49 protein-coding genes, 5 pseudogenes and 1 riboswitch (2 of these 55 cut by a window edge) are annotated in these 57,514 nt (G+C 69.5%); of the genes and pseudogenes, 29 read left to right on the top strand and 25 right to left on the bottom strand.

Annotated features, from left to right (window positions below):
• From ABIH81_RS29810 to ABIH81_RS29800, 3 genes are all read right to left on the bottom strand, one after another.
• Positions 1–505: the start of a cytochrome d ubiquinol oxidase subunit II gene (locus tag ABIH81_RS29810; RefSeq protein ID WP_030275000.1), read on the bottom strand. Its footprint begins 515 nt before the window's first position; 505 of the gene's 1,020 nt are visible here — the first part of the coding sequence; the start codon lies at positions 503–505; its stop codon lies off the left edge, out of view.
• Positions 502–1,872 (bottom strand): cytochrome ubiquinol oxidase subunit I, encoded by a 1,371-nt coding sequence (locus tag ABIH81_RS29805; protein ID WP_091331579.1) that lies wholly within the window; start codon positions 1,870–1,872, stop codon positions 502–504. The genes ABIH81_RS29810 and ABIH81_RS29805 overlap by 4 nt, the downstream gene beginning before the upstream one ends.
• A gap of 93 nt (positions 1,873–1,965) precedes the next feature.
• Complete coding sequence (locus ABIH81_RS29800) at positions 1,966–2,976, bottom strand: mechanosensitive ion channel domain-containing protein (RefSeq protein ID WP_349878175.1); 1,011 nt, start codon at positions 2,974–2,976, stop codon at positions 1,966–1,968.
• 206 nt (positions 2,977–3,182) lie between these two features.
• On the opposite strand from ABIH81_RS29800, the gene ABIH81_RS29795 reads away from it, so the two are divergent.
• Entirely contained in the window at positions 3,183–3,485 is a 303-nt protein-coding gene (locus ABIH81_RS29795; RefSeq protein WP_082931039.1) for a nucleotidyltransferase family protein, read from the top strand.
• 125 nt (positions 3,486–3,610) lie between these two features.
• Here the strand turns inward: ABIH81_RS29795 and ABIH81_RS29790 are convergent.
• Positions 3,611–3,880, bottom strand: a pseudogene (locus tag ABIH81_RS29790) (transposase family protein); the annotation flags it as partial.
• A gap of 434 nt (positions 3,881–4,314) precedes the next feature.
• Between ABIH81_RS29790 and ABIH81_RS29785 the strand changes: the two are divergent.
• Both ABIH81_RS29785 and ABIH81_RS29780 read left to right on the top strand, forming a co-directional pair.
• Positions 4,315–5,535: an FAD-dependent oxidoreductase gene (locus tag ABIH81_RS29785; RefSeq protein WP_218128569.1), complete on the top strand. Its 1,221-nt coding sequence runs from the start codon at positions 4,315–4,317 to the stop codon at positions 5,533–5,535.
• Between the two features lie 493 nt (positions 5,536–6,028).
• On the top strand, positions 6,029–6,199 hold the full coding sequence (locus ABIH81_RS29780) for a TraR/DksA C4-type zinc finger protein (RefSeq protein ID WP_230650302.1): 171 nt from the start codon (positions 6,029–6,031) through the stop codon (positions 6,197–6,199).
• Between the two features lie 73 nt (positions 6,200–6,272).
• On the opposite strand, the gene ABIH81_RS29775 is transcribed toward ABIH81_RS29780, so the two are convergent.
• The 5 genes from ABIH81_RS29775 to ABIH81_RS29755 form a co-directional block, all read right to left on the bottom strand.
• Positions 6,273–6,539 (bottom strand): hypothetical protein, encoded by a 267-nt coding sequence (locus ABIH81_RS29775; RefSeq protein WP_030274987.1) that lies wholly within the window; start codon positions 6,537–6,539, stop codon positions 6,273–6,275.
• A gap of 69 nt (positions 6,540–6,608) precedes the next feature.
• Positions 6,609–7,259: a rod shape-determining protein gene (locus ABIH81_RS29770; protein WP_064447279.1), complete on the bottom strand. Its 651-nt coding sequence runs from the start codon at positions 7,257–7,259 to the stop codon at positions 6,609–6,611.
• Positions 7,260–7,527: 268 nt separating this feature from the next.
• Positions 7,528–7,734, bottom strand: coding sequence for a hypothetical protein (locus ABIH81_RS29765; RefSeq protein ID WP_230650299.1), 207 nt, complete (start codon positions 7,732–7,734; stop codon positions 7,528–7,530).
• Positions 7,735–7,907: 173 nt separating this feature from the next.
• Positions 7,908–8,732 (bottom strand): transposase family protein, encoded by an 825-nt coding sequence (locus tag ABIH81_RS29760; RefSeq protein ID WP_349881014.1) that lies wholly within the window; start codon positions 8,730–8,732, stop codon positions 7,908–7,910.
• 434 nt (positions 8,733–9,166) lie between these two features.
• Entirely contained in the window at positions 9,167–10,327 is a 1,161-nt protein-coding gene (locus ABIH81_RS29755) for an ISAs1 family transposase (protein ID WP_349881112.1), read from the bottom strand.
• 136 nt (positions 10,328–10,463) lie between these two features.
• Between ABIH81_RS29755 and ABIH81_RS29750 the strand changes: the two genes are divergently transcribed.
• Together ABIH81_RS29750 and ABIH81_RS29745 are read left to right on the top strand one after the other, a co-directional pair.
• Positions 10,464–11,084, top strand: coding sequence for a polymorphic toxin-type HINT domain-containing protein (locus ABIH81_RS29750; protein WP_349878174.1), 621 nt, complete (start codon positions 10,464–10,466; stop codon positions 11,082–11,084).
• Between the two features lie 465 nt (positions 11,085–11,549).
• Positions 11,550–11,693 (top strand): annotated as a pseudogene (locus ABIH81_RS29745) (IS5/IS1182 family transposase); the annotation flags it as partial.
• 82 nt (positions 11,694–11,775) lie between these two features.
• Here ABIH81_RS29745 and ABIH81_RS29740 read toward each other — a convergent pair.
• A pseudogene (locus ABIH81_RS29740) lies at positions 11,776–11,942 on the bottom strand (IS701 family transposase); the annotation flags it as partial.
• Between the two features lie 31 nt (positions 11,943–11,973).
• On the opposite strand from ABIH81_RS29740, the gene ABIH81_RS29735 reads away from it, so the two are divergent.
• On the top strand, positions 11,974–12,540 hold the full coding sequence (locus ABIH81_RS29735) for a hypothetical protein (protein ID WP_349881282.1): 567 nt from the start codon (positions 11,974–11,976) through the stop codon (positions 12,538–12,540).
• Between the two features lie 329 nt (positions 12,541–12,869).
• Here the strand turns inward: ABIH81_RS29735 and ABIH81_RS29730 are convergent, their stop codons facing one another.
• Together ABIH81_RS29730 and ABIH81_RS29725 are read right to left on the bottom strand one after the other, a co-directional pair.
• Entirely contained in the window at positions 12,870–13,325 is a 456-nt protein-coding gene (locus ABIH81_RS29730) for a hypothetical protein (protein ID WP_349878173.1), read from the bottom strand.
• Positions 13,326–13,553: 228 nt separating this feature from the next.
• Positions 13,554–13,769 carry a GntR family transcriptional regulator gene (locus ABIH81_RS29725; RefSeq protein WP_230688735.1) on the bottom strand — a complete coding sequence of 72 codons (216 nt, stop codon included), beginning with the start codon at positions 13,767–13,769 and terminating at the stop codon, positions 13,554–13,556.
• Between the two features lie 258 nt (positions 13,770–14,027).
• Between ABIH81_RS29725 and ABIH81_RS29720 the strand changes: the two genes are divergently transcribed.
• Genes ABIH81_RS29720 through ABIH81_RS29710 form a run of 3 tightly spaced genes read left to right on the top strand, consistent with a single transcriptional unit; the run spans position 14,028 to position 14,601 of the window.
• Entirely contained in the window at positions 14,028–14,216 is a 189-nt protein-coding gene (locus tag ABIH81_RS29720) for a hypothetical protein (protein ID WP_349878172.1), read from the top strand.
• Positions 14,213–14,431, top strand: coding sequence for a flavin reductase (locus tag ABIH81_RS29715; RefSeq protein ID WP_113973357.1), 219 nt, complete (start codon positions 14,213–14,215; stop codon positions 14,429–14,431). The genes ABIH81_RS29720 and ABIH81_RS29715 overlap by 4 nt, the downstream gene beginning before the upstream one ends.
• Entirely contained in the window at positions 14,428–14,601 is a 174-nt protein-coding gene (locus tag ABIH81_RS29710; RefSeq protein WP_199496078.1) for a hypothetical protein, read from the top strand. Before ABIH81_RS29715 ends, ABIH81_RS29710 begins: the two co-directional genes overlap by 4 nt.
• Positions 14,602–15,160: 559 nt before the next feature.
• On the opposite strand, the pseudogene ABIH81_RS29705 reads toward ABIH81_RS29710, so the two are convergent.
• Positions 15,161–15,319 (bottom strand): annotated as a pseudogene (locus ABIH81_RS29705) (IS701 family transposase); the annotation flags it as partial.
• A gap of 253 nt (positions 15,320–15,572) precedes the next feature.
• Positions 15,573–16,232 carry a GNAT family protein gene (locus ABIH81_RS29700; RefSeq protein ID WP_349878171.1) on the bottom strand — a complete coding sequence of 220 codons (660 nt, stop codon included), beginning with the start codon at positions 16,230–16,232 and terminating at the stop codon, positions 15,573–15,575.
• A gap of 12 nt (positions 16,233–16,244) precedes the next feature.
• A riboswitch (SAM riboswitch) is annotated at positions 16,245–16,360 on the bottom strand.
• A gap of 604 nt (positions 16,361–16,964) precedes the next feature.
• Between ABIH81_RS29700 and ABIH81_RS29695 the strand changes: the two genes are divergently transcribed.
• The gene (locus tag ABIH81_RS29695; RefSeq protein WP_349878170.1) at positions 16,965–17,810 is read left to right on the top strand and encodes a class I SAM-dependent methyltransferase; all 846 of its coding nucleotides are present in this window, start codon (positions 16,965–16,967) and stop codon (positions 17,808–17,810) included.
• A gap of 71 nt (positions 17,811–17,881) precedes the next feature.
• On the opposite strand, the pseudogene ABIH81_RS29690 reads toward ABIH81_RS29695, so the two are convergent.
• A pseudogene (locus tag ABIH81_RS29690) lies at positions 17,882–18,205 on the bottom strand (transposase); the annotation flags it as partial.
• Positions 18,206–18,406: 201 nt separating this feature from the next.
• Between ABIH81_RS29690 and ABIH81_RS29685 the strand changes: the two are divergent.
• Positions 18,407–19,420 carry a LacI family DNA-binding transcriptional regulator gene (locus tag ABIH81_RS29685; RefSeq protein WP_349878169.1) on the top strand — a complete coding sequence of 338 codons (1,014 nt, stop codon included), beginning with the start codon at positions 18,407–18,409 and terminating at the stop codon, positions 19,418–19,420.
• 9 nt (positions 19,421–19,429) lie between these two features.
• Here the strand turns inward: ABIH81_RS29685 and ABIH81_RS29680 are convergent, their stop codons facing one another.
• The 4 genes from ABIH81_RS29680 to ABIH81_RS29665 are packed head-to-tail and all read right to left on the bottom strand — an operon-like array spanning position 19,430 to position 24,169.
• Entirely contained in the window at positions 19,430–21,142 is a 1,713-nt protein-coding gene (locus tag ABIH81_RS29680) for a trehalase family glycosidase (protein ID WP_349878168.1), read from the bottom strand.
• Between the two features lie 32 nt (positions 21,143–21,174).
• Complete coding sequence (locus ABIH81_RS29675; RefSeq protein ID WP_349878167.1) at positions 21,175–21,999, bottom strand: carbohydrate ABC transporter permease; 825 nt, start codon at positions 21,997–21,999, stop codon at positions 21,175–21,177.
• On the bottom strand, positions 21,996–22,913 hold the full coding sequence (locus ABIH81_RS29670; protein ID WP_349878166.1) for a sugar ABC transporter permease: 918 nt from the start codon (positions 22,911–22,913) through the stop codon (positions 21,996–21,998). The genes ABIH81_RS29675 and ABIH81_RS29670 overlap by 4 nt, the downstream gene beginning before the upstream one ends.
• A gap of 17 nt (positions 22,914–22,930) precedes the next feature.
• Positions 22,931–24,169: an extracellular solute-binding protein gene (locus ABIH81_RS29665; protein WP_349878165.1), complete on the bottom strand. Its 1,239-nt coding sequence runs from the start codon at positions 24,167–24,169 to the stop codon at positions 22,931–22,933.
• Between the two features lie 284 nt (positions 24,170–24,453).
• On the opposite strand from ABIH81_RS29665, the gene ABIH81_RS29660 reads away from it, so the two are divergent.
• The 4 genes from ABIH81_RS29660 to ABIH81_RS29645 all read left to right on the top strand — a co-directional run bounded on the left by ABIH81_RS29660 (position 24,454) and on the right by ABIH81_RS29645 (position 29,864).
• Entirely contained in the window at positions 24,454–25,941 is a 1,488-nt protein-coding gene (locus ABIH81_RS29660; RefSeq protein ID WP_349878164.1) for a beta-xylosidase, read from the top strand.
• Positions 25,850–26,290, top strand: coding sequence for an RICIN domain-containing protein (locus ABIH81_RS29655; protein WP_349878163.1), 441 nt, complete (start codon positions 25,850–25,852; stop codon positions 26,288–26,290). Before ABIH81_RS29660 ends, ABIH81_RS29655 begins: the two co-directional genes overlap by 92 nt.
• Before the next feature lie 298 nt (positions 26,291–26,588).
• Positions 26,589–28,007 carry an arabinofuranosidase catalytic domain-containing protein gene (locus ABIH81_RS29650; RefSeq protein WP_349878162.1) on the top strand — a complete coding sequence of 473 codons (1,419 nt, stop codon included), beginning with the start codon at positions 26,589–26,591 and terminating at the stop codon, positions 28,005–28,007.
• Positions 28,008–28,475: 468 nt separating this feature from the next.
• Positions 28,476–29,864 carry an RICIN domain-containing protein gene (locus ABIH81_RS29645; protein WP_349878161.1) on the top strand — a complete coding sequence of 463 codons (1,389 nt, stop codon included), beginning with the start codon at positions 28,476–28,478 and terminating at the stop codon, positions 29,862–29,864.
• A 77-nt stretch (positions 29,865–29,941) separates the two neighbouring features.
• Here ABIH81_RS29645 and ABIH81_RS29640 read toward each other — a convergent pair whose 3' ends face one another.
• Positions 29,942–30,712, bottom strand: a complete 771-nt coding sequence (locus tag ABIH81_RS29640) for a FadR/GntR family transcriptional regulator (RefSeq protein ID WP_349878160.1) — start codon at positions 30,710–30,712, stop codon at positions 29,942–29,944.
• 193 nt (positions 30,713–30,905) lie between these two features.
• Here ABIH81_RS29640 and ABIH81_RS29635 point away from each other — a divergent pair, with 193 nt between their 5' ends.
• From ABIH81_RS29635 to ABIH81_RS29600, 8 genes are all read left to right on the top strand, one after another.
• The gene (locus ABIH81_RS29635; protein WP_349878159.1) at positions 30,906–32,120 is read left to right on the top strand and encodes an extracellular solute-binding protein; all 1,215 of its coding nucleotides are present in this window, start codon (positions 30,906–30,908) and stop codon (positions 32,118–32,120) included.
• Positions 32,121–32,124: 4 nt separating this feature from the next.
• Positions 32,125–33,105 (top strand): sugar ABC transporter permease, encoded by a 981-nt coding sequence (locus ABIH81_RS29630; RefSeq protein ID WP_349878158.1) that lies wholly within the window; start codon positions 32,125–32,127, stop codon positions 33,103–33,105.
• Complete coding sequence (locus tag ABIH81_RS29625) at positions 33,105–33,932, top strand: carbohydrate ABC transporter permease (RefSeq protein ID WP_349878157.1); 828 nt, start codon at positions 33,105–33,107, stop codon at positions 33,930–33,932. The genes ABIH81_RS29630 and ABIH81_RS29625 overlap by 1 nt, the downstream gene beginning before the upstream one ends.
• A 34-nt stretch (positions 33,933–33,966) precedes the next feature.
• The gene (locus ABIH81_RS29620) at positions 33,967–35,154 is read left to right on the top strand and encodes a mandelate racemase/muconate lactonizing enzyme family protein (protein ID WP_349878156.1); all 1,188 of its coding nucleotides are present in this window, start codon (positions 33,967–33,969) and stop codon (positions 35,152–35,154) included.
• A gap of 109 nt (positions 35,155–35,263) precedes the next feature.
• Positions 35,264–36,289: an alcohol dehydrogenase catalytic domain-containing protein gene (locus ABIH81_RS29615; protein ID WP_349878155.1), complete on the top strand. Its 1,026-nt coding sequence runs from the start codon at positions 35,264–35,266 to the stop codon at positions 36,287–36,289.
• Positions 36,286–37,047 (top strand): SDR family NAD(P)-dependent oxidoreductase, encoded by a 762-nt coding sequence (locus ABIH81_RS29610; protein WP_349878154.1) that lies wholly within the window; start codon positions 36,286–36,288, stop codon positions 37,045–37,047. Before ABIH81_RS29615 ends, ABIH81_RS29610 begins: the two co-directional genes overlap by 4 nt.
• A complete protein-coding gene (locus ABIH81_RS29605; protein WP_349878153.1) occupies positions 37,044–37,922 on the top strand; it encodes an amidohydrolase family protein in 879 nt (292 codons plus the stop codon). Before ABIH81_RS29610 ends, ABIH81_RS29605 begins: the two co-directional genes overlap by 4 nt.
• Complete coding sequence (locus tag ABIH81_RS29600; RefSeq protein WP_349878152.1) at positions 37,919–38,926, top strand: aldo/keto reductase; 1,008 nt, start codon at positions 37,919–37,921, stop codon at positions 38,924–38,926. The genes ABIH81_RS29605 and ABIH81_RS29600 overlap by 4 nt, the downstream gene beginning before the upstream one ends.
• A gap of 87 nt (positions 38,927–39,013) precedes the next feature.
• Here the strand turns inward: ABIH81_RS29600 and ABIH81_RS29595 are convergent, their stop codons facing one another.
• Entirely contained in the window at positions 39,014–42,565 is a 3,552-nt protein-coding gene (locus tag ABIH81_RS29595) for a ThuA domain-containing protein (protein ID WP_349878151.1), read from the bottom strand.
• 526 nt (positions 42,566–43,091) lie between these two features.
• Between ABIH81_RS29595 and ABIH81_RS29590 the strand changes: the two genes are divergently transcribed.
• The 6 genes from ABIH81_RS29590 to ABIH81_RS29565 all read left to right on the top strand — a co-directional run bounded on the left by ABIH81_RS29590 (position 43,092) and on the right by ABIH81_RS29565 (position 51,069).
• Positions 43,092–44,603, top strand: coding sequence for a sugar ABC transporter ATP-binding protein (locus tag ABIH81_RS29590; RefSeq protein ID WP_349878150.1), 1,512 nt, complete (start codon positions 43,092–43,094; stop codon positions 44,601–44,603).
• Positions 44,600–45,571, top strand: a complete 972-nt coding sequence (locus tag ABIH81_RS29585) for an ABC transporter permease (protein ID WP_349878149.1) — start codon at positions 44,600–44,602, stop codon at positions 45,569–45,571. The genes ABIH81_RS29590 and ABIH81_RS29585 overlap by 4 nt, the downstream gene beginning before the upstream one ends.
• 2 nt (positions 45,572–45,573) lie before the next feature.
• Positions 45,574–46,557, top strand: a complete 984-nt coding sequence (locus ABIH81_RS29580; RefSeq protein WP_349878148.1) for an ABC transporter permease — start codon at positions 45,574–45,576, stop codon at positions 46,555–46,557.
• 12 nt (positions 46,558–46,569) lie between these two features.
• Positions 46,570–47,751, top strand: coding sequence for a substrate-binding domain-containing protein (locus ABIH81_RS29575; RefSeq protein ID WP_349878147.1), 1,182 nt, complete (start codon positions 46,570–46,572; stop codon positions 47,749–47,751).
• A gap of 7 nt (positions 47,752–47,758) precedes the next feature.
• Positions 47,759–48,610 (top strand): sugar phosphate isomerase/epimerase family protein, encoded by an 852-nt coding sequence (locus ABIH81_RS29570; RefSeq protein ID WP_349878146.1) that lies wholly within the window; start codon positions 47,759–47,761, stop codon positions 48,608–48,610.
• 65 nt (positions 48,611–48,675) lie between these two features.
• Positions 48,676–51,069, top strand: coding sequence for a ricin-type beta-trefoil lectin domain protein (locus tag ABIH81_RS29565; RefSeq protein WP_349878145.1), 2,394 nt, complete (start codon positions 48,676–48,678; stop codon positions 51,067–51,069).
• A gap of 156 nt (positions 51,070–51,225) precedes the next feature.
• Here ABIH81_RS29565 and ABIH81_RS29560 read toward each other — a convergent pair whose 3' ends face one another.
• The 4 genes from ABIH81_RS29560 to ABIH81_RS29545 form a co-directional block, all read right to left on the bottom strand.
• A complete protein-coding gene (locus ABIH81_RS29560) occupies positions 51,226–54,807 on the bottom strand; it encodes a S8 family serine peptidase (RefSeq protein ID WP_349878144.1) in 3,582 nt (1,193 codons plus the stop codon).
• Positions 54,808–54,998: 191 nt separating this feature from the next.
• Complete coding sequence (locus ABIH81_RS29555) at positions 54,999–56,126, bottom strand: CU044_5270 family protein (protein ID WP_349878143.1); 1,128 nt, start codon at positions 56,124–56,126, stop codon at positions 54,999–55,001.
• 95 nt (positions 56,127–56,221) lie between these two features.
• The gene (locus tag ABIH81_RS29550; RefSeq protein ID WP_349878142.1) at positions 56,222–56,926 is read right to left on the bottom strand and encodes an RNA polymerase sigma factor; all 705 of its coding nucleotides are present in this window, start codon (positions 56,924–56,926) and stop codon (positions 56,222–56,224) included.
• A 231-nt stretch (positions 56,927–57,157) separates the two neighbouring features.
• A protein-coding gene (locus tag ABIH81_RS29545; protein WP_349878141.1) for an NAD(P)H-binding protein crosses the window boundary here: on the bottom strand, positions 57,158–57,514 show its final stretch. The gene runs 483 nt beyond the window's last position; 357 of the gene's 840 nt are visible here — the last part of the coding sequence; its start codon lies beyond the right edge, outside the window; the stop codon is at positions 57,158–57,160.

Raw genomic sequence — 57,514 nt, 5'->3', positions numbered from 1 at the left:
GCAGTCCGCCGTAGATGGAGGTGGGATTGAGCCAGCTGCGCCAGATGTCACCCTCGGCGATGCCGGGTGGGACGCGACCGGAGGCGACTGCGCCGACGATCGAGCCGAGGAAGAACGGGGTGGCCACCGAGGAGAGCGCGAAGGTGGCGCCGTAGAGGCGTTGCTCGGTGAGGGTGTGACTGGCCTTGCGGAAGGCGAAGGCCGCGCCACGACCGATGATGCCCAGCGCGGCCAGGGTCAGCGGGATGTAAAGGGTGGAGGCGAACGCGGCGAACGCGGGCGGAAAGGTGGTCCAGAACAGGGTGATCACCAGGATCAGCCAGACGTGGTTGGCCTCCCACACCGGGCCGATCGAGTGCGCGATCAGTTCCCGGCGGGCTGCGCCGCGGCGCGCCCCGCCGGCGAGGAGGTCCCAGATCCCGGCGCCGAAGTCCGCGCCGGCGAGCAGGGTGTAGAGCGTCAGACCGGCCAGCAGCACCCCGAGCAGGACGTCGACGACGGTCATCGGCCGCTGTCCACCGGTTCGGGTACGCCCTCCTGCGGAGCGACCGGCTCGTCGCGGTGGCAGGCCATCCGCCACAGAACCGCGACGGTGGCGACGGTGAGCACCGCGTAGACGGCGGCGACCAGGGCCAGGCCGGTGGCCAGGCCCGGCGCCGGATTTACCGCCTCGGCGGTGCGCAGCACGCCGTACACGATCCAGGGTTGCCGCCCGACCTCGGTGACGACCCAGCCGGCCTCGACCGCGACGGCGGCGGCGACCCCGGACAGGGCGGCGGCCCGCAGGAACCACGGCGAGCGCGGCGGACCCCGACGCCGCCACCACGCAAGCGCCCACCAGGCGGAAAGCGCTACCAGCCCGAAGCCGATGGCCACCATCAGCTGGAACGCCCACTTGACCACCGTCACCGGTGGCTCCTGATCGTCGGGCACCTGGTCCAGGCCCATGACCACGGCGTCCGGATCCCACCTGGCCAGCAGCGACAGGGCGTTGGGCACCTCGACTGCGTACCGCAGTTCCCCGTCGACGTAGACGCCGCCGAGCGAGAGCGGCGCGCCGGCCTCGGTGCGGGCCAGCCCCTCCATCGCGGCGAGCTTGGTGGGCTGGTACTCCGCGACGAAGTGCGCCGCCCAGTCGCCGACCACGACCTGCACCGGGGAGAGCACCGCAGCGACGGTGAACGGGATGGCGAAGCCGAGCCGGTGGTAGCGGTCCCGGCGGCCGCGCAGCAGGGCCACCGCGTAGACGCTGGCGATGCCGAAGCCGGTCACCATGAACGCCGCGACGATCATGTGCAGGGTCTGCGGCGGCGTCGCCGGGTTGAACATCGCCTGCCACGGCCTGACGTCGGTGACCTCGCCGGAGACCAGGTCGAAGCCGCGGGGCTGGTTCATCCAGGCGTTTGCCGACACCACGAAGAACGCGGACGCCACGCCCGCGACACAGACCGGCAGTCCGGAGAGCAGGTGCACCCGGGGTGGCACCCGGTCCCAGGCGTACAGGTAGATCCCGACGAAGATGGCCTCGACGAAGAACGCGATGCCCTCCATCGCGAACGGCAGGCCGATCACGTCGCCGAAGCGGCCCATCAGGCCGGGCCAGAGCAGCCCCATCTCGAACGACAGGATGGTCCCCGACACCGCGCCGACCGCGAACAGCACGCCCATCGCCTTGGCCCAGCGGTGCGCCAGCCGGGTGAAGGTCGGGTCCCCGGTGCGCAGACCGCGCCACTCGGCGAAGACGGTGACCGCCGGCATGCCGACGCCGAACGAGGCGATCACGATGTGCCAGCCCAGGGACAGGGCCATCTGCACCCGCGCCGCCATGAGGTCTCCCGGGGCGGCGTCCTGGGCGAGCAGGTCAACCAGCATCGGGTTCCCCACCTTCGTTGCGTGTCAGCCCTATGGTGGTCTAACGGCCCGGCTGCTGGTCGGCAACGCGAATGCCGCATCCCGGGCGCGGAATCAGGGCTTGTACTCGCTGCGGGTGCGGGGCAGCCACTGCGGGTGCTTCTCCCGCAGGTAGCGAACCATCGCCTCGCGCAGGTCGCAGCGGAGGTCCCAGGCGCTCGGCCCGTCGGCGGCGGACGCCTGGATCTGGATGACGACGGTCTGCGGGTTGGCATCGACCATCTGAAGCACCCACTGATGCCGGTCCCACAGCGGCGACGCCTCGATCAGGCGCTGCGCCTCGACGCGCAGGTCGTCCAGGTTGGCGGTGTGGTCGACGTGGACCTGGACCTTGCCGACCACCCGGGTCTCGTGTCGCGTCCAGTTCTGGAACGGGCGCTCGGTGAAGTAGGTCGTGGGCAGGATGAGCCGGCGGTCGTCCCAGAGCCGGATCACCACGTTAGTCAGTTTCACCTCCTCGACGCGACCCCACTCGCCGTCGATGACGAGCACGTCACCGATGTAGAGGCCGTCCGCGAAGGCGACCTGGATGCCGGCGAAGGCGTTGCCCAGCGCGGTCCGGGCGGACAGGCCGATCACGGCGCCGATCACACCGGCCGAGGTGAGCACCGAGATGCCGAACAGGCGTATCGGCTCGAAGGTGGTCATGATCAGACCGATCGCGACGATCGTGACCGCCGTCGAGGTCAACCGTCGCACCGGCCGGATCTGGGTGCGGGCGCGGCGGATCCGACGGTCGGCCCTCCCCCCGGCCGGCAGCCGGCTGAACGCCACGATCTCGGCGACGTGCAGCGCCCTGACCACCAGCAAGGCGACGCTGCCGATCAGCAGCAACAGGATGGCGTGCCGGCCCGCGCGCAGCCACCGGCCCGGCCCTCCCGGCAGCGCGGCGTAGAGGCCAGCGAGTAGCAGAACGGCGGTCATCGGGCGGCGGCAGGCCTGGCGCAGCGGCGCCAGCAGCCATTTGTAGCGACCATGGGCGATCCGGTTGACGAGTACGCCGCTGAGCACGTCCACCAGCACGGCCGCCGCCACCGCGGCCAGCATGATCACCGCTCGGCCCATCAGCTGCCGTTCACCGCGATACCGATGGTCATTACTTCCGCTCCCGTCCGGGTCGTCCCCACGGCAGCGTGTCACGAGACGGCCGATCGCCGGGCGTACATCGCGACCGGCCGAAGTCCCCCGGCGGCCGCGGCACGCGGCGCCGCCGCCCGGGGCTCGGGTGGCGAGGAGGTCGCCCGTGATCATCCGCGCTAGCCGAATCCGCCGTGGGAGGCAAAAACCAGGCCGCGGTGCACACCTGGTACCCGGCCAAGTTCGGCGGAGGTCCGGTGGCGCCGTTGCGGACCGTCGCCGATGCCATTGCCACCTGGCCCGAGTACGCCACCGCCGTGGCCGTACGCCTCGACGCGCATGACCAGATCACGGTATGCGCGCCCCACGGCCCCGACGATCTGCTCGATGGGGTGTGGCGGCGCAACCCGGCCAGGGCCAGCGCGGAGATCTCCCGGCGGCGACTCGCCCGCCACCGCCCCACCGAACGCTGGCCTGGTGTCCGCGTCGTGATGTGACCCGGCGCTCGAAGCCCGCTGCCCGAGTCGACCTGCTAATCGCAGGGTGCCCCGTTGCGACATGTGAGTGCGTCTAAGGATGTCTCGTAACTCGGTGATGGCGTTGCCGCGCAACGGTTCCTGGATCAGCCGGCCAGGATGATGTTGTGGAGGTGGGCGATGCCGGATGCGGTGTCGGCCAATGTGTGGGCGGCGCGGCGGTAGTCGCGCAGGATCTTGAAGCATTTCATGCGGGCCAGGGCGTGTTCGACCTGCGCTCGGACCGAGCGATCCTGCTTGTTCAGGTCCGCCTTCCACTCGGGCAGATCACTGCCGTCAGCGGGCTTGCGGTCCGGGATGATTACCTCAGGATTGCCGCGGTAGGCGCCGTCTGCCATGACCGGTCGGCCGGCCAGCTTTTAGAACTCCTAACCCCGATGATTCGCCGGTGACGGCCGCTTGTTCGACCAGGCCCGCAGCTATCGACCAATGTTGATGGAGTGCGTGGTCTGGGCGGGGGCGGCGGCGAGGTGCGTCTGTGGCAGCACCACGACGTGCTGACCTGCCAGGTCAGCGACAACGGGCCCGGGCTGGGCGAGATTGCCGTCGCGCTGCCGTCGCCTGATGGTTTCCGAGCGTCGGCAAGGTGTGACGCATCAGCTGACCGGCCACAGCCCTGGCCCGGTATGCGGTGACCAGGCGATCATGGCCGGAAAGCAGGCCCGGATGGCGCGCCCAGCTACCCAACGGCTGTCGAGACGGCACAGCGCAGCAGAGGAGTGGTATGTCTGACGAGCTCGGCGTGACAGGCACTCCCGCGTTCGTGCGCGGCTCACCGTGTGACGTCGCGGTGATCGGAGCGGGCATGGTCGGCTTGTCCACGGCCTGGTTCCTGCAGGAAGCCGGCGCACGGGTGACGGTCTACGAGCGTCATCACGCTGGCGCCGGCTCGTCGTGGGGCAACGCCGGCTGGCTGACCCCGGGGCTGACCGCCCCACTGCCGGAACCTGCGGTGCTGCGTTACGGTCTACGCGCGGTGCTCAGCGCCCGATCCCCGGTGTACCTGCCGCTGCGGGCCGACCGTGACCTGTGGCGTTTCCTGCTGTCGTTCGTGTTCTACAGCACCGCCCGGCGGTGGCGACGGGGCATGGCCGCCTACGTCCCCCTCAACGAGCGCTGCCTGGATGCCTTCGATGCCCTCGCGGCCGGCGGTGTGAGCGCCGTGACGACGCCGGCGGAACCCTTCCTGGCCTGCTTCGCCCGCGAGCGTGACAGCCGTGGGCTGCTGGACGAGCTGGAACAGATGGGCGACGCCGGTCAGGACGTCACCTTCCGCCCGGTGACCGGACAGGTGGTCCGATCGATGGAGCCCGTTCTGAGCGACCGGGTCGGTGCCGCCGTCCAGATTTTCGGGCAGCGGTACCTGAACCCTTCCGAGTTCATCCCGTCGCTGGCGGATGCGGTCCGGGCCCGCGGCGGCCGCATCCTCGACAACAGCGAGGTGACCGGTCTGCAGCCGGCAACCACGGACGTCCGCGTCACCGGCCCATTCGGGCAGCAGCGCCGCCATGACGCTGTGGTCATCGCCACCGGAGCGGCCTTCGGTGAGCTGGCGGCACGCTTCGGCGTACGTCGCCCGGTGCAGGCCGGGCGCGGCTACAGCTTCAGCGTGCCTGTCGAACGGATGCCCGCCGGCCCGCTGTACTTCCCGGCGCAGCGGGTCGCCTGTACTCCGTTGGGCAGCCGGTTGCGGGTAGCCGGGATGATGGAGTTCCGCCGGCCCGCCGACGAGTTGGACCCGCGACGCATCACCGCCGTCGTCGACGCGGTGCGGCCGTTGCTCAACGGGGTGAACCTTGATGACCGTCGCGACGAGTGGGTCGGTTCCCGGCCGTGCACTCCTGACGGCCTGCCGTTGATCGGCGCGACCGCCGCGCCGCGGGTGTTCGTCGCCGGTGGCCATGGCATGTGGGGCATCGTCCTGGGGCCGATCACCGGACAGTTGGTGGCCCAAGCGGTGCTCAAGGGTGAGGTGCCCGCGGAGCTGGCGCCGTTCGACCCGCTGCGCTAGCGGGTGCGTCAGCGCTGCCGAAGCCCCTGCCGAACGTCCGGAACGATCAATTCAAGGTGGTCCGATGCTGGTGGCGAGCTCTCGCTCGCACACCGTCACTGCGTTGGCGGCGTTCAAAGCTGTCCATCTCACGGCCCCGCGGCCGATCGCCGCAGTTTCCGACGGTTGCTCCTCGAGCAGGACGGCGACTGGGCAACGCAGCCCGCAGCCGTCGGGTCGAGACCCACGGCGAGCGAGGTAGTTCACGACACCCACCGATCGCCAGGGCGAAGCCGTTCGAGCTTCCGCCCTCTTGCTTCCCGAAGCACTTTCGGCCTCCCGACCAAAAAGCGGTACATGAGCGTCGACATCGAAGTATCCGATCAGGCTGGCTCGCCGGCCTCCGTGCGTCGCTGAGCGAGGACTTCGCCGCCCAGACGACCGGCTCAAGGAACTGACGGAGATCTCGGCCGACACCGGCGACCCCGGCGAAGCACACAACCGGGCGGCACTGGTGACGGCCACCCGGCACAACCTCGAACAGATCACCGGTGCGCTGCGACGCATCGCCGAGGGCAGCTACGGCCGCTGCGAAAAATGCGGCGGCCTCATCCCCGCCGAACGGCTCGAAGTGCTACCGCATACCCGGTTCTGCGTCCCCTTCCAGCAGAAACACAAGGGTTGACGGAATGCCGCGGCAGCGGCCGCGCCGGCCTCGTCGCCGGCGCGGCCGCTGATCATGGCAGCACTCAGCCCCGTCACCCGGCAGCCGGATGGCGGGGCTGCCGAGTGGTTGTGACATCCACGTCGATGACGTCCAGGATGCCCAGCAGTCCCGCCAACGCGATCGCCTCGCTACGCGAGAGGGTCAGGCTGCAGGTGGCATCGGGATCGTCGCTGACGCCGTGGATCAGCTCGCGTCGACCGCCGGCGTAGTGGGTGACAACGCCGACCCGATGACCGGTGACGGTGGTGAATGCGTGGCACTCTCCGATGCCCGGCAGCGGTGTGAATTCGACGTCCATGACAAACTCCGGAAGAAGACGACCGCAACCGCGGCCGGGAAGTGGATACGGATGCGGGACCGGCCCACGTCAGCTCGTGAGTAGCCGGCGCAGGCCGGTGAGCGTGGCCAGCGGCGGTTCGGCGGGCATCGTGATGGAGCGGCCGGTCAGCGCGGCCAACCTCGCGGCGGCTCCGGCGGCGGTCGCACCACCACCGGTGAGCAGCAGCCGCCGCTGACCACCCCGCGGACGGTCGAGACGGCGCACACAGTCGGCGATCGCCGGGATCCGGTCGACGGATCCGGCGTCATCGACACGCTCCGCCGCGACGATGCTGCGGTCACAGATGCGTGCCACTTCGGTACGTCCGGATCCGATGTCCACCACGACCACGTCACCGCCCGGGTCAGGACGGCAGGCCAGAGCAGCCGCGAGTGGCTCCTCCACTGCATTGACCCGTCCACCGACGGCACGGCGGACCGCGGCGACAAGCACGTTGCGCTGGCGCAGGGTCGCGGTCGCCGGCACACCGACCAGTACGGGATAGGCGGTGTCGGAAGGTAGGCGGAGATCGGCGGTCAGCAACCGGAGCAGGTGCACGCAGGCGAAGAAGTCGCGCACCACGCCGTTGCGCACCGGCCACGTGGCGGTCACACCGCGGGTCTGAGCGGTCAGCGCGGCTCGTCCGGCCACGTGCCGGTCGGTGCTGGGGCGGCAGAGCACCGTCGGTTCAGTGATCACCGTTCCAGCCTGCGGCGTCCACAGCCGGACGGTGGACGTTCCGAGGTCAAGGGCAAGGCACGACTGTACGCCCGGACGAGCGTAGGCGCCGGCGGTCAGCATGTCGTCCACCCGGGTACGTCGGGGACCAGGTGTCGAGGGCTAACGAAGGGAAGCGACGTCGCCGGCAGGTCAATGGGCATGCAGAAGCGAAAGTCATGAATGAAGGGTGGCATGGTGCTCCCAGCCAAGGGGCAGCGTCGTGTCCGACGCCGCGCAACGGGCGGCTTCAGGCGGTGAGCGTCCACGTCGGCGGGGCCCGGTCCGCCGACCACGCCGGTACACAGCCCGGGACCGCACGGCGGGTCAGCCGGAAGACGATGCACAACCCGATGTCCCGGGCGGTGGACACGACCAACACCAGCACAGCCCAGACGAGCAACGTCGGCACCGCAACTCGCCGGCCGACGCCCCCGAAGCCGCGCCCGTCATCCATGTCGGCCACCATAGCCGTCCAGAACAGGAAGGGCCACGACAGCACTCAAGCGGTCGACCGAGGTCTCGGTCATCCGGCCCGCACCGCAGCCAGTGACCGCGGGCCGGTTGCCGGGCATCGGCAACGAGCGCGACGAAGTTGCGCCGGATCCGACCGCTTTCACTGAAGTAATCTCAGCGACTTTGCGGTAGGTATTTGTATTCGAAATGAGTCAGGTGCAGCGCGGCTGCGACGATGTCGCCGATCCGGCGTGGGCTGGCGGTGGTGTGGCGTAGCGTTTTCCAGCGTCCGATCAGGATGGCGAAGCCGCGTTCGCCTTGCCAGCGCAGCCCGCGCAGCAGCCGGTTGTAGGCGCGGTTGTCGGGTGCGAGACGGCTGCCGTCAGCAGGCTGCTTGACCGGAGTCTTGATGCCATGACCTGCGCTTTCGTAGCCGGAGTCGGCCAGGGCGGGCAGGTCCAGTTCGGCGGCGGACCAGTTCAGCGCAGCGGTCACCCCAAGTTCGCGGGCACAGCTGGTGTCGTGCAGGTGCCCGGGCATCGCCGTCGATGTCCAGATCGGCAGTCCGTCCGGACGGATGATCGCTTGGATGTTCGCGCCGAAGTCTCGGTGCTTTCCGGAGTACCAGGCGTCGATGGTCTCGCCCTTGACCGACAGGGTGGTCTCGGTGAGCCGGTCGCAGTCGAACAGCTTGCCGTCGAGGATCACATGGGACCAGCCGTCGTCGGCGACTCGGCGCAGCGCGGTGTGCAGGTCCTGCGCCTGCGCGGCGAGCACGGCGATGCCCTCGTCGCGGTAGCGGTACGCGGTCGCCCGGGAGATGCCGAACCCGGCACCGAGCAGGGTGATGTCCTCGGCCTTGCGGAACCAGACCAGCACCAGCAGTGCCTGGTAGAAGCAGGTCAACGCGCGGGTGCCGCGCCGTGTCCCCTTGGCTCGGCGTTCCGCGGCGAGCAGCCGGCCGAGGTACTGCACGAGTTCCCTCGGGACGTCGACCATGGCACGATATGCGATCACGTGGGGTCCTCACCGTGTGGGTGATCTTGTGGTGAGAACTACCTACCGAGGACCTCACGTCCACTTCCAGCGCTGTCCGGTCTGAGCGCCTTCATCCGTGTCGCACCAATCAACACATTCGCGTTGCTGAGATCAGCTCACTGGATGACCTTCCGGGCATGCCCGGAGCGATCGGACTTCGACCGAGTGCGAAGGCGGCGGGGTCGGGGGGCGGCGGATCTGGTGGATCACCGGCTCTTGGTGGACGCCGAAGCGCCTCTGGCGGAGCGTGCAGTTTCTCCGGCGACACCGAAGTCCTGCTCGCTGACGGCACCAAAAAGAAGATGAAAGACCTGCGGGTCGGGGACCTAGTTGCTGTAGCCGGCCCGGAAACCGGGGAAAGCGCAGGGCTTCTGCAAGGTAGGGGTTTGGCCGTTTCAGGTGATTCCGAGTAGCTGTAGCGGTCGGTCCGGGTTTCGACTGTTGTGGCGTAGGGCTTTGGCGATGTTGGTGACGCCGGTCAGTCGGAGCAGGCTGATGACGGTGTTGCGGAGGGCGGCCATGGCTTGCGGGGCGTTGCCGGTGCGAACCTGGCTGGCGTCCTCGCCGAAGGTGACGTCACGGATGTGGTGCAGGGCCTCGATGAGCCAGTGTCCTCGTAGCCAGTCGGCCAGGTCGGCGGGTCGGGCTTGGGCTGCGTTGAGGCTGGTGATGGCGTAGACGGTGACGGTGGACCACCGTCCGGTGGCCTGGTTGTAGCGGCGTCGGCGGATTCGTAGGGCCTGGCTGGCGTGCGGGAAGTCGATCGCGAGGGGTCCGAGGCAGGTGACGGCTTGCAGCGCTCGGATGTCGCGGCGGCCGTGGCCGTGGCTGCTGGTTTCGTCCTGGACCGGGATCTTGGCCCAGGGTAAGGCCTTGAGTTGCCGGTACAGCCGCGGCTGGTTCTTCTTCGCGGTGAACAGGTACGCGGCGTGTTTGGTCTCGGTCAGCCAGCGGGCGTGCTCGCGCTGGGTGTGCAGGGCGTCCGCGGTGATCACGGCGCCGGTCAGGTCGAGGCCGTCCAGCAGTGGCTGGAATCGGGTGATTTCGTTGGTCTTGCCGTCGACGCCGGTCTGGGCGAGCACCGTGCCGGTGTGCTGGTCCAGCGCAGCGAGCAGGTGGACCTGACCGCCGGGGCGGCCGCTACCGCGTAACGTCTTGCCGTCCACAGCGATGGCCCGACGCGCCGCTGCCGGCGTGACGGCTGTCCGGCTGATCAGCCACCGGCTGATCGCCGTGTCCAGAGCGTCGGCGTCGACGCGCGCCAGGACCCGCCCGATCGTGGATGCGTCCGGCACCAGATAGGCGCTGGTGAACCGGTCCCGAGCGACCTGCAACCGGGCCAGCACCGGCACGGGCAGGTCGGCCGCCCACTCACCGATCGCCGACACCGACCGCTGCCCGGCCGCCACCGCGCTCACCGCGACCGCGAGCAGGCTGGGCAGTGGATGGATGCGGCCACGCGGGTCACGCGGGTCCGGTACCTGGGCCAGGGCCTGCAACAGCCCGGCGGCGTGATGGTATGGATCATCCGACACGCGGTGCAGGCGTGCGGACAGCCCGCCGATCAACGATGATGGCTCCACGAGCGCGGTCCTCGAGTTCGATCGTTTGGCCTAGACACCTGAATGATCAGCCGAAGGCCGCGCTCTACCTCATGTAACAGCCACAACCGGCGTGACTACCCCAAGCCCGGTGATCCGGTCATATCTCAACCTTGCAGAAGCCCTGGGGGAAAGCGGTGCCGAAAGCATCACGAACCTCTGGATCCACGATGACGAGCTGCGCCTCTTAGCCGTCGCCGGTGGATCGGTAGCGACGACCAGCGAGCACCCGTTCTGGAATGCTGGCGAACGCATATGGCAGTCCGCCGAGGAACTTGACGCGGGTGATGCTCTTCTCGCCAATGACGGTAAGCGGGTAGTTGTTCGAGGGCTTGGTGCAAGCCTCGGGACGAAGGCGGCGTACAACCTCACAGTAGCCAATTTTCATACGTACTATGTGCTGGCCGGCAACACGCCGGTACTTGTACACAACACCGACGGCTGCTGGAGGGGCAGTTTCGATAACCTGCCGACCGGCAAGCAGCCACATGTCAGAACTGTCGGTAGCGAGGAGGAACTGCGTGACGTGTTCGGTCAGATGACTAATGGTGCCGAGCAGCTTCCGGCTCGTGGGCCGAAAATTCCCGAGGTCTACCGACGGGCCGACGGAACCGTAATCCAATGGCGTGGAGCCTCTCGATCGGGCGGTGCTACGATTGATATCTTCCCGCCTAACTCGAAGGGTCTAAAGGTTCATGTCGAGGAGCCGTGAATCGGCCATTCAGGAGATACTGACCGAAGGTCTGGACGATTGGGTGCCCATTGACAGGGTGATCGGCGAGGCGCGAGACTCCGCCTCAGACGAGGGCGTCACTCTGCGCGATGCGGCCGTGGGTCTAGTTCGCGCCCTGGTCGACAGTGGTTTAATGATTCCCGGAAATATTACTGAGGACGGATTCGAGCCGTGGAAGGGAAATTGCGGTCAACTGACGAGTCAGGTGATTCGGCAGTGCGATGAACTGGGATGGGAGCCACTCGGTGCAGGCTGCTGGTTGGCGAACACTCCTGAAGGTGACCGGGCTGCTCAGGGCGCTGCAGAATCCAAGGGTTGATAAGCCGTCTTTCGTCGTGATCGTACTGGTCACGGTGGGTGCCGGGAACTCGGAGATCGACGAGGGCGAGGCTCCAGGTCAGACAGCGGTCGACCAATATCTGACGCCTGCCCGGGGGCCTCGCCGTGCTTTCTTACCCCGCCACGATCCCGCCGTCCAGTCGAACCCTGAGCTACCTCGCCGACCGTTTTCGCCGCCGCCAGCATCGATCGCCGTGGCGGCGTCTCCACCCGGGCCGGCAAGCCCTGCTCACCCTCGCTTACCTGCGCTACACCGCCCACTGGGACCCCTACGAAAATTAGCTTGCGGCGCGGGTCGTCGTGATCGTCAAGGGGTTGCTGGGTGAACATGTCGTGGCCCGGCGATGCGGGCGAGGTCGAGCAGGCGTGTACGGCGTGGTCCGTAGCAGACGTAGTAGGCGATCTCGCCGGTGCTGATGCTGCGCCGGGCGAGTAGCCAGTGCCCGCGTCCGGCTGCCAGCCGATGCACACCGGCAACCGCGCCCACCAATACTCGCGCGAGGCGGGGAGCCCTTCAAGGAGATCATCGGTGAGTGAGCACAGCCTGACAATTGTTCGGCTGGACAGCGCTTCGTCCGCGGAACGGGAGGAGGCCATCGCTGGTGTGCGGGACCTTCTGCTTGCCCGCGGGGTGATTCTGCACAGCGACCGTCGTGATGCTTTGTGGCAGCCAAGCGAATGGAAGCCCGGTCCCGGAGCGCGCAGCGCAATGGTCGAGCTGGTCGACTGGTTTGACGGCTTCCTCGATACGGCCAACAACGGCGTCGACATCTGCGGCGACCGCGATGCCTACCATCCGGTGGAGAACGATGAGCCGCCGCGATGCCCTCACTGTTCGGCCGGCGCTCCGATGGCCTACACCGAGTCCTACGGCGACTGGCTGCACGAGTGGTTGACCGCCGGCCGGGAGCCAGTGTTCGGGTGCGATCAGTGTGGCTGGAGCGGGTTGGTGGGGGACTGGGGCGGGCAGTTCGGCGTCCTGATCGGAGCTCCCGCTGTGACGTTCTACAACTGGCCGCCGCTCTCACCGGCTTTCACCGCAGACATCCGCGGTGCCCTCGGCGGTCGCACCGGCGTTGTAGCCAGCCACTGGTGACGTAACCCGACGCCCTCACGGGTGGACATCGTCGGTTGCGAATCATCACTGCGACGGCTCCCCCCAATGAGGCCCGTCCAGTCATCGCTGGACGCGCCCGCAGCCAGCTCCGTGAGCTGGCAGAATTATGCCCTCGGGAAGCGGTCTGGGAGCTGCGGGATGCGTGACGCCGAGGCAGCGAACACTGTCCGGTCTCAGGGGGTCACTTCAAGGCTACGACGGAGCATGGCCAGCGCGTCGAGCAGGACGGCGCAGGTGATGCGAGTGCACGTCTAAGTTCCGCTTCAACGTCTGACGGTTTCGCGCGACGAGAACCGGGGGCATACGTGTCAGACGGAGACCCAGCAGTACAGGCGTTCGTGACGTGCTGTCGCTAGACGTGCCAAGGCTGCCAGCTCGATCAGAATCTCTGCCAGGTCTGAGGGCTCTCCCTGCCCCCAGAACTCCTCGATCTGCGACCACGGCAACGCCACTCCACGCAGCTCGGCTTCCGACGCGGTAGCCAGCGCCGCCTGGACCTCATCCGTTAGCGAGACGACAAGTAGCTCGCCGTCATGACGAACAGCGACGGCGTGACCCCACCTCAGGTTCTCTGTTACCGAGTCGTAGTCGAGGCCGGTCAGCAACTCCTCCAGCTTCCCCAGCACCACGAAGGGCTCGATACCCTTCAGCTCGACAACCTCGGATCCGGTATCTGAGGCGGCACGCGGACCGCCAAGGACATCGATCACGGCGGCGGCTGCATCATCAGAGGCGGCCGAGAAGTAATCGCAGAGAAGTCCCACGGCATGATCATGGCAGTCGCGCCCTTCCGGTGCAGTCCCTGCTGCGCCCGATGCGTTTAGGGCTCATCTGTCGACAGCAACGGTGACAGCAACTGGCGCGAACGGAGCCACGCTCTCCCGAACGGTGCCGGACAGGTGCCCGAGGTCAGGGACGCGGACGGACCCCGCCGGTCGACGCGCCCAGAACTTACAAGCGAGGGGTCCAGGCGGCTGGCTGACCTTGGGCGATTACTCGGCGACGAAGACGCCCACGCCGGGCAGCGTCTCGGTCATCCCCTTGATCCGTAGCACCTGCATGGCGCGGTCGATTACCGGCTCGGTAACGCCGTAGTGCTCGATCAACTCTCGACGGCTGGGCAGCTTGGAGCCCGGCGGGAACTCGCCGGAGGCGATGCGCTCGGCGAGGTCGTCGGCAATCTGCTCGTAGCGGTAACGCGGTGGCACGGTGTTCCCCTCGGTTGGCAACACGAGTAGACCACCTACGTCAGCCCTTGACTACCCAACGGTACCTATGGGAGGTTGCCGAGGAGGTCGATTCCCTCGGTTGGCGCTGTGGGCCGTCCTCACCGGCGTGGGTGCCCGGCGCATCCCCCGTGATCGGGCATCCACGCCCCCGGACACCTGCGGCACGAGGAGGCGGCAGTGCTCCCTTCCGATCCTCTGACGCGGCGAAGAGTCGCCCCCGACGGCTCCGGCGAGCCGATGAAGCGCGTCTCGTACGAGGAGTACGTCCTGGCGGTGGCGCTCACCCTCGCCCGCCGTCATCGGCCCGTCTGGTCATGGCGGCACTGGCGGCACGTCTGCCGCTGCGGAAGCAGCCTGCCCTGCCGAAGCCGCCACCGCATCCCGATCAACCGCGGCCACTGGCCCAGCCAGGACGGCCCGCGATGACCACCCACCACCCGATCAAACCTGCCTGGACCTGCGGCGGCTGTGCGGGAGACTGGCCATGCCAGACCCGGCGACGCGAACTGCGAGCCGAATACGATCGCGCCCCTGTGTCGCTGGCCCTCTACCTGGCTGCCCAGCTCGTCGACGCCGCCCAGGACCTGGCCCACGTTCCCGCCGGCCACCTGCACCACCGCTTCCTGGGCTGGACCCGATGAGCATCCTTCGACCCGGCGACGAGAAGTTCCACTACAGCGACGGCTCACACAAGTGGACCCCGCCGGACCCGGACTACGACCAGGAGGTCTGGGAGGAGCAGGTCCGCCAGCACAAGCAAGGCCACCTCAGAAACGAGCGCCCAAAGGTCCGCATCCAACGCCTGATCTGATGCCAGCAGTACAGCAGCGAAGTACAGCAACCGTGCCAGCCAAACCAGACCGAGCAGCGCGCTAACGGGCCGTCTGACCTCGCATCGAGCCTGATCCGACCGGCTCGCCGACAGTTCACACCTTGGAGATTGGTGGTTCGATCCCAGTATCGCCCACCATGAATATATACAGGTGGCGAGCCCGTCACCGGAGCCACAGGTAACGGGCTATCGCCATGTTGCCCCTTAAATTGGGAGCAGATTGGGAGCAGCGGCACCGGGCTCCGATCCCCACCTCGGGGAACGTGGCAATCCTCCATGGCCCAGCAACGTGCTCATCGATCCCGTCGACGACGTTCCGGCGGCGCACTCGGTCGACCACGGGTGCCGATGTCCAACCGACCGTTCACTGTCTCCTACCCAGCCGGCCCTGCTCGCGTTAAGCGACGACTAGTAGTACTTTGTTCGGTTCTGTGGCGCTTATTGCGATGTAGCGGTTTCACGGGTTGGTGGCAGGTGAGACAGGCGCCGGTCCAGGTCGCGAGGAGTCGTTGCAGCTCGCGGAGGACCTTGTAGAGGGTCAGGCCGGCGCAGCCGCTTTTGGGTCCAGGCGTAGTTCGGTGATGAACAGGTGCGCGGCGGTGACGAGGGTGACGTGGCGGTGCCAGCCGATCCAGGAGCGGCCTTCGAAGTGGTCCAGGCCGAGGCCGGTCTTCAACTCGCGGTAGTCGTGGTCGACTGGGCGCGAGTCGAACCGGTCGACGTCCTCACCGCCGGTTTCCCCTGGACATTTACAACGCCGGCAAACGCGTCGGCATCACCGGAGCGCACTCCAGCCTGTGGAGTGCCGTCGCCGACGCCGTTCGTGTCCTTCGACCGCCGCTGCTGTTCGTGGAGAACATCGCCGCCCTCCGGCGACGCGGCTTCGACGTCGTCTACGCCGACCTGGCCACGCTCGTAAGCCCGACCGGACGTACCCGCGTGCGGCCTGCTCACCCCTGAATCGGCTCCACCTTGGCGTTGCCGTTCCTGGCCCTCGCCAACAGGGCCTGCAACCGGGCCCGGCAGGCCGGCCATTCCGAGGCGACGATCGAATACATGGCGGAGTCCCGGAGCAGCCCGTCCTCACCCGGCGCCCAAGACCGCGACCAGCAGCGTAGTACGCCCTCAAACCGCGCCCCCACACGCTCGATCGCCGCCCGAGAGCGGTTGTTGCGGGCGTCGGTCTTGAGGTCGACACGGACGACCCGCCAGTGCTCGAACGCGTGGGCGAAGAGCAGGAACTTCGCCTCGGTGTTGAGCCCGGCGCCCTGCGCCGACGCGGCGAGCCAGGTGAATCCCACCTCGACCGCGCACAGTTCGTTGCGGCCCGGCCGCAGCCGCGGATCCCAGTACGCGGTGGCACCGACCGCCCGCCCCGTCGCCTTCGCCACCAGGGCGTACGGCGCCAGCGTCCCGGCTGCGGCCCGTGCCAGCTGCGCGTCGATGTAGTCGCTCACCTCCGCAGCGGTCGGCACCCAGGTGTATCGGTACGAGGTGCGGTCCTCCTCGGCCGCCACGGCCAAGTCGGCGGCGTGCCGATGGTCCAGCGGCTGCAGACAGACGAGGTCACCCTCCAGGACCGGAGCCGTCAACGTCGTGGTGAATGACACAAATGGTCCTCCGTTCGCGGATTGCCCGGCGCACCGCGCACCGGGCCCGGTCATCACCCGGGGCACCCCATCCACGAACGGAGGGTTGCCGGCCAGCGAGCCGGGGCTTCGCGCTGGCACTCGTGACCTGCCGGCACTCTAGCAATCCGTGTGCGCCGGGGTGTTCCCTCCGATGTAGAACGACAACGGAGCACCTGTGACTGGTCGTATCAGGAAATGCAGCGGTCGATGGAGAACAAAGGAACGCAAGATCAGGTGCCCGCTCATGCCGCTGACAACGCGCGGAGCCCTCTGCACAGATCGTCACTCTTCGTGTGCAGCTGCCTTGTTGCCGTTGCGTGAGTTGGCTGGTGCGGCGGGGCTGAGTTCGTCGAGGAGGCGGCGGATGCGGTCGGTGGTGCAGCGGTGTCGTTCGACTTCGCGGGCCCAGCCGCGTTCGGTGGCGTCGGCGATGAGGTTGTTCCTCGGTGTGCAGGCGTTCCTGTAGCCGGGGGATGTACTGCGGTGTGGTGATGAACTTGGGGCAGGCGCAGGCAATGGCCGAGTTCCGGCTCGGTCTTGTAGAAGTTGGTCTGCAGCCAGTCGAGGGGCGCCTGCATGCTTCCGATGTCCGAAGATTCATAGTAATGTCGCGATTGCGCGGGTGAGAGGCGCTGCAACGGACAGGTGTCCGCTACGCTCACCCGACGGTCACGGGTCCAAGGGCGCCTTCCTTCAACGGGGAGGCGTGGAATGGACAGTAATCCAGCGACGACCTGGGGAATCGGCAACTACTCGTCGATGGCTCGCCGGTTGATGCCGGTCGCCGAGGCGGCGGTGGCCGCGGCGGCGATCCGCCCAAGCGACCGCGTCGTCGACATCGCCACCGGCACCGGCAACGCGGCCGTGCTCGCCGCGTCGCGCGGCGCCCGAACGACCGGTGTGGACTTCGAACCGGTCATGCTGAGCTTGGCCGAGCGGCGCGCCACCGAGTCGGCGCTCGCGATCGACTGGCTGCTCGGTGAGGCGACATCCCTACCCCTGCCGGACGGCTGCGCCGACGTGGTGCTCTCGGTCTTCGGCGTCATGTACGCCGCCGACCACGCTGCGGCGGCGCGCGAGCTGGCTCGGATCTGCGCTCCCGGAGCCCGGCTCGTGCTCGCCGCCTGGATGCCGGGCACATTGCTGCCCGCGATGGGCCGGGTCGTGGGGGACTATCTGCCCACGCCACCGGCCGGCAGCGGACCGCCGAGCCGGTGGGGCGACCCGGAGGCGATCGACGCGATCCTGGCGTCCGCCGGTCTGCACGTGACGTCGGCCGTTTCCCACCGGTTACACCTCGACTTCACGGACGCCGAGGCGGCAACCGCACTGCTCGTCGACAGCGCCGGGCACGTCGTGGCGGAACGGGACCGGCTGCACGCCGAGCACCGATGGAACGACCTCGTGGCTGACCTACGCGCCTTCGTCGACCGGCACGGTGCCGTCGACACCGACCGATTCGTGCTGACGTCCGACTACCTCCTGGTCACCGCGTCCACCGACACCGTCTCCCCCACCTCCACAGAAGCGGACGCGACGCTTCAGCCGGGCAGGTAAGCCTGACGACGTCATGTTCCACCAGTACCGGGGAAGGAGACGCCGGACGATGATGCAGGGCCGCGTCTGGCGGCCCGGACATGTGAGGAGTCGATCACAGCACGGGACCAGTCCAGCTTCCCGGCGGCCTGGAGTTCAGCCAACAACAGCTCGTGCAGCCGCTGCGACACCCCGGCCCGGTTCCATTCCTCGAGGCGTCGCCAACAGGTCATCCCCGACCCGAACCCCAGTTGTTGGGGCAGGAACTCCCACTGGATGCCGGTGTGCAGCACGAACAAGATCCCGCACAGCACCTGCCGGTCCGGGATCCGCTTGCGTCCCGGGTGCCGTGGATTGCCCCTTAGTTTGGGAGCAGTTTGGGAGCAGGGCCGTTCGGCTAGGTGGCTGACTGAGATTGGCGGGCCGGCGTCTTCGTCGTCGGCGCAGCCGTCATGCTCAAGCGTTCCGGCGGGGCTGGCCGACCGGCCTCCACGCCACCGGCCACCCGCTGAGGGGCCCGCACCGGGTCGACAGGTGGCGAGCTCGCTGCGGATATGCTCGTCGGCAGAGCCTGGTGGCCCCCGTGTCGGGGCAGGAGTCCATTCGGGGGGCGAGCTGTGAACATCGGCGAGATCGCCCGCCGGGCGGGAGTGTCGCGCAGCACCGTGTCGTACGTGCTGAGCGGGAAACGGGCCGTGTCGGAGGCGACCCGGCAGCGGATCCAGGCCGTCATCGACGAGCTGGACTACCGGCCGAACGCCAGCGCCCGCGCGTTGAAGGAGGGCCGTACCCGCACCCTCGGTCTGGTGATCCCGCCGGCGAGTCAGCGGCTGACCGACATGCAGCTGGGCTTCGTCGCCAGTGTCGTCGAGGCGGCCGCCCGGCACGACCTCGACGTGCTGCTGTCCCCCTCCGGTGGTGACCACGACCGGTCGTTCGAGCGGATCGTCACCGGGCGCCGGGTCGACGGCGTGATCCTGATGGAGATCCGACTGGAGGACGACCGGGTGACCCGGCTGTCCAAGGCCGGTCTGCCGTTCGTCACGATCGGCCGGACGGCCGATCCGCACGGCATGAGCTGGATCGACATCGACTACGCCGGCCTGATCGCCAGGTGCGTGCACCACCTGGCCGACCTGGGGCACCGGCAGGTGGCGCTGGTCAACCGCTCCGCCGAACTGGTGGCGGCGGGCTACGGCCCCAGCCACCGGGCGCTCGCCGGTTTCCGGGCCGCCGTGGCCGAGCGGGGCCTGACCGGCGTGGAGGTCTGCTGCGGCGACGACACCGCAGCCGGCGAGGCGTGCGTGGAACAGTTGCTCGCCACCCATCCGGACGTCACTGCGGTGGCGACCATCAACGAGGCCGCCCTACCCGGCATGCAGCGAGCGTTGACCAGCGCCGGGATGTCCGTGCCGGGCGACTTCTCGGTCACCGGCGTCGCCGCCCAGCACTGGGCGGAGGACTTCCGCCCGCCGCTGACCGCCGCCGACGTGCCGATGGTCGAGATGGGGGCCGAGGCGGTGACGCTGCTGCTGGAGACCATCGCCGAGCGCGGTGCCGTGCCACGACACCGCCTCTACACGCCGCCCATCTCGTTGCGGTCCAGCACCGGCCCGGTGCCGGTGCGCTGAGCGTCCGGCCTACCCGCCGGTGCCGCGCCGCTGCTCCTGAGCGGCGGCCAGGATGAGGTAGCTGCTCGCCGTCCAGGTGTACGCGCGGTCCCGGAGGCCGGCACCGGTCTCGGCGTCGAAGTTCTCCGCGAACCCGGACTTCTCGCACAGCGCGAGGAACCGCCGACTGATGTCGTCGGCCATCCTGGTCTGCCCGGCCCGCCGGAGGCCGTCCTCGACCAGGACGGTGGAGGGTGCCCAGATCGGGCCACGCCAGTAGCCGTCGGCGGCGTAGTGGGCCGAGTTTGTCGGCTCGGTGGCCAGGCCGTGCGTGGTCAGGTGCGCCTCGACACCGCGCGCCAGGGCGGCGGCGACCGGCGCGGGCAGGTCCGCGCCGAGTGCGACGGGCATCAGGTCGAGCAGGCTGCGGCTCGCCCGCCGGTGACCGGTGTGCGGGCTGCGGGCCAGGAACCGTTCGCCGTCCCAGAGGTCGTCGAGCATGGCCGCGCAGATCCGGTCGGCCTCCCGGGACCACTGCTCGGCGCTCTCACCCAGCTCGGCGGCGAGGTCGGCCAGGCAGCGCAGTTGCGAGACCAGGAACGCGGCGAGGTCGGCCGTCTGGAGCACCCGGTGGCCGTCGAAGGTGGTCGCGTTGTCCCAGCCGCTGTCGTTGCCGTGCTGGTAGTGGGGCAGGTCCTGACCGGGCGCGCGGCGCGCGTCGAGCCAGAACCGGGTCCAGCGGGCCAGCCGGTCGTACGTCTGGGCCAGCGCCGCCCGGTCCGGCGGCTGGGGGAGGCGGCGACGCAGGTGGCGCAGCGCCCAGCCGTGGATGGGGGGCTTGACGAAGTTGTGCAGGACCTCGGAGTGAGTGATCGAGTCTGGTAGCGCGCCGGCCTCGTCCTGGTGGTCGAAGGGCAGCTGGAACTGGTGCCAGGCCAGCTCCGGCTCGCCGGCGGCCAGGGCGATCGCGTTGAAGCAGTGGTCCCAGCTCCACACCTTGTCCATCCAGTGCTTGGACATCAGGACGGCGGGGCGGCCGACGAAGCCCGCCGGGGAGACGGTCGCCGACCACAGCACGTACGCGGCCAGTTCGGCGGCCTGCGTGTCCGGGCCACGCCACGGGGCGATCGCGTCGACGAACGCGCTGAACTCCGTCGTCCGGTCGAGGTGCAGCCGCTCGAACGGGACGGACCCGTCGTACCGGCGGCGGGCTGTCGCGTACTCCTCGACCGCGATCTCCCACGGCCGGTCGGCGGGGAGGTCCACCGACCGGTCGGCGGTGCCCAGCGCCTGCACGCCGTCGGTGCGGCGCAGGGCCCCGGATAGCACCGTGATCCGGTATCGGCGACCGGTCTCGTACGAGGTGAACACGTGTGACCCGTCGACCGGATCGAGGTACAGGTAGGTGCCGCTGAACGGGGTCAGGGTGCCCGCCGCCGCGGCCACCCGCAGACCGAGCCCGCGCCCCCTGATCCGCAGCGCGTCCGGGCCGGCGTAGACGGCCTCGATCCGGTCGGTGCCGCTGCGCCAGGTCAGCAGCGCGGGGGTGGCGACCACTGTGGTGCCGGCCACCGTGGGGGCGAGGCGGAGGACGGGGTGCAGTCCGTTCTGGTGGGAGACCAGGTGCAGATCGTCGGCGTACGTCTTCTCGGCTACCACCGGGGAGAGGTTGAACCAGGACCCCCGGTAGCTGAAGGGGATGTCCTGGATGGGGAACTCCGGACCGGACGGGGCGACGGTCATGGGTGGCAGGTGCCTTTCTGTGGTGCGGGTGGTCAGTCCTTGACGGCGCCGGCGGTCACGCCCGTCGAGACGTAGCGCTGGGCCAGGACCAGCAGCACGGCGGCGGGGACGGAGGCGACGACAGCGGTGGCCATGATGGCGTTCCACTGCTGGTTGTTGTTGCCGATGTAGTGGTAGATGCCGAGGGTGATCGGCTGGTGGTCGCCGCCGCCGGTGAGGGTCGAGGCGAAGATGAAGTCCGACCAGGACCACAGGAACGCGAACAGCGACACCGTGACGATCGAGTTGCGGCTGACCGGCAGGACGACCGACCAGAAGGTCCGCAGCCGGCCGGCGCCGTCGACCACGGCGGCCTGGAGCAGTTCGTCGGGGATGCCCGACATGAAGGCCGTGAAGATCAGGACGGCGAACGGTACCGCGAGGGTGGTGTCGGCCAGGATCAGACCGGGCAGTGTGTTCAGCACGCCGAGGGTGAGGTAGATGGCGTAGAAGCCCATCGCCATGATGATGCCGGGGATCATCTGGGCGATCAGCAGCACGAAGCTCAGGGCCGGGCCGCCGGGCGGCCGGAGCTTCGCCAGCGCGTATCCGGCCGGAGCGGCCAGCGCCACGGTCAGTGCGACAGTGCCGAGGCCGACCAGGAAGCTGGTGCCGAGGTAGGGCAGTTGCTGGTCGAGCACCGCACGGTAGCCGTCCAGGGTGCCGTTGGCGGGGAACAGGTGCGGGGGAGTGGCCCGCATGTCCTGGTCCCGGGTGAACGACACATTGATCATCCAGTAGACGGGGAAGAGCATCAGCCCGGTCAGCACCAGAGCGACGCCGGTCTTCCACCAGGCCCGCGGGGGAGGGGTGGTCATCGTAGTTGCTGCCTCCGCTCGATCCGGATGTAGACGAGCCCGGCGATCAGGGCCATCACGATGAGCAGGTTCCCGACGGCCGCGCCCGGCCCGAACTCGGGCAGCAGATTGCCGAAGCCGAGTCGGTACGACCAGGTGGCGAGCGTCGCGGACGAGCCGGTGGGTCCCCCGCGGGTCATGATCCAGATGATGTCGAAGACCTTCAGCGTGTAGATCAACCCCAGCAGCAGCGTGATCGCGGAGACGGGGCGCAGCAACGGGAAGGTGATCGCCCAGAACCGTTGCCACCCCGTCGCACCGTCGAGGGCGGACGCCTCGTACACCTCGGCCGGGATCGCCTGCAGGCCGCTGTAGAGCACCACCAGGTTGAACGGGATGCCGATCCAGATGTTCGCGATGATCACCGAGGTGAGCGACCAGCCCGGCGAGGTGAGCCAGTTGACCGGGTCGACGCCGACCACCGCGAGCGCGGAGTTGACCAACCCCGAGTCGCTGTTGAGCAGCCACGACCAGGTCGACGCCGAGACGATCAACGGCAGCAGCCACGGGACGAGGAAGAGCGCCCGCAGCGTGCGCGACAACGGGAAGTGCTGGTGGAAGAAGAGCGCCAGGGCCATGCCGATGGTGAACTGGAAGGCGAGCGACGCCCCGGTGAAGACCAGTGTGTGCGTCAGCGTCGACCCGAAGGCTGGATCGGTCAGCACCGTCCGATAGTTGTCCAGGCCGGCGAAGGGGGCGCCGCCCTGCACGAACGAGCGGACGGTGTACTCCCGCAGGCTCAGCTCGACGTTGCGGTAGAGCGGGTAGGCGTAGAAGGCGGCCAGGTAGACGGTCACGGGTGCCAGGAAGCCCCAGCCGATCCACCGGCCGGACCGGTCCCGTACCCCGGCGGGGGTCCGTGTCGTCGGGAGCATGGTGTCGGTGCGGCGCGTCAGCTGGTCGTGGCCGCCGCCTGCGCGGCGGCCAGCGCCGCTGCCGGCGGCTTCCCGCCGCTGAGGGCCGCCTGCACCGCGGTCCACAGCGATTCGGAGATCTTCGGGTACTTCGTGCCGAGGTTGTCACCGGTGCGGCCCTTGGCTGCCCGTACCGCCTCGACCCAGACCTTGAGCTTGGGGTCCGCGGTCGCCTGCCGCTCCTGGACGGCGGCGACGGGTGCCACGTAGGAGAGCGTGGTGTCGGTGGTGAGGAGGTTGTCGGCACTGGTCAGGCAGGCGACGAGTTTCTGCGACGTGGCGTACCGCCCGGTGTTCTCCTGCACCGGAATGGAGACGAACTCGCCGCCGGTGGGCGCCGGTGCCGGCCCGCCCGAACTGGCCGGGATCGTGATGGTGCCGTACCCGAAGCCGAGCTTCTCCGCGTTGGCCAGCTGCCAGGTGCCGTTCTCGGCGAAGGCGTAGTCACCGGTGGCGAACTCCTGCCAACTCGTGGTCTGGGTGTTGTTGATGACCGAGTTCGGGGCGTGGCCCCGCTTGAGCCAGTCGGTCCAGAGGGTCAGCGCGGCCACCGCCTGCGGCGAGTCCAGTCTGGTCAGTTGGGCACCCGCGCCCCAGAACCAGGGCAGGAACTGGAAACTGCCCTCCTCGGTACCGATGGCGGAGAAGGTGATGCCCTTCTTCCCCTTGGCCTTGACCTTGTCCAACGCCGCGTTGAGCGACGGCCAGTCCGTCACGGCTGCGGGGTCGACACCGGCGGCGGTGAGCACGTCCTTGTTGTAGTAGAGGGCGAGCGTGTTCGCGCCGATCGGCACCCCGTACGCCTTGCCTTCGAGCTGGCCCGCGCCGAGCAGGTTCTTCTCCATCGCCGAGACGTCGAGCTTGTTGTCGTCGGTGGTGGTGAGCGCGCCGGCCTCGGCCAGGGTCGAGATGACCGGGTTGTCGACGATCAGTACGTCCGGCGAGTTTCCCTGTTGGGCGGCGAGCAGCGCCTTGTTGGTGAGGTCGGTGGTGTCGTAGCCGGTCCGTTCGACCGTCACGCCCGCCGAGGTGCCGCACTTCTCGAGCAGCGCGACCCACTCGGAGTCGTCGGCGAACTGGGGGTACGGGTCCCAGACGAGGTAGGCCCCGCCGTCGGCGGGCTGGTCCGGGGACGACGAGCAGGCGCTGCCGGTCGCTGCGGCGAGGGCTATCACGGCGACGGCGGCCAGGCGCCGCCGACGACTGAGTCCGGTCATCTGGTGCCTCACTTCAAGTCGATCGTCAGGGGTGGGTGGTGTGACCGTCGCGGGCCAGGCGGCGCCCGGCCATGAGGCGAACCGATTCGACGAATCGGTTCGTACGAAGGTAAGGCGGTCGATAACCGGTGGTCAAGAGAACGGCGACCGGGTGAGGAAACACGGTCTTCATCCGGCTGTCAGTTCATTGACATGCTTCAGTGTCTGGTCCTACGATCCGTGCGAATCGATTCGCAAGTGCTGTCTCCGGAGAGCGTCCCCCGCGCCCCACCAAGGAGCCGCCCGTGAAAACCCCGTCCCGCGGCAGGTCAGGACGAGCCGGTGCGAACGTCGCCCGACTCGTGGTCGGCCTGCTCGCCGCCACGACCGCCGTCGCCGTCGCCCCGTCCCCCGCCCAGGCCGCCGACGAGTCGATAAGTGTCAACTTCTCCACGGCCAGCGGTGCGCCGACCTACCGCGCCTCCGGCTGGATCTACGGCATGACCGAGAACGCCGGCGGCCCGGCTGACCACTTCTACCGGGACGTCAAGTTCCAGTACATGCGGGCCGGCGGCGCACAGCTTCCGGGCAGCGGCTGGGTCGGCGGAACCTACGACCGCCGCTGGAACTCCACAGTCGCCCAGGCGCGTCGGACCAACGCCCTCGGCGGGCAGTTCATCATCCTGCCGCACGACCTGTGGGGTGCCGACGGCGCGGGGATCTCCCGCTTCCCCGGTGACAACGGCAACTGGACCGACTACGACAACTTCCTGACCCGCCTGATCGGCGACGTCCGGGCGGCCGGGCTCTCGGTGCAGTGGGACATCTGGAACGAGCCCAACATCACCATCTTCTGGAACCGTCCGATCTCGCAGTACCTCGAACTGTGGCGCCGGACCTACCAGCGCATCCGGGCGGAGTTCCCCAGCCAGCTCATCGTCGGGCCGAGCTGTGCCTGCGTACCGTCGGCCAACCACGCCTTCTGGAACCAGTACCTGGACTTCGTCCGCTCGACGAACACGGTGCCGGACATCGTCAGTTGGCACTCGCTGCCGGGTGACCCGGTCGCCAACGTCGCCGCCGCGAACGCCACCCTCGACCCGCGCGGCATCGCCCACCCGCGTCCGTACCAGATCAACGAGTACGGCGCCCCCGACGAGCAGAACCCGGCCGACGGCGCCTGGTACATCGCGCGTCTGGAGCGGGCCCGGGCCGACGGGCTGCGGGCGAACTGGGCCAGCGGTGGCAGCCTGCACAACGACCTCGGCAACCTGCTGATCCGCAACTCCGCCGGGCAGCACCAGCCCAAGGGCGAGTGGTGGATCTACCGCTTCTACGCCTCCCAGACCGGGCAGATCGTCGCTGTGACCCCGAGTCAGTCGTTCGACGCGTACGCCACCAAGGCGACCGGCACGGCGAAGGTCCTGGTCGGCGGCGGTCGTACCACCGGGAACCTGACAGTCAACCTGCAACGCCTGGACACCACCAGCGGCATCGTGCAGAACAACCAGGTGCGGGTGCCGCATCCAGCGCATCCCGCACAACAACGGCGGTGCCGTGGCGGGGCCGGTCACGGTCTCGAACAGCGTGGTGAACGTGTCCAACAACAGCGCCACGGTGACGCTGCCGTACACCAACCAGACCGACACCTACACGATCACCCTGCTGCCGCCCGCCGAGGGCGGCTTCCAGTCGGTCGCCGTGGCCCAGCACTCCCAGCAGTGTCTGAACAACCCCGGTCTGAGCACCACCGACGGCAACGTCCAGCAGCAGAACCACTGCGACGGCGGTGACCAGCAGCTCTGGAACTTCCGGCCGGTGGCCGGAGTGGCCAACGCGTACACGGTGGTCAACCAGCAGAGCGGGAAGTGCCTCGACGTCAGCGGCGTCTCCACCGCCGACGGCGCGGCCGTGCACCAGTGGACCTGCTCGACCGGTCTCAACCAGCAGTTCACGCTGCGCAAGGTGACCTACTCGGGTAACGACTCGCACGACTACCAACTCGTCGCCCGGCACAGCGGCAAGTGCGTCGACGTCAGCACGGTCTCCACCGCGCCGGGCGCGCGCGTTCACCAGTGGACCTGCATCGCCGCCAGTCAGGGCAGCCCGTTGAACCAGACGTGGCGGCTGCTGGGCCGGTAGGTGCCTCGGGGGAGGTGATGCCCCGACATAAATGAAACAGATCCGACCATTCCTTGCGAATCGATTCTCCGACTCCATCGCCGCCCGCGGCGCGCCGACCAGCCTCCGCCGCCACGACATCGAGGAGCCCTTCGTGCGAACCCCGTCCCCCGGTGGGCCGGCAACGGCCCCCGCTCCCGTCCCGAGACGCCGCCGTGTCCGACGTCGGACCTTTCTGGCCGCTGCCCTGGTCGGCGTCCTCGTCGGCTACGGCACGACACCGGCCACCGCACCCTCCGCCGCCGAAGCCGCCGCGGCCGTGGCCGCGGCGATCGAGCCGGGGCAGAGCACCACGATCGTCGGCACCCAGTCCGGTCGCTGCCTGGAGGTGCCGAACTCCAGCACCACAAACGGCACCCAGACCCAACTGTGGGACTGCAACGGCAGCGCCGGGCAGACCTGGACCTGGACGTCGAGCAAACAGCTCACGGTGTACGGCAACAAGTGCCTGGACGCCAGCGGCCGGGGCACCGCCAACGGCACGCAGGTGATCATTTGGGACTGCAACGGCCAGAACAACCAGCAGTGGAACGTCAACAGCAACGGCACCATCACCGGCGTGCAGTCCGGTCTCTGCCTCGACGCCAACGCCGCCGCCACCGCGAACGGCACCAAGATCATCCTTTGGGCCTGCAACGGCGGCGCCAACCAGCAGTGGGCCTCGCCGAGCGCCCCACCGACGACTCCGCCGCCGACCACCCCACCGCCGGGCGGCGTGCGTCCGTGCGACATCTACGCCTCCGGCGGCACCCCGTGCATCGCGGCGCACAGCACGACGCGGGCCCTCTACGCGGCGTACGCCGGCAACCTCTACCAGGTGCGCCGCTCGTCGGACAACACCACCCGCAACATCGCGGTGTCCGGCGCGGGCGGCACCGCCGTCGCGGCCACGCAGGACTCCTTCTGCGCCGGCACCACCTGCGTGATCACGGTGATCTTCGACCAGTCCGGGCGCGGGAACGACCTCTGGTACCAGGGCTCCAGCGTGGTTCCGGGCTCACCGCAGAGCAGGCCGGCCATCGCCACGTCGGAGTCGCTGACCGTGGGCGGCGCGAAGGCGTACTCGCTCTACATCAACCCGGGTAACAGCTACTGGCGCGACGGGCACCTCACCGGAGTGCCGACCGGTGCGGCTCCGGAGGGCATGTACATGGTCACCAGCGGCACCCACGTCAACAGTGGCTGCTGCTTCGACTACGGCAACAGCGAGACGACGCGCAAGGCCGACGCCGCCGGCGCGATGGACGCCATCAACTTCAGCAAGCAGTGCTGGTTCGGCGGCTGCTCGGGCACCGGCCCCTGGGTGCAGGCGGACCTGGAGTGGGGCCTCTTCCCGGGCGGCAGCAGCTCCTGGAACCCGAACCAGCGCGCGTTCACCAGCAAGTTCGTCACCGCGACGCTGAAGAACAACGGCACGACCCGCTTCGCCATCAAGGGCAGCGACGCGCAGTCCGGCAGCCTCTACACGCTGTACGACGGCGCGCTCCCGCCGGGATACAGTCCGATGAAGAAGCAGGGCGCGATCATTCTGGGCAGTGGCGGTGACTGCTGCAAGCCCGACGGTGGCGCGAACCTGAGCGCCGGCACCTTCTACGAGGGCGCCATGGTCGCCGGCTACCCGTCCGATGCGACCGAGAACGCGGTGCAGGCCCACGTGGTGGGCGCTGGTTACCGCTGACCCGGGCGACGCCGGAACGAGCCGTGCGCTGGTCGCCCTCGGGTGGTGACCGGCGCACGGTCGCCGACGCCGGGCGTACGCGTTCAGGCGAGCCTCGCCGAGCGCGGGCGCGGCCGGACCGGGCGGGTGACGGGTCGCTCGCTCGATCAGCGCCACCCCCTCGTCCATCGACTGTGAGCGATAACAAGAACTCCGAGAAATTGACGCCAATCGTTTGACGTATGACGTCGTTAACGCTAATTTTCAGGCGCGGACCCGTTGGCTGCCCGGAGCCGGCAGGGCGCCGCGGACCGGCGCGGCCCCGGCCCGTATTCGGAGTCGTGGCCCGGGCCACGGCCGCTCGGCGGCGGCCGAGTCTCGTCCGCAATCCCCCCAGACCGTGCTGACGCCACCACCAGTCGCCGGCACGCACCCCAGGGCACGCGCGTGCGTTCCGCTCGTGGGTGACCCCGATCGAAGGAGTGGACCATGAAGGTCACCGGTGAGGCTCGTCCCGCCTCTCCACCGAGACATCGCTGGCGGTCAGGGCTGGCCACCGCGGCAGCCGCGGTCATGGCGGGCGGCGCGCTCGTCGCGGTCGACCCGATGCCCGCCGCGGCGGCGACGGTGGACACCAACGCCTGGTACGTCCTGGTCAACCGCAACAGCGGCAAGGCGCTCGACCTGTACGCTTCGGCCACCAACGACGGCGCGCGGATCAGCCAGTGGACCCGCAACAACGGCGCCAACCAGCATTGGCAGTTCGTGGACTCGGGAAGCGGCTTCTACCGGGTGAAGTCCCGGCACTCCGGCAAGGTCCTCGACGTCAGCAACTTCTCCACCGCCGACGGCGGCGCGATCGTGCAGTGGTCCGACCTCAACGGGACGAACCAGCAGTTCCGGCTGGCCGACTCCGACGGCGGGTACGTCCGACTGATCAGCCGGCACAGCGGCAAGGCGGTGGAGGTGCAGGGCGCGTCCACGGCCGACGGCGGCAACATCGTGCAGTACGCCGACTGGAACGGCGCCAACCAGCAGTGGCAGCTCGTCCGCACCGACGGCGGCACCACCCCGCCACCGACGGGTGGCAGCGGGTGTGGCAAGGCGCCGACGCTGGCCAGCGGCACCCACACGATCCAGAGCAACGGCAAGAGTCGGTCGTTCATCCTTCGGGTGCCGGCCAACTACAACAACAGCAACCCCTACCGCCTGATCTTCGCGTTCCACTGGCGCGGCGGCACCATGCAGGAGATCTCCTCCGGCGGCACCAGCGGCACCCCGTGGTCGTACTACGGGCAGCAGGAGCAGTCGAACAACAGCGCGATCCTGGTCGCACCCCAAGGGCTCGGCAACGGTTGGGGCAACTCCGGCGGCGAGGACATCACCTTCGTGGACGACATGATCAGCCGGATCGAGAGCAGCCTCTGCGTCAACCCGCGGCAGCGGTTCGCCCTCGGCTTCAGCTGGGGTGGCGGGATGAGCTACGCCATCGCCTGTGCCCGGTCCACCGTCTTCCGGGCCGTCGCGGTCATCTCCGGCGCGCAGATCAGCGGATGCAGCGGCGGCACCCAGCCCATCGCGTACTTCGGGCTGCACGGCATCTCGGACAACGTGCTGAGCATCTCCCAGGGCCGGGGGCTGCGTGACACGTTCGTGCGCAACAACGGGTGCACCGCCCAGAACCCGCCCGAGCCGGCGGCGGGTAGCCGCACCCACATCACCACCACCTACTCCGGCTGCCGGTCCGGTTACCCGGTGCAGTGGGCCGCGTACGACAACGGCCACATGCCCGGCCCGGTGGACGGCACCTACGCCGAGAGTGGCATCACCACCTGGACCAAGGGTGAGATCTGGCGGTTCTTCGCGCAGTTCTCCTGACCCCGGTCGCCGGCGAGGTCGGCGCTGACGTCGGCGGCAGCGCTGCACTCCCGTGCCCGGGAGTGTGGCGCTGCCGCTCAGCGTTGCAGCCGATCCGGCTTGCCCGAACCGCTGCGGCGCACCAGCCAGGCCTCGGTGATGTGAGTGAACATCGCCTCGGCGGCGCCCTCGGAGTCGTGGGCGGCGATGCGCTCGTAGATGCGCCGGTGGCCCTGGTTGGACGCCACGCACAGGGAGCGCTCGGTGCGGCCCATGTAGCTGGCGGTGTTGATGACCTGGCTCTCCAGCGCGCGTACGACGCCACGCGCGATCCGGTTGCCGGACGCCTGCATGATCGTGTCGTGGAAGGCCCGGTCATGCTCGTGGTACGTCACGTGGTCGTCGACAAGGTCGTCCATCCCGTCCACCAGCTGGCGCAGGCGGTCGATGGTCTCCGCGTCGGCGAGCCGGGCGGCGACGTTCGCCATGTCGGACTCCAGCACCCGCCGGGTGACGACCAGGTCGTCGAGGATGGCGAGGCTGTCGTCCTCGGCGATGGTGGCCGCGAGGACGAGTTCGTCGAGCATGTCCCACTGTGACGGTGGGGTGACTATGGTGCCGGCGCCCTGACGGACCTGCACCAGCCCCTTCTCCTGAAGGATCTTGACGGCTTCCCGGACGACGGTCCGGCTCACGGCGAAGGTCTCGCAGAGGATCGGCTCGGGAGGCAGGGACGTCCCCGACGGGTGGACACCCCGGACGATGCGCTGCACGAGTTCGGCGGTGACCGCCCGGGCAAGGTTGGCCGGCCGACGTACCCATGCCGGTGTTGCCGGAGCGTTCAGGGCTGTCTCCTGAGCTGGCGTCATGTCCCCTCCGAGTGACTCGCCATGGCACGACGTCACGGTCAGTCTACGGCTGAGCATTGACGTCACACGTCATACGAGTTAATTTGCGATCAACGATGGCAGGCGGTAGCGCCGTCGGCCACCCCACTTTCAGAGGTGACAACCTATGAGACAGCGCGCGCTATGGTCGGCCGTCTTCGTTGTTGGATTGGCCTTGACCGGCTGTGGAAGTGCTAGCGACTCGGGCCCGGCCAAGAGCTCCGACGGCAAGCTGGTGGTCTGGGACTGGAAGTCCGGCGAGACATTCGCCAAGTCGTATCTGGACAAGGCGAAGGCCGACTTCAAGAAGAAGCACGCGGACGTCGAGGTCGAGTTCGTCGCCCAACCCTTCGATCAGTACTACACGTTGCTCGGTGCGGCGATCCAGTCCGGTAAGGGCCCGGACGTCATGATGTTCAACGGCGGCGGCCAGATCCGCGACCGGGTGGACGCGTTGGTGCCGCTCACCGACTACGTGGCCGAGGACAGGCAGCGGCTCGCCGGGTGGGAGGCGTTCACCAAGGACGGCAAGGTCTACGGCAGCCCGGTGACGCTGCAGGGTTACCCGATCTACTACAACAAGGACATCTACCGCAAGGCCGGGCTCGACCCGGCCAGCCCGGCGACCACCTGGGACGAGTTCGTCGCCGACTGCGCCGCTGTCGCCAAGGCCGGCTCCAAGTGCTTCGCCCTGGGTAACAAGGAGGGCGTCGGCATCCAGTTCTGGCTCTCCAGCATGGGCTCGGTGACCCTCACCGCGGCGGAGTACGACGCCTGGATCACCGGCAAGCGCGACTGGAACTCGCCGAACGTGAAGCGGGTCTTCGAGCTCTGGAAGGAGACCGGCGACAAGAAGATGAACACCGACGGGGCGAACTCGACCGCGATGTTCAACGACTCCTTTGCGGCCTTCCAGTCCGGCAAGGCCGCCCACGTCATGGGCCTCATGTCCGACGTCGGGCACTGGAAGGCCTTCAACGAGTTCCTCACCCCGGAGAAGCTCGGCGTCATGAAGGCGCCGGTCGTCACCGCCGGCACCACCCCGAGCCTGCCGTACGACGGTGGTATCGGCTATGCGATCGCCAAGTGGACCAAGGACCCGAAGGTGGCCGCCGATCTGGTGCGCTCCCTGACCTCGGCCGAGGCGCTGAAGGCGTTCTACGCCGATGCCGGCGCCATCGCCGCCGACACCACGATCGACGTGTCGCAGGCCGGACCGGCCGCCTCCACGATCGTCAGCGAGCTGAAGACCGGCAAGCCGGCTCTGCACGTCGCGCTCTCCTCGAAGACGATCGACCTGATGGGACGGCTCTCCCAGCAGCTGCTCAGCGGTTCGATCACCGTCGACGAGGTGGTGAAGCAGTTGGCCGCTTCCGACCAGGCGGGCTGACCTCGTGCCGATCGGAAACACGCAACCGTCGGTCCGTCTGGCTCCGGCCGGGCGGCCCGGCGGCCCGGCGGTCACCTCCCCCACCCACCGGGGTGGCACCCGTGCCCGCCGCACCCGTGGCGGCCTCGGGGCCGAGCGCTTCGCCCCCTACCTCCTGGTCGCGCCGGCCGTCCTGATCATCGTGGCGCTGCGGATCTACCCGCTGATCCTCGGCGTCAACTTCTCCTTCACCGGCGACGGTGACCAGAACGGAGAGGCGGTCGGGTTCGGCAACTACCAAGAGCTGTTCGGTGATCCGCTGTTCCGCACCGCGCTGGGCAACGTCGGCCTCCTGGTGTTGCTGCTCCCGGTGGCGGTGGCGATCCCCGGCCTCCTCGCCACGTTCATCTACCTGCGGGTGCCCGGCCACCGCTTCTACCGCAGCGTCTACTTCTTCCCCGCGGTGCTCTCACCGGTCATCGTCGGGGCGATCTTCAACCTGCTGCTCGCCTTCGACGGCCCCGTCAACGTCGTCCTCGGCTCGGCCGGGATCGGCCCGGTGGACTGGCTCGGCGATCCGGACGTCGCGATGTTCGTGGTAGTGGGCGTCCACATCTGGGCCACCTTCGGAATGGCCCTGGTGGTGTTCCTCGCCGGCTTCGCCACGCTCGACGCCGCGCTACTGGACGCCGCCCGGGTGGATGGCGCGTCACTGCGCCAGGTCGTCTGGCACGTGATCATCCCGAGCCTCTCGCGGACCATCCAGTTCGTCTTCGTGACCACGATGATCGGGATGCTGACCTCCATGTTCGGGCTGCTGTTCGTCATGACCAGCGGTGGCCCGGAGGGCTCGACGTACCTGCCGGAGTACTACATCTGGATCCAGCAGGGCCAGATGAACCGCCCCGCGCTCGCGTCCGCCGCGTCGACGATCCTCTTCGCGATCATGCTCGTGGTGGGGATGTCGCAGATCAAGCTGCTCGGACGATCGGGAAAGGTGGACTGATGTCCCGGGGCCGTCTGGGACGGTGGATGATCGCCATCCCGATGTCACTGCTCGCGCTGGCGACGATCTACCCCCTGCTCTTCACCGCGAACGTCGCGTTGAAGACCCGCCGCGACTACATCCTGGACCGGTTCTCCCTGACCAGCACCCTGCAGTGGGAGAACATCAGCACGGCGTGGAACAGCGTCGGCATGGGCCGCTACTTCGTCAACTCGCTGGTCGTGGTGACGGCGTCGGTGCTGCTGCTGCTCCTGCTCGGCTCGATGGCCGGCTTCGCACTGAGCCAGCTGCGGTTCCGTGGCTCGTCGGCGCTGTTCCTGGGCTGCCTCGCGGGACTCTTCATCCCGTTTCAGGTGATCATGGTGCCGCTCGCCCGGATCATGGCCGACACCGCGCTGATCGACACGTACCCCGGTCTGGTCCTCGTCTACGTGGCCCAGTTCCTGCCCTTCACCGTCTTCCTGATGACGAGCTACTACAAAGGCATCCCTCCGGAGATCGTCGATGCCGCCCGGATCGACGGCAACACGGTGTACGGCGTCTATCGCCGGATCATGTTGCCGCTGGGCACCCCGGCGCTGCTGTCGGTAGGCATCCTCAACGCCCTGTTCTGCTGGAACGACGTCCTCATGGCGCTGGTGATGATGCCCTCGGCGGAGAACCGGACGCTCATGATCGGGGTGACCTCGTTGCGAGGGCAGTACTCGGACAACATCCCGACCTTCGCCTCCGGGGTGCTGATCGCTGCGATACCCGTCCTGTTGGTCTACCTGTTCCTCCAGCGCCAAATTGCCGACGGCGTCGCCGCCGGTTCCACGAAGGGTTGACATGCGGATCACGGGATTTCGGACACTCAGCACGGTGCAGGAGTGGGGGCGCCCCGTTGGCGACGCCAACGGCGTGTTCGCCGACGGGGTGGTCCCGGTCTCGATCGTCCTCGTCGAGACCGACGAGGGCATCACAGGCATCGGCCTCGGGCCGCACGTCGAGATCGAGCGGATCTTCGCTGCCATCGAGGGCGAAGACCCCCGTGCGGTGACGACCCTGTACGACCGCATGCTGCGGCACACCTTCAAGGCCGGTCACGCGGGGCCGGTGTTCGGCACCATCGGGGCGCTCGACACCGCACTGTGGGACATCAAGGCGCAGCTCGCCGGTCAGCCACTGTGGCGGCTGCTGGGCGGACGGGACCGGCGGGTCAACGCCTACGCCTCCGGTCTGGACATCGGGTTGACCGACGACGAACTCGTCGCCGAGTACGAGGTCTACGCCAGCCACGGGCTGCGGGCCGCCAAGCTCAAGGGTGGCCTCGACATCGACCGGGACCGGCATCGGCTCGGCCTGGTCCGCGACGTCCTGACCGAGGCCGGGCACGGCCGGCGGCCGGGTCTGATGCTCGACGTCAACGAGGTGTGGACCCGCAAGCAGGCCGTGCGGCACGTCTGTGAACTCGAACGCTCCCTGGACCTCATCTGGATCGAGGAGCCCGTGCGGCGTTGGGACGCCGAGGGCCACGCCGCGGTCAGTCGGGGTATCTCGGCGTCGGTAGCCACCGGCGAGAACCTCACCGGGCTGGAACAGTACCGCCCGCTGGTCGCCGCCGGCGCTGTCGACATCGTCCAGATGGCCGCCGTCTGGGGGGTCACCCACTTCCTGCGGGTGTCCGCCCTGGCTCACGCCCACGACCTGCCGGTCAGCCCGATCGGCAACAGCCCGGTCGGGTTGCTGCACGCCGCGACCTCGGTGCCGAACCACCTGACCAGCGAGTTGCAGGACCTTCATCGACCGGTCGGTGTCTCCATCGACCTGCACGTCGAGGACGGCGCCTTCATCCTCGGCGATTCGCCCGGGCTGGGTGTGCGCGTCGACGAGGAGCTGATTCGGGCCGCCAACCGCCGCCTGCAGGCGCCGACGGCCGACAGTCCCAACGTGCGACCGGAGCGGGCCGGCCGCCGGTTGCTGGCCGGTGTGGACGGTCTCGCCGCCGTCCGGCCGGTGCCCGCGGTGTCACTGAACTCGCACAACGAGGTGACACCCACCGCCCGGTAGTGAGCCGAGCACCAGACGAAGAGGAGCGTGGGTGCGCCGTCGCGGCGGGGCACCCACGACCATGCTCGGTCGGCACGGCCGACGTACCGACCGTCGAGACGGAGGATCGATGAAGGCAGTCGTCTACCGGGGGGCGCGTGACCTCGGGATCGAAGACCGCGAACCGGCGCCACCCGGTCCCGGACAGGTGCGGATCGACGTGGCCTACACCGGAATCTGCGGCACCGACCTGCACATCTACCACGGTGACATGGACGCCCGGGTCGGTGACTCCGCGGTCATCGGGCACGAGATGTCCGGGCGGATCGCGGCGGTCGGCGCGGACGTCAACGGGTTGAGCGTCGGCCAGCCCGTCACCGTGATGCCGACCCGAACGTGCGGGAAGTGCGCGGCCTGCCGGCGCGGCACCTCGCACATCTGCCACGCCATGAACTTCCTCGGCGTCGACTCACCGGGCGCCATGCAGTCCTTCTGGAACGTGCCCGCGGAGCTGGTCCTGCCACTGCCCGAGGAGCTACCGCTCGACCACGCGGCGCTCGTGGAGCCGGTCGCGGTCGCCGTGCACGACGTCCGGCGGGGGAGGGTGTCCGCCGACGACCAGGTGGTCGTGGTCGGCGGTGGGCCGGTGGGTGTGCTCATCGCGACCGTCGCGCAGAGCCGTGGCGCGCGGGTGCTCCTGGTCGAGCCGGACCCGTACCGGCGTGCGGTGGCCGGCGGCGTCGGAATCGAGGCCGTCGACCCGGGGTCGACCGATGTCGTGGCACTCGTCGACGACCGCACCGGCGGAGCGGGCGCCGACATCGCCTTCGAGGTGTCCGGCGCTGCCGCCGGTGTCACCACCGCTGTCGACGTACTCACCACCCGGGGCAGGCTGGTGATGGTGGCGATCCACCCCCGGCCCCGCGAGGTGAACCTGCACCGGTTCTTCTGGCGCGAACTGGAGCTGCTGGGCGCCCGCCTCTACCAGCGGGACGACATGGAGGAGGCGGTCCGGCTGGTCGCCTCGGGCGCGATCCCGGCCCGCGAACTCATCTCCCGGGTCGAGCCGATCGACGCGGCCGCCGCCGCTTTCACCGCGCTCGAGGGTGGCGGCGTCATGAAGGTGCTGCTCGATCTGCGGGGAGGCGACAAGTGACGGCGCTGTTCGACCTGTCCGGGCAGACCGCCGTGGTGACCGGGGCCCGCCGCGGCATCGGTCTCGCCATGGCCGAGGCCCTGGCTCTGGCCGGTGCCGACATCGTCGGCGTCTCCGCCCGGCTCGAAGCGAGCGGCAGCGAGGTCGAACGCCGGGTGCGCGCCGCCGGCCGCCGGTTCACCGGGCTGCGCGCCGATCTCGGCGACCGGGCCGCGGTGCACCGGTTGGCCCGGGACCTGACCGCTCTCGGTCCGGTCGACATCCTGGTGAACAACGGCGGCACGATCGCCCGTACACCGGCCGCCGAGCACCCGGACGAGATGTGGGACCAGGTGATCGAGGTGAACCTCAGCAGCCAGTTCGTGCTGAGCCGGGAGATCGGCCGGACGATGGTCGAGCGCGGCCGAGGAAAGATCATTTTCACCGCGTCGCTGCTGAGCTTCCAGGGCGGCATCACCGTCCCCGGCTACGCCGCGTCGAAGTCGGGCGTCGCCGGCCTCGCCAAGGCGTTGGCCAACGAGTGGGCCGCCCACGGGGTGAACGTCAACGCGATCGCGCCCGGCTACATCGCCACCGACAACACCCGGGTGCTGCGCGACGACCCCGACCGTAACCAGGCGATCCTCGGTCGGATCCCGGCCGCCCGGTGGGGCCGGGCCGACGACCTCGGCGGTGCCACGGTGTTCCTGGCCTCCGCCGCGTCCGACTACGTCAACGGGATCGTGCTGCCCGTCGACGGCGGTTGGCTGGGCCGATGACCGGCGGGCAGGGGCCGCGGCGAGCCGGAATCGTCGACGCGCACCACCACCTCTGGGTCCGCGCCCGGCACCCCCAGTCGTGGATCGACCCGGTGACCATGGCGGCCATCGACGCCGACTTCGAGCCCGCCGACCTCGCGCCGCCGGCCCGGGCGGCCGGCGTCACCGCGACCGTGGTGGTGCAGTCCATCGCCTCGGAGGCGGAGACGGTGGACCTGCTGGGCATCGCGGCCCAGGACACCCTCATCCGTGGGGTGGTCGGCTGGGTGGACCTGACCGCCCCCGACGTCGTCGCCCGCATCGACCGCCTGCGGGCGGCCCCGGGCGGGGACCGCCTCGTCGGCATCCGCCACCTCGTGCAGAGCGAGACCGACCCGGCGTACCTGGACCGTCCGGACGTCCGGCGGGGGATCGCCGCGGTGGGCGCGGCGGGCCTGGTGTACGACCTGCTGGTCCGCCGGCACCAGCTACCCATGGCCGCGCGCCTCGCGCACGACCTGCCGCAGGTGTGCTTCGTCCTCGACCACCTGGGCAAGCCCGCGCTGGGCCGTCCGGAGCTGACGGAGTGGGCCCGCGACCTGCGGGCGTTGGCGGACGCGCCGAACACGACGGCGAAGGTCTCCGGGCTGGTGACCGAGGTGGGCCGGTCGCCCTGGACGCCGGAGGATCTGCGACCGGCCGTCGAGGCCGCGCTCGACGCGTTCGGGCCGGACCGGCTGATGTACGGGTCGGACTGGCCGGTCTGCCTGCTCGCCAGCTCGTACGCGCGGTGGGTCGAGGCGTTGGCGCAGTTGCTGGGCGACCACGACGAGGCCGACCCGGCGTCCATCTGGGGCGACACGGCACGCCGGGTCTACGGGCTGGAGGGGTCGTGAGGGCGCGGGCACTGCCGCTCCGTCCGGAGGTACGCCTCAGCGAGCTGGGCCTCGGCGCGGCCCAGGGCGGCAACCTGTACCGCGCGACGACTGACGAGGAGTTCGCGTCGGCTGTCGACACGGCCTGGGCGGCGGGCGTCCGGTACTACGACACCGCGCCGCACTACGGGCTGGGCCTGTCCGAGCGTCGGCTCGGGGCGGCCCTGCGGGAGCGGCCGCGTGCCGCGTACGTGGTGTCGACGAAGGTCGGGCGACTCCTGGTGCCGTCGCCCGAGGACGCGCACCTGCGCGACTCCGACGGGTTCGACGTGCCGGCCAGCCACCGGCGGGTCTGGGACTTCAGCCGCGACGGCGTGCTCCGCTCGATCGAGGCCAGCCTGGACCGTACCGGGCTGGACCGGATCGACGTCGTCTACCTGCACGACCCGGACGACCACTGGGAGCAGGCGGCGCACGAGGCCGTACCCGCCCTGGTGGAGCTGCGTGACCAGGGCGTCGTGGGCGCGATCGGCGCCGGCATGAACCAGTCGGCGATGCTGGCCCGGTTCGTGCGGGAGACCGACGTCGACGTGCTGATGTGCGCCGGGCGCTACACCCTGCTGGAGCAGGGCGCGGCGGACGACCTGCTGCCGTCCGCCGAGAGCCGGGGGGTGGGCGTGGTCATCGCGGGCGTCTACAACTCGGGGCTGTTGTCGCGGGAGCGGCCACCGGCCGACGCCGTCTACAACTACCAGCAGGCGCCGGCGGAGGTGATCGAGCGGGCGCGGCGGATCGCGGCGGTCTGCGAGGCGTACGGGGTGACCCTGCCGCAGGCGGCGCTCGCCTTCGTCCGCCGGCATTCGGCCGTGGTGTCGACGGTCGTCGGGGTGCGCGACGGCGCGCAGGTGACCGAGACGGTACGACGGTTCGGGACCGCCGTGCCCGAGGAGCTCTGGGACGCGTTGGCGGCGGCGGGTCTGCTCGCCCCCTCGCCCGACCAGGACGGCGTCCCCGGACGCGGTTGAGCGGAACACGTCCCGGCTGGGACCGGCTCCGACTCTCGGAAACCGGCCCCGACCGGGACGTCGTTCGTCAGCGCGACACGCCGCGGGTCACACCGCGGTGAACCGCCACTGTTGGTTGGTCGCGCCGTGGCAGGTCCACTGCAACAGCCGGGCACCGTCCGCGGTGGAGGCGCCGTTGACGTCCACGCAGAGGCCGCTCAGCACGTTGCGCACGGTGTACACGCCGGAGGTTCCGGTCGCGGTCGCGGTGAACTTCTGCTGGTTGCCGTTGTTGCAGGTGGCCTGCTGGAGGAAGGCACCCGCCGCGGTCGAACTGCCGACCACCTCGACGCACTTGCCGCTGTGCACCGCCTTGAGATAGACCGCACCGCTACCGGCGTCGACCGCCTGCCACCTCTGGTTGTTGCCGCCGGTGGCCGCCCACTGGGTGATCTGGGCGCCGTCGGCGGTGGAGACCCCGCTGACGTCCATCAGCTTGCCGCTGTGCTGCGCGGTGACCGTGTAGGTCTTACCCGCCAGACCCCCACCGCCGTTGGTGGGTGTCCCGACGCCGTTCCCGCCGAAGGTGTGCGAGTCCAGGTCGAACCAGTTGTTGCCGCTGCCCTTGAACACCATGTAGAGCGTCTGCGTGCCGCCGCTGGCGGCGACGCTCACCGGTGTCGTGGACTGGTAGTTGTCCCAGCCGCCGGTGGCGGGCACCGGCGTGGTGGCCAGCAACGTGCCGGTCGGCGAGCCGGACCGCAGCTCGATCGTGCCGCCACCCGACGGCGACGACAGCCGGTAACTGACCGTCGAGATGCCGGACAAACTCATCGGGCTGAACGCGATCCAGTCGTTGTTGGAGATGTCACCGACGCGCTTGGTGCTCTCCGCGGCGGCCTGGTCGACGACCCGGATGCCGGACTGGCTGCTGAAGTACTCGGACTGCTTGTGCTTCGGCTGCAGGATCGCCTGGGCGGTGCCGGTGAGCGGTGCCGCGCCCCCCGCACCGCCGCTGTCGGTGTAGCGGGCGTTGAGCACGTAGAACAGGTTCGCGCCGTCGGGGTGCCCACCGAGCAGATCGGTGGAGATGGTGCCCGAGCAGCCCGGGTACTCGGTGGTCTCGTGCGCGTGGTCGTCGTGGCCGAGCGCCGGGTTGAGGACCACCTTCGAACAGTCGATCGTGCCGCCGTCCGGATCGGTCACGGTGATCTGGTACGGCACCCGGTCACCGAAGGTGAGCATGCCCCCGTTGGATGGGGTGGTGATGGTGACCACCGGCGCGCTGTTGCCGACGGTGATCTGGACGTTGGCGAAGCCGGTCTTGCCGGTGTTGTCGGTGACCTTCAACTGCGCGGCGTAGTTGCCGTTGCTGGTGTACACCTTCGACGGGTTGGCCGCGGTGGAGGCGGTCCCGTCACCGAACGTCCACTGGTAGCTCAGCGTGTTGCCCGGGTCCGGGTCGGCAGTGCCCGCGCTGCTGAACTGGACGGTGAGCGGCGCGCTACCATTTGTCGGCGTGCCGGTGGCCTTGGCGATCGGCGACCGGCCGCCCTGGATGTAGTCGATCCGGTAGAGACCGGAGTCGCTGTTGCCGCCACCGAAGTTGGTGCCCCACTCCAGCAGGTAGAGCGAGCCGTCCTTGCCGAACTCCATGTCCATCGGCTTGTTGAACCGGCTGTTGGGCAGGAACGGGTTGGTGCGGGTCACCGCCGAGGAGGAGTCGAAGTGCACCTCCTTGACGTAGTTGCGCGACCACTCGTAGAAGAAGTGCACGCCGTCGTAGTAGGGCGGGAACTTCGTCGCGGACGGGTTCGACGCGTCGTACCGGTAGATCGGCCCGCCCATCGGCGCGGAGCCGCCGGAGCCCAGCTCCGGGAAGGTCGGGGAGGTGCCGTAGCCGTACCACATGTTGGGTGCGACGACCGGCTTCAGGCTGGTCAGACCGGTGTTGTTCGGCGAGTTGTTGACCGGCGAGTTGCAGTTGAACTTCGCGCCGACCACGCCGGTGTCCGGGTTGAACGGCGCGTACGGCTGGTTGTCACCGTGGCAGAACGGCCAGCCGTAGTTGCCGGCCTGCTTGATCACGTTGAGCTCGACCAGGCCCTCGGGCCCGCGGTTGGTGGTGGGCGGGTTCCGGTCCGGTCCGTAGTCGGCCAGGTAGACCCAGCCGTTGGCCGGGTCGATGGAGAAGCGGAACGGGTTGCGGAAGCCCATCGCGTAGACCTCCGGCTTGGTCTGCGCCGTGCCCGGGGGGTAGAGGTTGCCGGACGGGATGGTGTAGCCACCGCTGGCCGAGGGCTTGATGCGCAGCAGCTTGCCCCGCAGGTCGTTCGTGTTACCGGCGGACCGCGCGGCGTCCAGGTGGGACTTGCCCGAGCGCCAGTCCAGCGGGGCGTAGCCCTGCCAGTTGGGGTCGAGGTTCGGTGGCGTGTCGTCACCCGTGCCGATGTAGAGGTTGCCGTCCGGGCCGAACTTGATGTAGCCACCGGTGTGCCCGGGCTCGGGGAAGGTGCGGTCCCGGTACGCCGGGATGTCGATGATCGTCACCCCGCTCGACGTGTTCAGCGTGTCACCGCTGACCGTGTAGCGGGAGACGCGGTTGACGTCGGTGCTGCTGCTGGCCGGCGAGTGGTACAGGTAGATGTACCCGTTGCTGGCGAAGCCGGGGTCCAGCGCCATGCCGGTCAGGCCGTCCTCGCCGCCGGTGTAGACGCTGAGCGTGCCGGCGGTGACGGTGCTGTTGGTGGAGGGCTTGAAGATCTTCACCTGGCCGCCGCGTTGGACGTAGAAGACGCGGCCGTCCGGTGCCACGCCCATCGCCATCGGGTCGGCCGTGTTGTCGTCCAGGGTGCGCTTCTCGAAGTTGCCCCAGACGGTTCCGCCGCAGTCGCCGGGGAGGTTGCCGGCCGCCCACTTGACACCGCCGAGGATGTGGTTCTGGAAGTTCGTCTCGCTGTAGGAGGCGATCGCGTGGCCCATCGCGGTGGCCCACACCCGCCCGCCACCGGCGTTGCGGCACCAGGAGATCGGATGATCCGGGCCCATCGCCCGGGATCCGGGGTTGTAGGTGCGCTCGTCGGCGGTCACCAGCACGTGCACGTTGCCGCGCGGGTTGGTGTCGAAGTTGTACCACTCCTCGCTGCGTGTCCACCGGTCCGGCAGGCCGGCCGTCGACGGGTGCTTCTTGTCGGCGACGATGGCGGTGCCCTGCAGCACGCCGGGGGAGTGCTCGGGCATGTGGGCGCCGCCGTTGATGGTCTGGTCCCACCACGGGTACTCGGACTCGATGCCCATGTCGGTGGCGTTGTGGATGCCGACGATGCCCTTGCCGCTGGCGAGGTAACCCTCGACCGCCTGGCGCTGGGCCGCCGAGGTCCAGACCATGCCGGAGGTCTGGAACATGATGATGACGTCGAAGGTCGCCAGGTTGGCGGTGGTGAAGACGCTGGAGTCCTCGGTGTGCACCAGCTCGAAGTTGTTCGCGGCGGCCTGCTGCTGGAACATGCTGATCCCGGCGGGGATCGAGTCGTGCCGGTAGCCGGCGGTCTTGGTGAACAACAGGGCGCGGAAGGCCGGGGCCGCCGAGGCGGGTGGAGCGAGTCCGAGCGCCAGCAACAGGCCGGCGATCACTGAGATGAGCAATGTGTTGCGACGCATGCCGTCTCCTAGGTTGGGCGGGCGTGGGTGTGCGACCACGAGCACCACCCAGCCTCAGGTTGTGCCTGGGCGCGCGTGGCTGCGCACGAGCGGTCTGGTCCGGTCCTCGTGCCGTTCGCCGCAACGGCAGTCAGACCCGTAGGAGGTCACCCAGCGTGACGGTCGCTGCGGTTCTCGTCCTATGGTCTACGGGGTCAGGATGAGCTAGAGATCGATGACTGTCAATTAATGGAGTGACGTCCGACGTCCTGCCCGGTTGACGACGGCCGGCCTCGACTTCCTCGCCGCGGCATCGCTGCCGATCCGGTTGCTGACCCCGCCAATCGGCCCCGGTCGAGGATTGCGGACCAGCATCCAAACATCTATCTTCATACGTGTGATGTTTCGTCGATGTCAAGGGAATGTTGGCAATAGACGAACGTGAGCATCCGCCACTACCTACGAAAGTTCGATGGCTGGCACTTCGAAGTCGCCGTAGCGTTTGATCGAAACCTGCCAATGACTACTGTCTGTGAGGGCCTTCGGAATGTCAGACCCACGGCCGGTGCCGTTGCTCAACCTCCGGGGCATCGGTAAGTCCTTCCTTGGCGTACGCGTTCTCGACGGTGTCGACCTCGACGTCGCGCCGGGCGAGGTGCATGCCGTGGTCGGCGAGAACGGCGCCGGTAAGTCGACCCTCATGAAGATCGTCTCGGGCGGGTACGCGCCGGACGAGGGCACCGTCGAGTTCGCCGGGGAGCCCCGCACCTTCCGGGGCCCACGCGACGCGCAGCGGGCCGGCGTCGGCATCATCCACCAGGAGTTCAACCTGCTCCCGGAGCGCACCGTCGCGGAGAACGTCTACCTGGGGCACGAGCCGGTCCGCCGCGGGCTGGTCGACCGTCGGGCGATGCTCGACCGCACCACGGACCTACTCGCCTCGATCGGCGAGACCACCATGCCGGCGGACGCCCGGGTGGGACAGCTCGGCGTCGCCCGGCAACAGGTCGTCGAGATCGCCAAGGCGCTCGCCCTGGACGCCCGCCTGCTCATCATGGACGAGCCGACCGCCTCGCTGGCCGACCACGAGGTCGAGTTGCTCTACGGGTTGGTGCGCCGACTCCAGGATCGAGGCATCGGCCTGCTCTACGTCTCGCACCGGCTCGCCGAGGTCTTCGACCTGTCCAGCCGGATCACCGTCCTCAAGGACGGTCGCCGGGTCACCACGGTGGACACCACGGACACCGACGCCGACGAGCTGGTGCGGCACATGGTCGGCCGGGAGCTGTCCAGCTACTACCCGGACCGGGCCGCCCCCGAGGACCGCGGCCCGGTGCGGCTCGACCTCCGCGACGCGGGCAACCGGCAGCTGCACGACATCAACCTGCAGTTGCGCGCCGGTGAGGTGCTCGGCATCGGCGGCCTGCAGGGCTCCGGACGCTCGGCGCTGGCCCGGGCGATCTTCGGGGTCACCCCGTTCACCACCGGGGATGTCACCGTCGACGACCGGCCGGTCCGGCTGCGCTCACCCCGCACCGCGATGCGGGCCGGCATCGCGTACGTCACCGAGGACCGCAAGGGTGAGGGGATCGTGCCCCGGCAGTCGGTGCTCGACAACGCGCTGCTCGCCAGCCGCGCGGTCTTCGCCGCCCGGTCCGGCCGCGCCGCCCGGACGCGACGCCTGCGCGAGTTGCTCGCCGCCGTGGAGGTTCGCGCGGCCGGCGACGAACAGGAGATCCGCTTTCTGTCCGGCGGCAACCAGCAGAAGGTGGTGCTGGCCCGCTGGCTCGCACTCAACCCCCGGATCCTGCTCTTCGACGAACCGACCCGGGGGATCGACGTGGGCGCGAAGTCAGCAATCCACGACCTGGTGCGCAGCCTCGCCCGCGACGGCGCGGCGGTGCTGATGATCTCCTCCGACCTGCCGGAGCTGCTGGGCATGAGTGACCGCATCGTCGTCATGCGGGACGGGCGCGTCGCGGGCGAGCTGCCCGCCGGCGCGACCGAGGAGGAGGTCGTCGCCCTGGCGGTCGGGACCGCACGGGAGGCCGCCGCATGAGCGTGCTGTCGCTCCTTCCGGCCCGCCGCCCCGTGCCCAGCGTCTTCGTGGCCCTGATCGCCACCCTGGCGGTCGGTTGGCTGGTCGTCCTCGTCGACGGCGGTCAGCTCTTCAACCAGTCCACGACCGTCAGCCTGCTGCACGTCGCCGCCGGGCTCGGACTGGTCGCCGTCGGGCAGACCCTGGTCATCCTCGGCGGCTCGCTCGACCTGTCGGTCGCGTACGTGATCAGTCTCAGCACCCTCGTCGCGGCCGAGACGATGAATGGCAGCGACGGTGCGCTGGTGCCGGCGATCGGCCTGGTCCTCGCGGTGAGCGCGGGCATCGGGCTGTTCAACGGGGTGCTCGTCACCAGGTTCCGGGTCAACGCGTTCATCGCGACGCTCGGCGTCGGGCTGCTGCTCAAGGGGTACCTCGACAACGGCTACGACGGCCCGGCCGGCACCACCTCGCCCGCGCTCGTGCAGTCCCTCGGTTACCAGCGCGTCGGTCCGGTACCGGTGTCGTTCCTGCTGTTGCTGGCCGTGACCGCAGCGGCCTGGTTCGCGCTCTCCCGGACCCGGTTCGGGCACCACCTGGTCGCCGTGGGCGGCGACCCGGAGGTGGCCCGGCTCTCCGGTGTCCGCAACGACCGGATCCTCGTCACCGCCCACGTGCTCTGCTCGATGTGTGCGGGGCTGGCCGGCATCTACCTCGCCAGCCGGCTCGGCTCGGGCGCGCCACGGGTGGGCACCGAGGGCCTCTACGACCTGGAGTCGATCGCCGCCGTGGTGATCGGCGGGACCGCCCTCGCCGGTGGTCGCGGCGGGGTCATCGGCACCGTCGGTGGGGTGCTGCTGCTCGCCAGCATCGACTCGATCTTCAACCAGCTCGAGGTCGACGCCTTCTTCAAGCAGGTGATCCGGGGCGTCATCATCATCGCCGCGGTCGCCGTCTACGCCCGCAGGGCCCTGCGAAAGGCGTTCTAGCCATGCAGACCGTCCAGTCCCGTTCGCTGCCGCTGCGGCTCCCCCGGATCCGTCCCGGTGGTGTCCTGCCGATCCTGGTGATCCTGGCGGTGCTGTTGGTGCTCGTCGGCATTCGACAGCCCGACTTCCTGGCACCACCGTCGCTGATGTCCTTCCTCGGCCGGTCGGCGCCGATCATCCTGCTCGCCGCCGGCCAGTACTTCGTGATCGTCTCCGGGGAGTTCGACCTCTCGGTCGGCTCCCTGGTCACCGCGCAGGTGGTGGTCGCCGCCCGGCTGATCGACGGCGACCCGGGCCGCACCTGGCCGGTGGTGCTGCTGCTGCTCGCCTTCGGGGCGTTCGTCGGCCTGGTCAACGGTGTCGTCACGACCCGGCTGCGGGTGCCGTCGTTCATCACCACGCTCGGCATGTTCCTGATCCTCTTCGGCGCGGTCTACCTGTGGTCCGACGGCGCCCCGAAGGGTGCGCTCTCCGAGGAGTTCCGCCGGTTCGGCCGGCGGGCCTTCGAGGACGTGCCGCTGCTCGGCCGCGTGCCGTACGCGCTGCTGGTGCTGCTGGTCCTGGCGGTGGTGGCCGTGCTGCTGATGCGTTCCGACTTCGGGCGCACCCTGGTCGCCGTCGGCGACAACCCGCGCACCGCCGAGTTGAGCGGGGTACGCGTCTGGCGTGCCCGGACCCTCGCCTTCATCCTCAGCGGGCTCGCGGCGGCGGTGGCGGCGATCCTGCTGGGTGGCTACAGCGGCGTGTCGTTCCAGGCCGGGGCCGGTCTGGAGTTCGGCGCCATTACCGCCGTCGTCCTCGGCGGGGTCGCGTTGGGCGGCGGCCGCGGCGCGGTCGTCGGCGCGATGCTCGGCGCGCTGACCCTCGAACTGCTGTTCGCGCTGATGAATTTCTACGGCGTCTCCGGCGCCCTCAGGTCGGCCGTCCAGGGCGGGATCATCCTGCTCGCCGTGGCGGTCTCCGCAACGCGTTCTTCGACGAGATGAAGAGGAGCCATAGTGCGACGTTCCCTGGCGGCGCTGGCCGCTGTCACCCTGCTGTCCCTCACCGCCTGCGCCACCGACGAACCGGCCGCGAGCCCGTCGGGGAGTGCCCCGGCCGCCGGATCGGGCACCGGTGAGCAGTCGAAGTTCTTCGTCCAGGCCGACTACGACGCCGAACTGTCACTGCTGACCGCCACCGCCACGGGTCCGGCGGACAAGCCGTGGGAGCAGGTGCTCAACCCGAAGATGGTGGACACCGCCAAGTTCAAGAAGAACGGGCCGCACAAGATCTGCTTCTCGAACGCCGCCCTGAACAACCCGTGGCGGCAGGTCGGGTTCAAGACCATGCAGGCCGAGGTCGAGGCGCAGAAGAGCCGCATCGAGGAGTTCGTGCACGTCGACGCCGAAGGCAAGGACCAGAAGCAGATCGCGGACATCAACGACCTGCTCGGCAAGGGCTGCGACGCCCTCATCGTCTCGCCGAACACCACCGCCACGCTCACCCCGGCCGTCGAGGCGGCCTGCCATGCGGGGCTGCCGGTCGTCGTCTTCGACCGGGGCGTCAACACGAAGTGCCCGGTGACGTTCATCAACCCCATCGGCGGCTACGGGTTCGGCCACGTCGGCGCCGAGTTCGTCAGCCAGAAGATGAAGCCCGGCGGCAAGGTCCTCGCCCTGCGGATCCTGCCCGGCGTGGACGTCCTGGAGACCCGCTGGTCGGCGGCGAAGGTGGCCTTCGACAAGGCGAAGGTCGACGTCGTCGGCGTCGAGTTCACCGACGGCGACCCGGCCAAGACCAAGAAGATCGTCGACGACTACATCCAGCGGTACGGCACCATCGACGGCGTCTGGATGGACGCCGGGGCGGTGGCCGTGGCGGCGGTCGAGGCGTTCCAGGACGCGGGCAAGCCCGTCCCGCCGATGAACGGCGAGGACCAGCTCGACTTCCTGAAGATGTGGAAGGACAAGAACCTCACCGCGATCGCGCCGACCTACCCGACCTACCAGTGGCGTACGCCGATCATCGCGGCGCTGCGGATCCTCGACGGCGAGCAGGTGTCCAACCCGTGGAAGCTGCCGCAGCCGACAGTCACCCAGGAGAACCTGGACAAGTACCTCGACGCGAGCATGCCGCCCCTGCACTACGCGATGTGCGGCTGCACCGACCTGCCCGGCTACCCGCAGCGCTGGAAGTAGGTTTCCGATGTACGCCATCGGCGTCAACCCCTGGGTGTGGGCGTCGCCGGTCGACGACGAGGCCCTGGCCGAGCTGATCCCGCGGATCGCCTCGTTCGGCTTCGACGCGGTCGAGTTGCCGATCGAGCAACCCGGCGACTGGGATCCGGTACGTACCCGGGACCTGCTGGCAGAGCACGGTCTCGTCGCCGCCGGTGTCTGCGCGGTCACCCCGCCCGGGCGGGAGTTGGTGGACGCCGCGCCGGCGGTCGTCGAGTCGACGGTGGCGTACCTCAAGGGCTGTGTGGCGAACGCGGCGGCCGTCGGCGCTGAATGCGTCGGCGGTCCCGTGTACGCCTCGGTGGGCCGGACCTGGCGGATGTCGCCGACGGCCCGCGCCGCCTGCTACGCGGAGTTCCGGCGGGCCCTGGCTCCGGTCGCGGAGCAGGCGGGCGAGTGCGGCGTGAGCATCGGTGTCGAGGCGTTGAACCGCTACGAGACGAGCGTCGTCAACACGATCGAGCAGACGGTGGAGCTGATCGACGGTCTGCCGCCGAGCGTCGGCATCATGATCGACACGTACCACATGAACATCGAGGAGGCCGACCCCTACGCGGCCCTCGCCGCCGCCGGCCGGCACATCAAGCACGTCCAGGTCAGCGGCACCAACCGGGGCGCCCCCGGCGCCGACCACTTCGACTGGCCCCGGTTCTTCGGCGCCCTGCGGGACACCGGCTACCAGGGCGCGATCTGCATCGAGTCCTTCACCGCGGAGAACGAGACCATCGCCACCGCCGCGGCGATCTGGCGTCCGCTGGCCGCCTCGCAGGACCGCCTCGCCACGGACGGCCTGCGCTATCTCCGGGCGATCCTCGGATGACCGCGTGGCCCGCATCCGTCGAGCACACCGTCCCCACCGGACCCACACGTCAGGAGTACCGTCCCGTGTCCTCATCCCTTCCGCCACTGCGCCGGGCGCTGGCCGGCGTCGCCGCGACAGCGTTGACCTCGCTGGTCGCGGTCGCCGCCACGGCGTCCCCGGCCGCCGCGGCGACCACCACCCTCTACGCGTCGCCCTCGGGCACCGGCAGCAGCTGCACGGCCAGCCAGCCATGTTCGCTGACCGCCGCCCAGGCCGCGGTGCGGTCGCAGAACAGCTCCATGTCCGGTGACATCGTCGTGGAGCTGGCCAACGGCACCTACCGACTCTCGTCGCCGATGCGGCTGACCGCTGCCGACTCGGGCACCAACGGCTACCAGGTGATCTGGCGGGCCGCCGCCTCCGCCCGGCCGACGATCACCGGGGCCCGGGCGGTCACCGGATGGTCGCTCGTCGACTCCGGGAAGAACATCTGGCGGGCCACCGTTCCCGCCGGACTCGACTCCCGCCAGCTCTACGTCAACGGCGCCGTCGCCACCCGGGCACGCACCGCGGTGAACCGCGCCGACTTCACCTTCACCACCAGCGGCATGCGGTTCAGCAACAGCGCGCTCAGCTACCTCAACAACCTCGGCAACCAGAACCGGGTCGAGGTGGAGAGCGTCGGCTCGTTCACCGACCGGTACTCGCCGGTGCAGAGCATCAGCGGCAACTTCCTGACCATGCAGCAGCCGGCCTGGAACAACAACACCTTCGGGTTCGACACCCTCTCCAGCCCGCACCGCGCCGGTCCCTTCTACCTCACCAACGCGTACGAGTTCCTCGACTCACCGGGGGAGTGGTACCTCAACCCGAGTAACGGTCAGCTCAACTACATCCCGCTCGCTGGGCAGACCATGAGTTCGGTCAGTGTCGAGCTGCCGCAGTTGCAGTCCCTGGTCAACGTCGGCGGCACCTACGACGCGCCCGCGCACCACATCTCGTTCAGCGGGATCACCTTCACCGGCACCAGCTGGCTCGGCCCCAGCAGCAGCAACGGCTTCGCCGACCAGCAGACCGGCGCGCACATCACCGGCACCTGGTCGCGTCCGTCCGACGCGTTGACCTCGTGCCAGGCCGGCTGCCCCCAGTTCGAGGCGACCCGGCCGAACTGGAACCAGATGCCCGCCGCCGTGCAGGTCTCGGCCGCCAACACCATCACCTTCAGCGACTCCCAGTTCGTCAACCTCGGGCAGACGGCGATCGGCATCGGCAACGACGCCAACGCCCACGCCAGCGGCGTCGGCCTGGGGGCCAGCAACATCACCGTGACCCGCTCCGAGATCGCCCGCAACTCCGCCGGGGGCATCGTCGTCGGCGGCGTACGCGCCGACGCCCACCACCCCAGCGACCAGCGGATGGTCAACCGCAACATCACGGTGAGCAACAACCGGGTGCACGATCTCGGCCTGGAGTACCGGGGTGTGGTCTCGATCCTGACCACCTACGTGAACACGGCACTGATCTCGCACAACGAGGTCTACAACATGCCGTACACCGGTCTGTCGGTCGGCTACGGCTGGGGCGCCAACGACGCGGGCGGCAGCCAGCACTACGCGAACCGGGGGCTCTACAACTACCAGCCGCGCTACACCACGGCGACCACCGCGGCCAACAACCAGGTCATCGGCAACTACGTGCACGACGTGATGCAGCAGATGACCGACGGGGGGTGCATCTACACGCTCTCGGCGAACCCCGGCGGCACCATCAACGAGAACTACTGCCTGCGTACCAACGGCTGGTTCGGGCTCTACTTCGACGAGGGGTCGCGCTACTACACCGCCCGCAACAACGTGTTCGCCTCCACCGGTACCTGGGCCACCGCCAACTACTGGTACGCGGAGAACATGGGCAACTTCACCGTCACCAACAACTGGGCGACCAACAACAGCACGAACGTGACCAACGGCGACCGCGGCAACGTGGTGAACGGCAACGTCACGGTCTCCGGAGGCAACTGGCCGTCCGGCGCGCAGACGGTGATCAACGCAGCCGGTGTGCAGAGCGGCGGTGGCACCAACCCGCAGAACGTGCAGATCGTCGGCGTCCAGTCGGGTCGCTGTGCCGAGATCGGTGGTTCGAGCACTACCAGCGGCACCCAGGCCCAGCTCTGGGACTGCATCAGCGGTGCCACCAACCAGCGGTGGACGCACACCGCCGGCCGGCAGCTCATGGTCTACGGCAGCAAGTGCCTGGACGCGTCCGGCCAGGGCACCAGCAACGGCACCCAGGTGGTGATCTGGGACTGCAACGGTCAGGCCAACCAGCAGTGGAACATCAACGCCAACGGCACCATCACCGGTGTGCAGTCGGGTCTCTGCCTGGACGCCAACGGCGCCGCGACGGCGAACGGGACGAAGTTGATCCTCTGGTCCTGCAACGGCGGCAGCAACCAGCAGTGGCAGGTGCGTAGCTGAGCCGGACGGCGTGTTGTCCACGGTCCGGGCTGGAGCGAATGCCGCAGCCCGGACCGGAGCGGCGCGGTACACGCATCATGGCCTCTGGTCGGCGGTCAGGGCCGAAGATGGTGGGGAGCCCGCCGCTCGAATGCGATCGGCGGGCTCCCCACCATGTCATCCGCCGACCGGGTATGCCCTTATCACTGTCTGCTCCACCGCGTTGCCGTCCGCGTCGGTGGCGTTCGCCCGCAGCGACACGTGACCGGTCCGGCTGTGTGGCACCAACGCCAGCCAGCCTTCACCGTCCCGGCTGACCGGCACCGCGTGCCAGCTCCGGCCATCGTCGTACGAGGCGGCGACCGTCACCGTCACCACCGGCCGCCCGGCCACCCCGTCCTGCCGGTGCACCGACACCCGCACCGGTCGACGGTCACCGACCGACACGGTGTTGCGCAGGTCGACCGGTGCGTCGAGGAGCATTCCCAGCAACGGCAGTGGCTGCCGGGCCGATGCCGTACCGGACGACCGGAAGGTCCACGATCCGCTGACCATCGTGCTCGACCGCCAGATCGGCGAGTTGTGTGTCGCCGAGGCGGTGAGCCGGTACGTCGCCGCTCCGGCCGGTACGGCGAACTGCGCCCGGCCCGGCTCGGCGACGGTGCCGAGAAGCTTGCCGTTCCGGTACAGGCTGGTGCTGCCCGTGGTGCCGTCACCGAACGCGTCGGTGGGTTTCGGATGGCCGCTGGCGTCGGTGAACATCGGCAACGTCACGTCGAGCACGTCCCCCTGCCGGCTCACCCACGGCTTTCCGGCGTTGCCCACGCTCGGCCCGGTCAACGCCGGCCCCACCACCGCCCTGTCCCAACTGGTCGCCGGGTTGGCCCCCGCCCGCAGCCTCAGCTCCGTCCTCGCTTCCGCCGGCGAGATGTTGTTTCCGAGGGAGATCTGCCAGCTGCCCGGCGTGTAGTACTCGGTACGTCGCAGTGGCGCGAACACCGGCCTCGACGTCAACAGCCCGTAGTGGTCGTCGCCGAGCCGGAGCCTCGCGCGGACGTGCCGTACCCCCTCTCCCGCGTCGTGGTAGCTGGTCGGGACGGCGGCCAGTTCCCCGGTCGTCGGCCGGTACGCCAGGTCCGACGGAACCCCGCCCCGAACCTGGTAGCCGAGCTGGTAACGGTACGGACTGACCGGCTGCCCGGCCACGGTCGCGGTGAGTGTCCCCGCACCGGCGAGTTCGACGAATCGGTCGAGCCCCGGGTGTCCCGGTCCCGAACTGATGGTCGGCAGGGCGAGTGGCTCGCCCGCCCAACCGAACTGCCCGGTCGCCATCAACACCATCCGGGCGCCCCGCCGCTGAAGCTGCCGTACCACCGGGGCCAGCGCGAACGGTTCCGCCTCGTCATCCGACGAGGTGAGCACGACGAGCGCGTCTGCCACGTCCACGTCGGGCAGCTCGCCGGCCGGACCGACCACGAGCCGGACGACCGGAAGCCGTGTGGTCCCCTCGAATGGTGGTATCGGTCCGGGCTTCCAGAGCCAGCCGGCCCGGACCGGGAACCGTTCCGGTGCGGTCGCCGACAGTTCCAGCATCGGCCGCTCCAGAACCGCCATGTCGGTGAGGCTGAACTCCTCCGCGCTCACCCCGGGTGCGCTGCCCACCAGCACCTCGCCGAAGCCCGGTTCGAAGATGCTCCCCATGCTGGTCTTGATCGGGTCGCCGGACCACCGTCCGCTGATGACGACCTCCCGCAGCCCCTCGGTCGCCGCCGGCTCGTCGGCCACGCCCAGCGGTGCGGCCCGGGCCCACCGGGCGTCCACGGTCACTGTGGTGTCGTCGGCCAGCGTCAGACCCGGATAACCGAGAACGGCTCTCCGGAGCCCGCCGTTCGGTGGTGGCGGCAGATCGAGGCTGGACAGCAGGGCGTACCGTCCGGCGGGCACCGACACCGAACCCGATCCCCACACGAAGTCCCGGAAACCGGCGTTCTGGGCGTCGATGCCGACCACCATCGTGGTGCCGCTGTCGCTGGGCCGGCCCTGCTGGTCCAGCAATCGGACGGTCACCTCGTGCGTCTCGGCGGCCTGCCGCACCCCGACCGGGGTTCGCACGCTGGTCTCACCGGAGGTGGCGACCACGACCCCGCCGTACGTCCCGGCCCGCTGCTGCCCGGCGATCCGCACGGGAACGGAGGCACTACCCCGGGCCGGCACGGTGAGGGTCGTCGCGCCGAGCGTGGCCAGTCCCGGCGGGGCCGGCTGGCCGGCGGTGTCGGCCAGGCTCAGCGCCAGCCGCAGCGTGACCGGCGTCGACCCGTCGTTGCGGTAGGTCAGTTCCCGGGTGCCGCCCGGCGCCCCCCAGAGCAGATCCATGGCGAGGGACGCCACCTCGGCCCGCACCGGCTGGGTGACGGCCCGGGCCACGTCGATCCGGCCTGCGCCGACGTCGAAGACCCGGGACTCCCGAGCCGGCGCCGCGGCGCCGACCAAGGCCGCCTTGAGCTGCGTACCGGTCCACTCGGGGTGCCGCTGCGCGAGGATCGCCGCCGCCCCGGCAACGTGCGGTGCGGCCATCGACGTGCCGGAGAGCGGCACCCGGTCGGGGTCACCGGCGATCCCCGGGTACGCCCCGGTCGCCCGGGCGGCCAGGATCGCCTCACCCGGCGCGGCCAGCTCGGGTTTCGGTGCCCCGTCCCCGACCCGGGGTCCCCGGCTGGAGAACCCGCTGATCCTGTCGGCCGAGTCCACACTGGAGACGGCGAGCGCGGCGTCGGCGCTGGCCGGAGCGGACACCGGTGCGTACGCGCCGTTGTTGCCGGCGGCGGCTACGAACAGCGTGCCGTGTTCCGCGCTGAGCCGGTTCACCGCCTGGCTGACCGGGTCGGTACCGTCGCTCGGGGCCCCGCCGAGACTCAGGTTCACCACCTTCGCGCCGGCCGTGGTGACCGCCCACTCCATGCCGGCGAGAAGCCACTCCTCGGGTCCAGCACCGGAGTCGTCGAGGACCTTCCCCATCGCCAGTTTCGCATCAGGGGCGACCCCGCGATGTCGACCGCCGGCTCCCGAACCGGCGACGGTCGCCGCCACGTGGGTGCCGTGGCCGAACCGGTCCTCGACGCCGCCGGTGCCGGTGAAGTCCGCCGCCGCCGACACCCGTCCGGCCAGGTCCGGATGGTCGGTGTCGTACCCCGAGTCGAGGACCGCCACCGTGACACCCCGACCGGTGTACCCCGCCTGCCAGGCTGCGGGTGCGCCGATCTGCGGCACGCTCCGCTCCAGCGTCGCCCGGTAACGGGCGTTCAACCACACCTTCTCGACGCCACCCTGGATGCTTCGCGCCCCCGGGTTCGCCTGCCGGACCAGACCCGCCCAGAACCGGGCCGCCGATGCCTTCGGCTGGTCGTTCGCGGTCAGTTTCAGCCCCGGCAGCACCCGGCGGGCCCTCGTTCCGGCCAGCGGAGCCGCCCGCCGCGCCTGGCCGGTGTCGGCGTACTGGACGAGCAGTGGCAGCACCTGGCTGGCACTGTCGCCGTACCCCTGGGCCAGCAGGCCGGTGACGTCGAACAGGCGCTCGTCGAGCAGGTCCGACCGGAGCAGGGGTACGGCGTCGGTGGGGACCACGTACCAGGCGCCGTCACGCTGGTAGCGGGCGTACGAGACGGGCCGGACCGGACGGGTCGCGTCCTGCCCGGTTGCCGGCTGGACAGAGGGTTCACCGTCCGCATCGAGCCGGACCACGTCCCCGGTGATCAGGGTCACCGTGCCGACGGCCCTCGACCCGGTGAGTCCGATACCGGCCGTCCTGCCGTCGCCGGTTGCCCCCGCCGATCCAGGGGAAGGCGCCCCGGCCGCCCCGTACGTCGGTACGACCGCGAGGAGCGCGGCCACGGACAGTCCGACACCCAGCAGTCTCCGTCCGCTGCCGGCCCAGCACCGGCTCTTCCCGGCGCTCATCGGACCTCACCGACCTTGTCGACGATCGTGAACGTGACCACGTGCGCCGAACGTAGGGTGCCGGCAGTTGTGCCGTTCGCCGTCCGGATCTGCACCGTGCGGAAGCCGAGAAGCTCGCGACCGGCGGTGTCGAAGACCAGTTCCTCCCGCTCGGTCTCGTCCCCGGTTGCCTCACCGTCACGGCCGATCGCGACGCCCTGCCGACCACCCAGCTCGACCCGGCCGCCGACCCGCTCGATTCCGGGGATCAGCGCGACCGCTTGGTAGAGGGCGGCCCGCAGCGCCGGTGGCATGATCGGGGCGGCATCCCTGAGCAGGTCCAGAATCGCGGTGAAGACCTGCTGGTCGGGGGAGTGCTTGCTGCCCTGGCGGCTGACGGCCTGTCGCAGTGCGCCCAGTAGCCGGGCCGGGTCGGTTGGCAGGCCCGCCAGGTACGCCGGGGTCGGCCGGTACAGATCGCCCGGCTCCCGGGTCTCCCAGCAGTTCGTGCAGCCGGCAGGCGGTTCATCACCGGGCGCCGGTCCGTACTCCTCGACCTTCGGCGGAGCGGTCAGGTCGTACCCGAGTTCGGGGGCCGCCTCGGCGTCCGCCCGGGTCAGCGGGGTACGACTGACCCCTTCGGTGATGCGGGTCCGTGCCGGATGCAGGCCCTCGACGGTGTACCACATCTCGTGCCGGCGGACCTGCCAGATCCTGGCCACCGGCCCGCCCCCCTCGGCGTCGCCGGCTACGTACAGGGATCCCTCGTCGATCACCCGGTAGATGAACTGCCCCGGCCGAGTTTGTGCGGCCGGGTCGAGCCGGGCGTTCGCGGCGGCCAGCCGCAGCACCGTCCCGGCGCTGTCGCCGTCGCCGATCGGGACCGTGGCCGAACGGCTCTCCACCCCATCCCCCGTGGGGTTGCCGGGAACCGTCGCCGGGCCGAGGACCGCCGGCGCGACCAGTGCGGCGGCAACCGCGCCCGAGATCCCGAGCCCGCCCAACGACCAGCGCCACCACCGGGTCCCGGCCCGGTCACTCCGTCCCGCCGGCCGGGTACGCCCCGACCACCACGACGCCGCGCGGCGGCGACGCCGGGGCTTCGCCAGGTCGCTCGCCCGGCTGGTCGCGGAATCGGCTCGCACCTGTGCCAGTAGGACCGCCCGGGCCCGCGCCGTCGTCTCGGCGGACGGTGCCGGGGCCGTCCCCAGTACCTCGCGGATCATGCGCATGTCTTCCATCAGAGGTTCCCCGGGTCTCGATCGTGGCTGGTCGGATCGGTGTCGCCGAGTGCCTTGCGCACCTTGCGGCGTGCCCGGTTGAGCCGGGAGCAGACCGTGCCGTACGGAATCTCCAGGGCTACCGCGACCTCGTGGTAGCTGAGTTCGCCGAGCGCGACGAGCAGGAGTACGTCACGGTCCCGGGCCGAGAGCGAGGCCAGTGCCCTGCCCAGGTCACGCTGCACGCTCTGCGCGCTGACCATCGCGGTTATCCGCTCGTCGTGATCGACGACGGACTGGTCCCGCGGCGCCCGGGCGAGTGCCCGGTAGCGGCGCTGCTCGTTACGCCGCTGGCGGCGGACCAGGTTCGTGGCGATGCCGTAGAGCCACGCCCGGACATGTCCGCCCGCTCCGATGCCGGTCTCGCCGGCATGGTCGGCCGAGGCACTGCCGTCGGCGGGCTCCCCGCTGTCGAAAACGGCCCGTTTGCGGAAGGCGACCAGGAAGGTCTCGGCTGCCACGTCGTCGGCGGCGACCTGATCGAGCCGGTTCGCGGCGAACCGGTGGATTTCAGGGTAGTAACGGTCGAAGATCACACCGAACAGCTCCGGCTCGCCGCGCGACCGTCTGATCAGGACGACGTCGGCGACCGCACCGACGTCGTCGGGCGGGCCGGTGCCGGCGGGGGACTCGGGATCGACCGCACACACGAGTGGCGCGGTCACGAGAAAGGTCCGATCATGGATGCCTGTCCTCCAGGGAGCGTCGTGGAGCCGATACCTCTCTACGCCCGACCGACGTTCTTCCCTTCACGCCCCGACGGACGGCATCCCGTGATGCTCACGAATGCGGCTCGCGGGTGAACGGCGGGTCAGCCGGAACGACGCACACCCGCATGCCGCCGAACGCACGCTCGTTCGTGCCGGACACCCTCTGAACGGCACCAACGCGAGGTGTCAGCGGAAGGCGTCGATGTTACGCGTGGCCCAGGCGGCGAAAGGGCGCGGTGGCCGGCCCAGGATGTCGGCCACGTCGGGACTGATCCGCTGCTCACGTTCGGTCGGCGCGCCGAGGATCGCCAGCGTGCCCTCGACCACCGGTGGCGGCATGAACCGCAGCATCTGTTCGCGGGCTTCGTCTGGCGTCTGGTCCACGAAGCCGATCGGCTCGCCGAGCGCGGCGGCGAGATCGGCGACCCGTTCGCGCGGCGTACTCAGGGCGGGGCCGGTCAGTTCATAGGTGCGGCCATCATGTGAGTGGTCGCGCAGGGCGGCGGCCGCCACCTCGGCGATGTCGGCCGGGTCGATCAGAGG

This window comes from Micromonospora sp. HUAS YX12 (assembly GCF_040215685.1).
In the GTDB taxonomy this organism is placed as follows: Bacteria; Actinomycetota; Actinomycetes; order Mycobacteriales; family Micromonosporaceae; genus Micromonospora; species Micromonospora tulbaghiae.
Note: the sequence above shows the minus strand (reverse complement) of the source record. Positions and strands in the feature narration are given on the sequence as shown.

Coding starts and splice junctions, on each gene's coding strand:
- ABIH81_RS29695 (WP_349878170.1), top strand. CDS start 16,965: ATGGACAGTAATCCAGCGACGACCTGGGGAATCGGCAACTACTCGTCG.
- ABIH81_RS29615 (WP_349878155.1), top strand. CDS start 35,264: ATGAAGGCAGTCGTCTACCGGGGGGCGCGTGACCTCGGGATCGAAGAC.
- ABIH81_RS29765 (WP_230650299.1), bottom strand. CDS start 7,734: ATGGATGACGGGCGCGGCTTCGGGGGCGTCGGCCGGCGAGTTGCGGTG.
- ABIH81_RS29590 (WP_349878150.1), top strand. CDS start 43,092: ATGTCAGACCCACGGCCGGTGCCGTTGCTCAACCTCCGGGGCATCGGT.
- ABIH81_RS29710 (WP_199496078.1), top strand. CDS start 14,428: ATGAGCATCCTTCGACCCGGCGACGAGAAGTTCCACTACAGCGACGGC.
- ABIH81_RS29605 (WP_349878153.1), top strand. CDS start 37,044: ATGACCGGCGGGCAGGGGCCGCGGCGAGCCGGAATCGTCGACGCGCAC.
- ABIH81_RS29775 (WP_030274987.1), bottom strand. CDS start 6,539: ATGGACGTCGAATTCACACCGCTGCCGGGCATCGGAGAGTGCCACGCA.
- ABIH81_RS29805 (WP_091331579.1), bottom strand. CDS start 1,872: ATGCTGGTTGACCTGCTCGCCCAGGACGCCGCCCCGGGAGACCTCATG.
- ABIH81_RS29760 (WP_349881014.1), bottom strand. CDS start 8,732: ATGGTCGACGTCCCGAGGGAACTCGTGCAGTACCTCGGCCGGCTGCTC.
- ABIH81_RS29665 (WP_349878165.1), bottom strand. CDS start 24,169: ATGACCGGACTCAGTCGTCGGCGGCGCCTGGCCGCCGTCGCCGTGATA.
- ABIH81_RS29625 (WP_349878157.1), top strand. CDS start 33,105: ATGTCCCGGGGCCGTCTGGGACGGTGGATGATCGCCATCCCGATGTCA.
- ABIH81_RS29715 (WP_113973357.1), top strand. CDS start 14,213: ATGACCACCCACCACCCGATCAAACCTGCCTGGACCTGCGGCGGCTGT.
- ABIH81_RS29720 (WP_349878172.1), top strand. CDS start 14,028: ATGAAGCGCGTCTCGTACGAGGAGTACGTCCTGGCGGTGGCGCTCACC.
- ABIH81_RS29640 (WP_349878160.1), bottom strand. CDS start 30,712: ATGACGCCAGCTCAGGAGACAGCCCTGAACGCTCCGGCAACACCGGCA.
- ABIH81_RS29585 (WP_349878149.1), top strand. CDS start 44,600: ATGAGCGTGCTGTCGCTCCTTCCGGCCCGCCGCCCCGTGCCCAGCGTC.
- ABIH81_RS29670 (WP_349878166.1), bottom strand. CDS start 22,913: ATGCTCCCGACGACACGGACCCCCGCCGGGGTACGGGACCGGTCCGGC.
- ABIH81_RS29675 (WP_349878167.1), bottom strand. CDS start 21,999: ATGACCACCCCTCCCCCGCGGGCCTGGTGGAAGACCGGCGTCGCTCTG.
- ABIH81_RS29595 (WP_349878151.1), bottom strand. CDS start 42,565: ATGCGTCGCAACACATTGCTCATCTCAGTGATCGCCGGCCTGTTGCTG.
- ABIH81_RS29645 (WP_349878161.1), top strand. CDS start 28,476: ATGAAGGTCACCGGTGAGGCTCGTCCCGCCTCTCCACCGAGACATCGC.
- ABIH81_RS29570 (WP_349878146.1), top strand. CDS start 47,759: ATGTACGCCATCGGCGTCAACCCCTGGGTGTGGGCGTCGCCGGTCGAC.
- ABIH81_RS29680 (WP_349878168.1), bottom strand. CDS start 21,142: ATGACCGTCGCCCCGTCCGGTCCGGAGTTCCCCATCCAGGACATCCCC.
- ABIH81_RS29580 (WP_349878148.1), top strand. CDS start 45,574: ATGCAGACCGTCCAGTCCCGTTCGCTGCCGCTGCGGCTCCCCCGGATC.
- ABIH81_RS29800 (WP_349878175.1), bottom strand. CDS start 2,976: ATGGGCCGAGCGGTGATCATGCTGGCCGCGGTGGCGGCGGCCGTGCTG.